We start from the raw sequence: 45,882 nt of genomic DNA on the forward strand, positions 1-45,882 counted from the left end.
GCTGAACTGCTCGGCCTTGCGCCAGCGGAGTGCGTGGTGGTGGAAGACGCGGCGGCAGGCGTGCTGGCCGGGCTGAACGCCGGAAGCCACGTCATTGCCGTTAACGTCCCGGCGGGGTCCCCCCGGCTGGAGGAGGCGGATTTTGTGCTTAATACTCTGACCGCCATCGACGTCTCGAAGGCATCAGACGGCGTTGTAACCGTCTCGCTAAAAATGTAATCCCATGATATAGCCCCGCATTACCGGGGCTTTTTTATGGCAAAATTGCTTCTCCTCCACTGACAAGGACATGTTGTGAACGGTGAACTGATTTGGGTCCTGAGCCTGCTGTTAATCGCCATCATTCTTTTTGCCACGGGCAAGGTGCGCATGGATGCCGTCGCCCTGTTTGTGATTGTCGCGTTCGTTCTGAGCGGTACCCTTTCCCTGCCAGAAGCCTTTTCCGGGTTTAGCGATCCCAACGTTATTTTGATTGCCGCCCTGTTTATTATTGGCGACGGGCTGGTACGCACCGGCGTGGCGACGATGATGGGGTCGTGGCTGGTTAAAGTGGCGGGCAGCAGCGAAACCAAAATGCTGATTTACCTGATGCTGACGGTCGCCGGACTGGGTGCGTTTATGAGCTCGACGGGGGTCGTGGCCATCTTTATTCCGGTTGTGCTGAGCGTCTGCATGAGGATGCAGATCTCCCCGTCGCGGCTGATGATGCCGTTGAGCTTTGCCGGGCTCATCAGCGGCATGATGACGCTGGTCGCGACACCGCCGAACCTCGTCGTGAACAGCGAACTGATCCGTGAGGGGCTTGAGGGGTTTAGCTTTTTCAGCGTCACGCCGATCGGGCTGGTTGTACTGGTGATGGGCATTATCTATATGCTGTTGACCCGTTTCGCGCTGAAAGGGGAGAAGCAGGACAAAGCCAAAGAGGGCTGGAAGCGGCGAACTTTTCGCGATTTGATCAAAGAGTACCGTCTGACCGGGCGCGCCCGTCGGCTGGCTATCCGCCCCGGTTCGCCGATGATAGGCCAGCGGCTGGACGACCTTAAGCTACGCGAACGCTATGGCGCGAACGTCATCGGGGTTGAGCGCTGGCGTCGTTTTCGTCGGGTAATCGTTAACGTGAATGGGGTGTCAGAATTTCGCGCGCGTGACGTCCTGCTGATTGATATGTCCACCGCGGACGTGGATCTGCGAGAGTTTTGTAGCGAGCAGCTGCTGGAGCCGATGGTGCTGCGCGGCGAGTATTTCTCCGACCGGGCGCTGGATGTGGGTATGGCCGAGGTGTCTCTAATCCCGGAATCGGAGTTATTGGGCAAAACCGTGCGCGAAATCGGCTTTCGTACCCGCTATGGTCTCAACGTGGTGGGCCTGAAGCGCGATGGCGTAGCCCTTGAAGGGGCGGTGGTGGATGAGCCGATCCTGCTGGGGGATATCTTCCTCGTGGTCGGCAACTGGAAACTGATTAGCCAGCTCGGGCAGAAAGGCCGCGATTTTGTGGTGCTGAATATGCCGATTGAAGAGAGCGACGCGTCACCGGCGCACAGTCAGGCGCCCCATGCGATTTTTTGCCTGGTGTTGATGGTCGCGTTGATGCTGACGGACGAGATCCCTAACCCGGTGGCGGCGATAATCGCCTGTCTGTTAATGGGCAAATTCCGCTGTATCGACGCCGAAAGCGCTTACAAAGCGATTCACTGGCCAAGCATCATTCTCATCGTTGGGATGATGCCCTTCGCCCTGGCGCTACAGAAAACCGGCGGGGTGGATTTGATCGTAAAAGGCTTAATGGACGCGGGCGGGGGATATGGTCCGTACCTGATGATGGTTTGCCTGTTCGTCATGTGCGCCACCATTGGTTTGTTCATCTCCAATACCGCAACGGCGGTGCTGATGGCGCCTATTGCGCTGGCGATGGCAAAATCGATGGGCGTTTCGCCCTATCCGTTTGCGATGGTGGTAGCGATGGCGGCGTCCGCGGCATTTATGACGCCGGTATCTTCCCCGGTCAATACCCTGGTGCTGGGGCCGGGAAACTATCGATTCAGCGATTTTGTAAAGCTGGGCGTGCCGTTCACCGTGCTGGTGATGCTGGTATGCGTGGTGCTGATTCCGGTGTTATTTCCGTTCTGAGAACATCGCCGGGTGGCGGCTACGCCTTACCCGGCCTACGTGATTCGTAGGCCCTGCAAGCGCAGCGCCGCTGGGCGAAAAACTACAGCGGTGAATCCTGACTGATCTCATCCAGCGACAAATGGAAGCTCGGCACAAACACCTGCATAAAGTAATCCATCTCTTCGCTACGGCGGGAGTCGAGCGTTTTCTCCAGGCGCGTTTTCGCCAGCAGGAACTCGTTATTCCCCGCGGATAACTCTTCCAGACATTTCAGGTAGGCGCACAGCGCATCGGCCTGCTTAACCAGGGATTTCTCCTCTTCCGTATACTGATGCTCGTCGATCAGTGGCCCGAAGATATCACGCAGCTCATCAGGCACCATGTCGATCAGCTTCTGCTGGGCAATCTTCTCAATGGCCTTATATTCCTGGGCAATCTGCGAGTTGAAATATTTCACCGGCGTAGGCAGATCCCCGGTCAGCACTTCCGATGCATCGTGGTACAACGCCAGCAGGGCGATACGTTCGGCATTAACCTGCCCGTTGAATTTGCGGTTTTTAATTGCTGCCAGCGCATGAGCGACCATGGCAACCTGCAAACTGTGCTCAGACACATTTTCAGTGCGCACGTTGCGCATCAGCGGCCAGCGGTTGATGAGTTTCAGGCGGGAGAGGTGGGCAAAGAAATGACTCTGACTCATAGGTTACCTTATGTCTTCACTGCGACGGACTTCATTGTGCGGGGAGGGGAGGGAAGATGCAAATTTGCAGATGTTACAGGCCGGGTAAGCGCAGCGCCACCCGGCGGAAAGTCAGCGTTACTGATGGTACCCCGAGAGGAATCGTCCGAAGCGGCTGATGGCCATTTCGAGATCGTCTTCGCGCGGCAGGGTTACAATACGCACGTGATCCGGCCACGGCCAGTTAAACGCCGTCCCCTGAACCAGCAGCACTTTTTCCTGCAACAGGAAGTCGAGCACCATTTTCTGGTCGTCGTGAATATTGAAGCGCTTCGCGTCGATTTTCGGGAACATATACAGCGCGCCGTTAGGCTTCACGCAGGAGACGCCCGGAATATCATTAATTAATTCCCATGCACGGTTGCGCTGTTCATAGAGGCGGCCGCCTGGAACGATAAACTCGCTGATGCTTTGATAGCCCCCGAGTGCTGTCTGGATCGCATGTTGCGCCGGTACGTTGGCGCACAGACGCATGGATGCCAGCATCTCCAGCCCTTCAATGTAGCCTTTCGCATGTTTTTTCGGACCGTTCAGTACCATCCAGCCCTGACGGAAACCTGCAACGCGGTAAGTTTTAGACAGTCCGTTAAAGGTGACCGTCAGCAGATCGGGCGCCAGCGCGGCGATAGAGTGGTGCTGCGCCGCGTCGTACAGGATCTTGTCGTAAATCTCGTCGGCAAAGATGATCAGGTTGTGCAGGCGGGCGATCTCGACGATCTCCATCAGCAGCTCTTTTGAATAGACCGCGCCCGTCGGGTTATTCGGGTTAATGATCACGATTCCCCGGGTGCGCGGTGTTATTTTGGCGCGAATGTCATCCAGATCCGGGAACCAGTCCGACGATTCATCGCAAAGATAGTGCACAGCTTTACCGCTGGAGAGCGATACCGCAGCCGTCCACAGCGGATAGTCTGGAGCGGGAACCAGCATTTCATCGCCGCTGTTCAGGAGCGCCTGCATCGCCTGAACGATCAGCTCCGAGACACCGTTGCCAATGTAGATATCTTCAACGGTGACGTCGCGCATACCGCGAGCCTGGTAGTGCTGCATAATGGCTTTACGGGCGGAGTAGAGCCCTTTTGAATCGCAGTAGCCTTGTGCAGTGGGCAGGTTACGGATCACATCCACCAGGATCTCATCCGGCGCTTCAAAACCAAATGGCGCGGGGTTGCCGATGTTGAGTTTCAGAACCTTATTGCCTTCCTCTTCAAGGCGTTTTGCCTCTTTGAGTACCGGGCCACGGATGTCGTAACAGACGTTGTCGAGCTTGCTGGATTTTTCGATAGGGGACATGAACCTTTAACCTTTTCGCTATTATTGCAACTTCCTGCCGTGGAAGCAGCACGGAACAATGTACTCCCACCGCGCTTCGTTTTGAAGGGCGCACAGAAGAAGATTTTGTCCAACCAGGCAGCACTGCTGTGATTGCTTAATCTAATGATGGAGTGATTTTGCGCCTGAAATTACCGTGAAAACGCTTATTGTTGGGTTTTTTATGCTGAAAGTTTCACATAAATATTAATATTATTCTGATTTAAATAAAAAGACGATCCGGGCTGAAGCGTTAGTCCCCCTGAGTGACCATTCGTAAAACCTGAATGCTGAGATACAGTTTGCTCTATTAGCAAAGCCAGGTTAAAAGTTACTCATGTGAAATTAATGTTAAGTGTTATTAATGAATGGCCTGAATCTAAATTAAACTTTATTTATTATTAACGACGAAAATGCAACTTTCGTTAATTTTAATAAAAAGAGTGTAGTTGCTTATCATTGGCGTTAAATCCGTTATATTGCAATAAGACTTATAAATATAGTGGATTTGGGTTAAGATGTGTTTTGGGAATGCAGCGTAGCGATAGGCCTGTTACGTATATCAGCTTCTGCCTTCCTGTATTAATCGATTGTTATTGTTAAAGTAATCTCTGGCTGATTGGGTAAGTCACATCTTGCTACGCTGGCAACGCCGCGATATAGATGGCAGAAAACATGTCTTACTCTTAATGGAATTTACATCTACCTTCAGATAACGAAATATCCTGAACGCAAGAGAATAAAAATAACGTCATGAAACGTGATTTCTGACTGTTGATATACCAAAGTACAATAACTATCTGTCAGGCAGTCTGCCGGGCCGGGACGCGAGGGAAACTCTTCAGAAGGAATTGCTTAACTGTTACACACAGCTTCAACCCGGGCAGCTCCGCACGAGCAACCTGAAAGTGAAAAGATATGATAAATGCAAATCGTCCGATAATGAATCTCGACCTCGATCTGCTGAGAACGTTTGTTGCGGTCGCCGATCTCAACACTTTTGCAGCAGCTGCTGCCGCCGTTTGCCGTACCCAGTCCGCCGTGAGTCAGCAAATGCAGCGGCTGGAACAACTGGTTGGTAAAGAGCTTTTTGCGCGTCATGGACGTAATAAGCTTTTAACAGAACATGGTATTCAGCTTCTGGGTTATGCCAGAAAGATACTGCGCTTTAATGATGAAGCCTGTATGTCATTAATGTTTAGCAACCTTCAGGGAGTGTTAACATTAGGGGCGTCAGATGAATCAGCAGATACCATTTTGCCCTTCCTTCTCAACCGTATTAGCTCGGTTTATCCGAAGCTTGCCCTGGACGTTAGCGTTAAACGCAATGCCTTCATGGTTGAGATGCTGAAAGAAAACGAGGTTGACCTGGTGGTCACCACGCATCGACCTGGCCAGTATGACTGCCTGACGCTGCGTACTTCTCCTACGCACTGGTACTGTGCCGCGGAGTACGTATTGCAAAAAGGTGAGCCAATACCCCTGGTCCTGCTGGACGATCCTAGTCCGTTCCGCGATATGGTGCTGACTGCGCTCAACGAAGCCAGTATTCCGTGGCGCCTGGCGTACGTTGCGTCAACGTTGCCTGCGGTACGAGCGGCAGTGAAGGCCGGACTTGGCGTAACAGCCCGTCCGGTGGAGATGATGAGCCCCGATCTGCGTGTGCTGGGTCAATCTGAGGGACTCCCGTCGTTGCCGGATACGGAGTACCTGCTGTGCCATAATGCCGCCAGCAACAACGAGCTAGCGAAAGTGGTATTCGAGGCAATGGAAAACTATCACAATCCATGGCAGTACGCGCCTGTTACTCCGGAAGGAGGGGATGACTCCCTGATTGTGGAAAGGGATTTTGAGTGATCATTCCCCCAAAATTCTCGTAACAAAATGTAAGTGCAAAAAAGAGCCACTCGCATGATTTTTTCCTGCGAGTGGTTTTTTTTGCTATTCATAACCGCGAACGGAGCAGGGTTAAAGCAAATACCGCTTATTTATCAATGCAGAAAATGCTTTTGGTTAAGTTGTAAACGATACCTCTTCTAACTCGCCTAATACCCCGCCGATGTTAAAAAAACAGGAAATATGTTGCTGTTTTTTTGATTGAATTAACAAAAGCGTGTCTCAGATCAAGAAAATACTCCCATTTGGGGGGAGGAATCGTTGGCAAATCCTGTCAAAATAGGAGGGTTATTTTTTTTACTTCCAAAACGGACACGATTCAACAAGATGCATTTGACGTAAAGTCATGTACCCACCAGGGTTAAAGGGCACCAAATGTTAATGAGAATCGCACGTTGTAATTTAATGTGAAGAAACCTTTGTTAAAGTTGACAAAAGGTTATAGAAAGGAGTAAAAAACCCCATCATTTTGCTGTCTATGTCTCATTTCTGACAGTTAGTGTAAGGTTATTTTGTTCCTCCCCATGAATCGATGTGATGCCCATCTGCCAGCAAGAGCAGTGTCGTCGGTATCACTTTTGATGAGTAAGCAATGAGTATGTCAACATCCACAGAAGTCATCGCTCATCACTGGGCATTCGCAATCTTTCTTATTGTAGCCATTGGCCTGTGCTGCCTGATGTTAGTCGGCGGCTGGTTCCTGGGCGGTCGCGCCCGCGCAAGGCACAAGAACACACCTTTCGAATCAGGTATTGATTCAGTAGGTACCGCTCGCTTACGCCTGTCTGCCAAGTTCTACCTGGTAGCCATGTTCTTCGTCATTTTCGACGTGGAAGCGCTTTACCTCTTCGCGTGGTCTACCTCCATTCGCGAAAGTGGTTGGGTGGGCTTTGTCGAGGCCGCAATTTTCATTTTAGTGTTACTGGCCGGTCTGGTTTATCTGGTGCGTATTGGCGCGCTGGACTGGACACCTGTGCGTTCACGCCGTGAACACATCAACCCGGAAAACAGTATCTCTAATCGTCAGCAGTAACAGCGAGGCAATAAGATGGATTATACGCTCACCCGCATAGATCCTAACGGTGAGAATGACCGTTACCCCCTGCAAAAACAGGAGATCGTAACCGACCCCCTGGAGCAAGAAGTCAACAAAAGCGTGTACATGGGCAAGCTCGAACATGCCATGCACGATATGGTCAACTGGGGTCGTAAGAACTCCATCTGGCCATACAACTTTGGCCTTTCTTGCTGCTACGTTGAAATGGTGACGTCATTCACTGCGGTGCATGACGTTGCGCGTTTTGGGGCCGAGGTACTGCGTGCTTCTCCACGTCAGGCTGACCTGATGGTGGTGGCCGGGACCTGCTTTACCAAGATGGCACCGGTTATTCAGCGTCTTTATGACCAGATGCTGGAGCCAAAATGGGTAATCTCCATGGGCGCATGTGCAAACTCCGGCGGTATGTACGACATTTATTCCGTTGTGCAGGGCGTTGATAAGTTCATTCCGGTGGATGTGTACATCCCGGGCTGTCCGCCGCGTCCAGAGGCCTATATGCAGGCGCTGATGCTGCTGCAGGAGTCAATCGGTAAAGAACGCCGTCCGCTCTCCTGGGTTGTTGGCGATCAAGGTGTCTATCGCGCGAACATGCAGTCTGAGCGCGAGCGTAAACGTGGTGAACGTATTGCCGTCACCAACCTGCGTACGCCTGACGAAATTTAATTTGCGCCTGTGGGCCTGGAGAACACCTTCGCATATCACTACTCAAATAGCGCGAAGCCAGGCTTAACAGTCACCACGGACCATTTGCAATGGTGAACAATATGACCGACTTAACCGCGCAAGAAGCCGCCTGGCAGACCCGGGATCATCTCGATGACCCCGTCATTGGCGAACTGCGCAACCGTTTTGGGCCGGATGCCTTTACTGTTCAGGCCACCCGCACCGGGGTACCCGTTGTTTGGGTGAAGCGTGAGCAATTACTGGAAGTTGTCGATTTCCTCAAGAAATTGCCAAAACCTTACGTCATGCTGTTTGACTTACACGGCATGGACGAACGTCTGAGAACGCACCGCCAGGGTCTCCCTGCTGCGGATTTTTCCGTTTTCTACCACCTGATCTCAATAGACCGCAACACGGATATCATGCTCAAGGTGGCATTGTCTGAAAACGACATGCATCTGCCGACGATCACCAAACTTTTCCCGAACGCTAACTGGTACGAGCGTGAAACCTGGGAAATGTTCGGCATGACCTTCGACGGCCACCCCCATCTGACGCGCATCATGATGCCGCAGACCTGGACCGGCCACCCGCTGCGTAAAGACTACCCGGCACGCGCCACCGAATTCGACCCGTTTGAGCTGACCAAAGCCAAGCAGGATCTGGAGATGGAAGCGCTGACCTTCAAGCCGGAAGACTGGGGCATGAAGCGCGGCACCGAAAACGAGGACTTCATGTTCCTTAACCTCGGTCCAAACCACCCGTCTGCGCACGGTGCATTCCGTATTATTCTTCAGCTTGACGGCGAAGAGATTGTCGACTGCGTGCCTGACATTGGCTACCACCACCGTGGTGCTGAGAAGATGGGCGAGCGTCAGTCCTGGCACAGCTACATTCCGTATACCGACCGTATCGAATACCTCGGCGGCTGCGTAAACGAGATGCCATACGTGCTGGCCGTTGAGAAACTGGCAGGCATCACCGTCCCGGATCGCGTTAACGTGATTCGCGTGATGCTGTCTGAACTGTTCCGTATTAACAGCCACCTGCTGTACATCTCCACGTTCATTCAGGACGTCGGCGCGATGACGCCGGTCTTCTTCGCCTTTACCGACCGTCAGAAAATTTACGATCTGGTGGAAGCGATTACCGGTTTCCGTATGCACCCAGCCTGGTTCCGCATCGGCGGCGTGGCGCACGATCTGCCGCGCGGCTGGGACCGCCTGCTGCGTGAATTCCTCGACTGGATGCCGAAACGTCTGGCGTCTTACGAGAAAGCCGCGCTGCGTAACTCCATCCTGAAAGGCCGCTCCCAGGGCGTTGCTGCCTACGGCGCGAAAGAGGCGCTGGAGTGGGGAACCACAGGTGCTGGCCTGCGCGCAACCGGTATTGATTTCGACGTGCGTAAAGCCCGTCCTTACTCTGGCTACGAGAACTTCGACTTTGAAGTCCCGGTTGGCGGCGGCGTTTCCGACTGCTACACCCGCGTGATGCTGAAAGTGGAAGAGCTGCGCCAGAGCCTGCGCATCCTTGAGCAGTGCCTCAACAACATGCCGGAAGGCCCGTTCAAGGCGGATCACCCGCTGACGACGCCGCCACCGAAAGAGCGCACGCTGCAACATATCGAAACCCTGATCACCCACTTCTTGCAGGTTTCCTGGGGCCCGGTCATGCCGGCACAAGAATCCTTCCAGATGATTGAAGCGACCAAGGGTATCAACAGCTACTACCTCACCAGCGACGGCAGCACCATGAGCTACCGTACCCGCGTGCGTACGCCAAGCTTTGCGCACCTGCAGCAGATCCCGGCCGCCATTCGCGGCAGTCTGGTCTCCGACCTGATTGTGTATCTGGGTAGTATCGATTTTGTTATGTCAGATGTGGACCGCTAATTATGCACGAGAATCAACAACCACAAACCGAGGCTTTTGAGCTGAGTGAAGCAGAGCGTGCCGCCATTGAGCACGAGATGCACCACTACGAAGACCCGCGTGCGGCGTCCATTGAAGCGCTGAAAATCGTACAGAAACAGCGTGGTTGGGTGCCGGATGGGGCGATCTATGAGATCGCAAAAGTGCTGGGCATTCCGGCGAGTGACGTAGAAGGCGTAGCCACGTTCTACAGCCAGATCTTTCGTCAGCCGGTCGGCCGCCATGTGATCCGCTACTGTGACAGCGTTGTCTGCCACATTACCGGTTATCAGGGCATTCAGGCTGCGATTGAGAAGAAACTTAATATTAAGCCGGGCCAGACCACGTTCGACGGACGCTTTACCCTGCTGCCAACCTGCTGCCTGGGTAACTGCGACAAGGGACCGACCATGATGATTGATGAGGACACTCACAGCCATCTGACGCCGGAAGCGATTCCTGACCTGCTGGAGCAGTACAAATGAAAACTGTAATTCGTACTGCTGAGACGCATCCGCTGACCTGGCGTCTGCGCGATGACAAACAGCCGGTCTGGCTCGACGAATATCAGAGCAAAAACGGCTATGCCGGTGCGCGTAAAGCCCTCGGCGGCATGGCACCAGACGACATCGTTAATGCGGTAAAAGATTCTGGCCTGAAAGGGCGCGGCGGTGCGGGCTTCTCCACCGGTCTGAAGTGGAGCCTGATGCCGAAAGATGAATCCATGAACATCCGTTACCTGCTGTGTAACGCCGATGAAATGGAGCCGGGTACCTATAAAGACCGCCTGCTGATGGAACAGCTGCCGCACCTGCTGGTGGAAGGCATGCTGATCTCCGCGTTCGCGCTGAAAGCGTACCGTGGCTATATCTTCCTGCGCGGTGAATACATCGAAGCGGCTGAAAACCTGCGTCGCGCGATTGCCGAAGCCACTGAAGCCGGTCTGCTGGGTAAAAACATCCTGGGCACCGGGTTTGACTTCGAGCTGTTCGTGCACACCGGTGCCGGGCGTTATATCTGCGGTGAAGAAACCGCGCTGATTAACTCCCTGGAAGGCCGCCGCGCGAACCCGCGCTCCAAGCCACCGTTCCCGGCAAGCTCCGGCGTGTGGGGTAAACCGACCTGTGTAAACAACGTCGAAACCCTGTGTAACGTTCCGGCTATCCTTGCGAACGGCGTGGAGTGGTATCAGGGCATCTCATCAAGTAAAGATGCCGGTACCAAGCTGATGGGCTTCTCCGGTCGCGTGAAGAATCCTGGCGTCTGGGAGCTGCCGTTCGGCACCACCGCACGTGAAATTCTTGAAGACTACGCCGGCGGCATGCGCGATGGCCTGAAATTCAAAGCCTGGCAGCCGGGTGGGGCAGGGACAGACTTCTTAACCGAAGCCCACCTTGACCTGCCAATGGAGTTCGAAAGCATTGGTAAAGCAGGCAGCCGTCTGGGTACCGCGCTGGCGATGGCCGTCGACCACGAGATCGGCATGGTATCCCTGGTGCGTAACCTGGAAGAGTTCTTCGCCCGCGAGTCCTGCGGCTGGTGTACACCATGCCGTGACGGTCTGCCGTGGAGCGTGAAGATCCTGCGCGCTATCGAACGTGGCGAAGGCCAGCCTGGCGATATCGAGACACTTGAGCAACTGTGTCGATTCTTAGGGCCAGGTAAAACCTTCTGTGCCCACGCACCGGGTGCCGTCGAGCCGCTGCAGAGCGCGATTAAATATTTCCGCGACGAATTCGAAGCAGGCATCAAGCAGCCGTTCAGCAATACCCATTCTATCAATGGTATTCAGCCGAACCTGCTGAAAGCACGCTGGTAAAAACAGAATTTTGATTAACGCTCGGTTTCGGCCGAGCCAACTGGAAGCATGCTAATGGCTACGATTCATGTAGACGGCAAAGAATACGAAGTCAACGGGGCGGACAACCTGCTGGAAGCTTGTCTGTCTCTTGGCCTCGATATTCCGTACTTTTGCTGGCATCCGGCGCTGGGCAGCGTCGGTGCTTGCCGCCAGTGTGCGGTGAAGCAATATCAAAACGCGGAAGACACGCGTGGTCGACTGGTGATGTCCTGTATGACGCCAGCCACCGAAGGCACTTTTATTTCGATTGATGACGAAGAAGCCAAACAGTTCCGCGAAAGCGTAGTGGAGTGGTTGATGACCAACCACCCACACGACTGTCCGGTGTGTGAGGAGGGTGGTAACTGCCACCTTCAGGATATGACCGTCATGACTGGTCACAGCTTCCGTCGCTATCGCTTTACCAAGCGTACCCACCGAAATCAGGATCTGGGGCCGTTCATCTCTCACGAAATGAACCGCTGCATCGCCTGCTACCGCTGCGTGCGTTACTACAAAGATTATGCAGACGGTCAGGATCTGGGCGTGTATGGCGCGCATGACAACGTTTACTTTGGTCGTCCGGAAGACGGTACGCTTGAAAGCGAATTCTCCGGTAACCTGGTAGAAATCTGCCCGACCGGCGTGTTCACGGATAAAACCCACTCCGAGCGTTACAACCGTAAATGGGACATGCAGTTTGCGCCAAGCATCTGCCAGCAGTGCTCCCTCGGCTGTAACACCAGCCCGGGTGAACGTTACGGTGAACTGCGTCGTATCGAAAACCGTTACAACGGTACCGTTAACCACTACTTCCTCTGCGATCGCGGTCGTTTTGGCTATGGTTATGTGAACCTGAAAGACCGTCCGCGTCAGCCGGTTCAGCGCCGTGGCGACGACGTCATTACCCTCAACGCTGAACAGGCGATGCAGGGCGCGGCAGATATTCTGCGTCAGTCGAAGAAAGTGATCGGCATCGGCTCCCCGCGCGCCAGCATCGAAAGCAACTTCGCGCTGCGCGAGCTGGTTGGGGCGGAAAACTTCTATACCGGTATCGCCCATGGCGAGCAGGAACGTCTGCAACTGGTGCTGAAAGTGCTGCGTGAAGGCGGTGTACATACGCCTGCGCTGCGCGAAATCGAATCCTATGATGCGGTTCTGGTGCTCGGGGAAGACCTGACGCAGACCGGCGCACGCGCGGCTCTGGCGGTTCGTCAGGCGGTGAAGGGTAAAGCACGTGAAATGGCAGCGGCGCAGAAAGTGGCTGACTGGCAGATTGCGGCGATCCTCAACATCGGTCAGCGCGCGAAGCATCCTCTGTTTGTGACTAACGTCGACAACACCCGTCTGGACGATATCGCCGCGTGGACCTACTGCGCGCCGGTTGAAGATCAGGCGCGCCTCGGCTTTGCCATTGCCCACGCGCTGGACAGCAACTCGCCGGCCGTTGAACTGGATCGCGACCTGCAGAACAAGGTCGACGTGATTGCTCAGGCGCTGGCGGGGGCGAAGAAACCTCTGATTATTTCCGGTACCAACGCCGGTAGCGCTGAAATCATTCAGGCCGCAGCGAACGTTGCCAAAGCCCTGAAGGGCCGTGGCGCTGACGTCGGTGTGACCATGATTGCCCGTGCGGTGAACAGCATCGGACTGGGCATGATTGGCGGCGGCTCGCTGGAAGAAGCGTTAAGCGAACTGGAATCCGGTTCTGCTGATGCGGTGGTAGTGCTGGAAAATGACCTGCATCGCCACGCTTCCGCCGCTCGCGTTGACGCCGCGCTCTCCAAAGCACCGCTGGTGATGGTTATCGACCATCAGCGCACCGCGATCATGGACAAAGCACACCTGGTGCTCTCTGCTGCAAGCTTCGCAGAAAGCGACGGGACGGTGATCAACAACGAAGGCCGCGCACAGCGCTTCTTCCAGGTTTATGACCCGGCCTACTACGACAGCAACACCGTGATGCTGGAAAGCTGGCGCTGGCTGCACTCTCTGCACAGCACCGTGCAGAGCCGTGAAGTGGACTGGACGCAGCTCGACCACGTTATCGACGCGGTTGTTGAGAAACTGCCTCAGCTGGCGGGCATTAAAGACGCCGCGCCTGACGCAAGCTTCCGTATTCGCGGCCAGAAACTGGCGCGTGAGCCGCACCGCTACAGCGGTCGTACTGCGATGCGTGCCAATATCAGCGTGCACGAACCGCGTCAGCCGCAGGATAAAGACACCATGTTCGCCTTCTCGATGGAAGGGAACAACCAGCCGTCTGCGCCGCGTTCGCAAATCCCGTTTGCATGGGCACCGGGCTGGAACTCCCCACAGGCATGGAACAAATTCCAGGCTGAAGTGGGTGGTCATCTGCGCCACGGCGATCCGGGCGTGCGTCTGATTGAAGCCTCCGAAACCGGTCTGGACTTCTTCTCTACCGTTCCGGAACGTTTCCAGGCTCAGGAAGGCCACTGGCGTATTGCGCCGTACTACCATCTGTTCGGTAGCGACGAAATGTCCCAGCGTTCTCCGGTATTCCAGCAGCGTATGCCGCAGCCGTACATCAAGCTCAACCCGGCGGATGCCGCGAAGCTTGGCGTTAACGCGGGTGCGAACATTGCCTTTAGCTACGACGGCCAGACAATCAGCCTGCCGCTGATTATTTCGGAAAGCCTGTCAGCAGGGCAGGTGGGTCTGCCGATGGGTATGCCTGGCATCGCGCCGGTCCTGGCGGGTGCGCATCTTGATAACCTTCAGGAGGCAAAAGCATGAGTTGGTTAACGCCGGATCTTATCGACATCCTGCTGAGCATTCTGAAAGCGGTCGTCATTCTGCTGGTGGTCGTCACCTGCGGCGCGTTCATGAGCTTTGGTGAACGTCGTCTGCTCGGTCTGTTCCAGAACCGTTACGGACCGAACCGCGTGGGCTGGGGTGGTTCACTCCAGCTGGTGGCGGACATGATCAAGATGTTCTTTAAAGAGGACTGGGTTCCGCGCTTCTCGGACCGCGTGATCTTTACGCTGGCGCCGATGATCGCCTTTACCTCGCTGCTGCTGGCGTTTGCTATCGTTCCCGTCAGCCCGACCTGGGTGGTGGCTGACCTGAACATCGGCATTCTGTTCTTCCTGATGATGGCAGGCCTCGCGGTGTACGCGGTGCTGTTCGCAGGCTGGTCCAGTAACAACAAATACTCGCTGCTGGGTGCGATGCGTGCTTCCGCGCAGACGCTGAGCTACGAAGTGTTCCTGGGGCTCTCCCTGATGGGCGTGGTGGCGCAGGCCGGTTCATTCAACATGACCGACATCGTCAACAACCAGGCCGACATCTGGAACGTTATCCCGCAGTTCTTTGGTTTTGTGACCTTTGCTATCGCGGGCGTGGCGGTGTGTCACCGTCACCCGTTTGACCAGCCAGAAGCCGAACAGGAACTGGCCGACGGTTACCACATTGAATATTCCGGTATGAAATTCGGTCTGTTCTTCGTGGGCGAGTACATCGGTATCGTCACCATTTCCGCGTTGATGGTAACGCTGTTCTTTGGTGGCTGGCATGGCCCGTTCTTACCGCCGTTCATCTGGTTCGCGCTGAAAACCGCGTTCTTCATGATGATGTTCATTTTGATTCGTGCGTCCTTACCGCGTCCGCGTTATGACCAGGTAATGTCCTTCGGCTGGAAAGTGTGCCTGCCGCTGACGCTCGTCAACTTGTTGGTAACGGCGGCTGTCATTCTCTGGCAGCAGCCATAAGGGGCTTTGAGATCATGACCTTAAAAGAATTACTCGTAGGCTTTGGCACCCAGGTACGCAGTATCTGGATGATCGGCCTGCACGCGTTTGCCAAACGCGAAACCCGGATGTATCCGGAAGAGCCGGTATATCTGCCGCCGCGCTACCGTGGCCGTATCGTGCTGACGCGCGACCCGGACGGTTCCGAGCGCTGCGTAGCCTGTAACCTGTGTGCGGTAGCGTGTCCGGTAGGCTGTATCTCTCTGCAGAAAGCCGAGACGGTAGACGGCCGCTGGTACCCTGAGTTCTTCCGCATCAACTTCTCACGCTGCATTTTCTGCGGTCTGTGTGAAGAAGCGTGCCCAACCACGGCGATTCAGCTGACTCCAGACTTCGAGCTGGGTGAGTACAAGCGTCAGGACCTGGTGTACGAGAAAGAGGATCTGCTGATTTCCGGTCCGGGCAAATACCCGGAATATAACTTCTACCGGATGGCGGGTATGGCAATCGACGGCAAAGATAAGGGCGAAGCAGAGAACGAAGCTAAGCCTATCGACGTCAAGAGCCTGTTACCGTAAGGAGAGGGCAATGGAATTCGCTTTTTATATCTGTGGCCTTATCGCCATCCTGGCTACGCTGCGAGTGATCACGCACACCAATCCGGTGCATGCGTTGCTGTATTTAATCATTTCGCTGCTGGCTATTTCCGGGGTGTTCTTTGCGCTGGGCGCGCACTTCGCCGGTGCGCTGGAAATTATCGTCTACGCGGGTGCCATTATGGTGCTGTTCGTGTTCGTGGTGATGATGCTCAACCTGGGCGGCTCTGAAATTGAGCAGGAACGTCAATGGTTAAAACCGCAGGTGTGGATTGGCCCGGCAATTTTGTCGGCCATCATGCTGGTGGTGATTGTTTACGCTATTCTGGGCGTTAACGACCAGGGCATTGACGGCACGCCAATCAGCGCCAAGGCTGTTGGTATTGCGCTGTTTGGTCCGTACGTTCTGGCGGTTGAACTGGCCTCTATGCTGCTGCTGGCGGGCCTGGTTGTTGCCTTCCACGTCGGTCGCGAAGAACGTGTGGGTGAGGTGCTGAGCAACCGCACTGATGACCGTGCGAAAAGAAAAACGGAGGAGCGCGCATGATCCCCTTAACACATGGACTGATCCTCGCTGCGATTTTGTTCGTTCTGGGCTTAACCGGTCTGGTTATCCGCCGCAATCTGCTGTTTATGCTGATCGGTCTGGAAATCATGATCAACGCTTCCGCGCTGGCCTTTGTGGTCGCCGGCAGCTACTGGGGCCAGGCCGACGGTCAGGTGATGTACATTCTCGCCATCAGCCTCGCGGCTGCCGAAGCGAGTATTGGCCTGGCGCTGTTGCTGCAGCTCCATCGTCGCCGCCAGAACCTGAACATCGATTCAGTAAGTGAGTTGCGTGGATGAACATGCTTGCCTTAACCATTATTTTTCCGCTGATTGGCTTCGTGCTGCTGGCATTTTCTCGCGGCCGCTGGTCTGAGAATCTGTCTGCCACCGTGGGCATTGGCTCAATCGGTCTGGCTGCGCTGGTGACAGCGTATGCGGGTATCGATTTCTTTAACAATGGACGTCAGGCCTACAGCGTGCCGCTGTGGAACTGGATGTCGGTCGGTAACTTCAACATCGGTTTCAACCTGGTGCTGGATGGTCTGTCTCTGACCATGCTCTCCGTGGTCACCGGCGTGGGCTTCCTGATCCACATGTTCGCCTCCTGGTATATGCGCGGTGAAGAGGGATACTCCCGCTTCTTCGCCTACACCAACCTGTTTATCGCCAGCATGGTGGTTCTGGTGCTGGCCGATAACCTGCTGCTGATGTATCTGGGCTGGGAAGGCGTGGGTCTGTGCTCTTACCTCCTGATCGGTTTCTACTACACCGATCCGAAGAATGGCGCAGCGGCCATGAAAGCGTTCGTCGTGACCCGCGTGGGTGACGTCTTCCTCGCTTTCGCGCTGTTCATTCTCTACAACGAACTGGGCACGCTGAACTTCCGCGAAATGGTGGAACTGGCGCCAGCGCACTTCGAAGCAGGCAACAACATGCTGTGGTGGGCAACGCTGATGCTGCTGGGTGGTGCTGTGGGTAAATCCGCACAGCTGCCGTTGCAGACATGGCTTGCTGACGCGATGGCGGGTCCAACCCCTGTCTCCGCGCTGATCCACGCCGCGACCATGGTCACCGCCGGTGTCTACCTGATTGCGCGTACCCATGGCCTGTTCCTGATGACCCCGGAAATTCTGCATCTGGTGGGTATCGTCGGTGCGGTTACGCTGGTGCTGGCAGGCTTTGCCGCGCTGGTGCAGACCGACATCAAACGCGTTCTCGCGTACTCCACCATGAGCCAGATTGGTTACATGTTCCTGGCGCTGGGCGTTCAGGCGTGGGACGCAGCCATTTTCCACCTGATGACGCACGCGTTCTTTAAAGCGCTGCTGTTCCTCTCATCCGGTTCGGTGATCCTGGCCTGCCACCACGAGCAGAATATCTTCAAAATGGGCGGACTGCGTAAGTCCATCCCGCTGGTCTATGTCTGCTTCCTGGTAGGCGGCGCGGCGCTGGCGGCACTGCCGCTGATTACCGCAGGCTTCTTCAGTAAGGATGAAATCCTGGCGGGTGCCATGGCGAATGGTCATATCAATCTGATGGTTGCGGGTCTGGTCGGTGCGTTTATGACTTCCCTGTACACCTTCCGTATGATTTTCATCGTCTTCCACGGTAAAGAACAAATTCACGCCCACGCAGGGAAGGGGATTACCCACCACCTGCCGCTGATTGTGCTGCTGGTACTCTCCACCTTCGTTGGCGCGATGATTGTGCCACCGTTGCAGGGCGTACTGCCGGCAACAACCGAGCTTGAGCACGGTCGCGTTCTGACGCTTGAAATCACCTCCGGCGTTGTGGCTATCGCGGGCATCCTGATTGCCGCATGGCTGTGGCTGGGCAAACGCACGCTGGTGACTGCCGTTGCCAACAGCGCGCCGGGCCGTCTGCTGGGCACCTGGTGGTACAACGCATGGGGCTTCGACTGGCTGTACGACATGATCTTCGTGAAGCCGTTCCTGGGCATTGCGTGGCTGTTGAAGCGCGATCCGCTGAACAGCCTGATGAATATCCCGGCGATCCTCTCTCGCTTTGCAGGTAAAGGCCTGCTGTACAGCGAGAACGGCTATCTGCGCTGGTATGTGGCATCCATGAGCATCGGTGCGGTTGTCGTGCTGGCGCTGCTGATGGTGTTGCGATAGTGGTTTTTGCCCGGTGGCGCTGCGCTTACCGGGCCTACGAGACCGTAGGTCGGGTAAGCGTGAGCGTCACCCGACACCACAAACCGCACTAACACGTGAATTTTGTCGAATTCGTTGAAAATCGGTCCCTGAGGGACTTTAACAAGGAATAAAAATCGCCATGTTATTACCCTGGCTAATATTAATTCCCTTCATCGGCGGCTTCCTGTGCTGGCAGACTGAACGCTTTGGCGTGAAGATGCCGCGCTGGATCGCGCTGATCACCATGGGATTGACGCTCGCGCTTGGCCTGCAACTGTGGTTGCAGGGTGGCTACTCATTGACCCAGTCTGCGGGCCTTCCGCAGTGGCAATCTGAGTTCATTCTGCCGTGGATCCCACGTTTCGGTATCACGATCCACCTTGCGATTGACGGTCTGTCGCTGCTGATGGTCGTGCTGACCGGTCTGCTCGGCGTTCTGGCGGTACTCTGCTCCTGGCGAGAAATCGAAAAATACCAGGGCTTCTTCCACCTGAACCTGATGTGGATCCTGGGCGGCGTTATCGGCGTGTTCCTGGCCATCGACATGTTCCTGTTCTTCTTCTTCTGGGAGATGATGCTGGTGCCGATGTACTTCCTGATCGCGCTGTGGGGCCACAAGGCATCCGACGGTAAAACGCGTATCACGGCGGCCACCAAGTTCTTCATCTACACCCAGGCGAGTGGTCTGGTGATGTTGATTGCCATCCTGGCGCTGGTGTTTGTGCATTACAACGCCACCGGCGTCTGGACCTTCAACTATGAAGATCTGCTGAAGACCCCGATGTCCCACGGTGTGGAATACCTGCTGATGCTCGGCTTCTTCATCGCCTTCGCGGTGAAAATGCCGGTGGTTCCGCTGCACGGCTGGCTGCCGGACGCGCACTCTCAGGCGCCAACGGCGGGTTCCGTTGACCTGGCGGGTATCTTGCTGAAAACGGCGGCCTACGGTCTGCTGCGTTTCTCCCTGCCGCTGTTCCCGAACGCCTCCGCAGAGTTTGCGCCGATTGCCATGTGGCTTGGCGTGATCGGTATCTTCTACGGTGCATGGATGGCCTTCACGCAGTACGACATCAAACGTCTGATTGCTTACACCTCCGTTTCCCACATGGGCTTCGTACTGATTGCCATCTACACCGGTAGCCAGCTGGCGTACCAGGGCGCGGTGATTCAGATGATTGCGCACGGTCTGTCCGCAGCCGGTCTCTTCATCCTGTGCGGTCAGCTGTACGAACGTCTGCATACCCGCGACATGCGTATGATGGGCGGCCTGTGGGGCAAAATGAAATGGCTGCCTGCACTCTCCATGTTCTTCGCGGTTGCCACCCTGGGTATGCCAGGTACCGGTAACTTCGTTGGCGAATTTATGATTCTGTTCGGCAGCTTCAAAGTGGTTCCGATGATTACCGTCATCTCCACCTTTGGTCTGGTGTTCGCCTCCGTGTACTCGCTGGCGATGCTGCACCGCGCCTACTTCGGTAAAGCGAAGAGCGAAATTGCTGCTAAAGAACTGCCGGGGATGTCGCTGCGTGAGCTGTCCATCATCCTGCTGCTGGTCGTACTGCTGGTGCTGCTGGGCTTCTATCCGCAGCCGATTCTGGATACCTCGCACTCCGCAATGGGTAACATCCAGCAGTGGTTTGTTAATTCTGCTTCTACTACAAGGCCGTAATTCGCCATGACAATAACTCCACAACAACTGATCGCGCTGCTACCGCTGCTGATCGTCGGATTGACGGTGGTGGTTGTGATGCTCTCCATTGCGTGGCGACGCAATCACTTCCTGAATGCGACCCTGTCCGTTCTGGGTCTGAACGCTGCGTTAGTCTCCCTCTGGTTTGTTGGCCAGGCGGGCGCAATGGACGTCACGCCGCTGATGCGCGTTGACGGCTACGCCATGCTCTACACCGGTCTGGTGCTGCTGGCGAGCCTGGCAACCTGTACCTTTGCGTACCCGTGGCTCGAAGGGTACAACGACAACAAAGAAGAGTTTTACCTGCTGGTACTGATTGCCGCACTGGGCGGCATTCTGCTGGCGAACGCGAACCACATGGCCGCGCTGTTCCTCGGTATTGAGCTGATCTCACTGCCGCTGTTCGGCCTGATTGGTTACGCCTTCCGCCAGAAACGCTCACTGGAAGCGGCTATCAAGTACACCATCTTGTCCGCTGCTGCGTCGTCGTTCCTGCTGTTCGGTATCGCGCTGCTGTATGCACAGACGGGTAACCTCTCCTTCCTGGCGCTCGGCAAGAGCCTCGGCGACGGCATGATGCATGAGCCGCTGCTGCTGGCGGGTCTGGGCATGATGATTGTAGGCCTTGGCTTTAAACTCTCTCTGGTGCCGTTCCACCTGTGGACGCCAGACGTTTATCAGGGTGCGCCAGCGCCGGTCTCTACCTTCCTGGCGACGGCGAGTAAAATCGCTATCTTTGGCGTGGTCATGCGTCTGTTCCTGTACGCCCCGGTGGGTGACAGCGAAGCGGTTCGCGTAGTGCTGGGCATTATCGCGTTCGTCTCCATCATCTTCGGTAACCTGATGGCGCTGAGCCAGACCAACATTAAGCGTCTGCTGGGCTACTCCTCAATCTCCCATCTGGGCTACCTGCTGGTGGCGCTGATTGCGCTGCAAAGCGGTGAGATGTCGATGGAAACCGTGGGTGTGTATCTGGCCGGTTACCTGTTCAGCAGTCTCGGCGCGTTCGGCGTGGTGAGCCTGATGTCCAGCCCGTACCGTGGCCCGGATGCAGATTCCCTGTTCTCCTACCGTGGTCTGTTCTGGCACCGTCCGATTCTGTCTGCGGTAATGACCGTGATGATGCTCTCTCTGGCGGGTATCCCGATGACGCTGGGCTTTATCGGTAAGTTCTACGTGCTGGCCGTCGGTGTGCAGGCGGGTCTGTGGTGGCTGACTGCCGGTGTCGTTATCGGCTCCGCGATTGGTCTTTACTACTACCTGCGTGTGGCTGTGAGCCTGTACCTGAGCGCGCCTCAGCAGCTCAACCGTGATGCACCGTCCAACTGGCAGTACAGCGCCGGGGGGATCGTGGTGCTGATCTCCGCGCTTCTGGTGCTAATCTTCGGTATCTATCCGCAGCCGCTGATTGAGATTGTGCAGCGCGCGATGCCGCTGATGTAAAAGCAAAAAACCCGCCTCGGCGGGTTTTTTATTGCCCAGCGGCGCTACGCTTGCAGGGCCTAAGGGTCTTGTAGGTCGGGTAAGCGAAGCGCCACCCGACTAAGCTAACTGCTTCCTGCTTATAAGCGGCCCGTCAATCTTCTTCATCGAGCGGTCCAGCACCTCTTCAATCACCGACGACAGCTCATTCAGCTCAAACTTCGCCACATAGCCGTCAGCCTTCACTTTGCGTATATGATCTTCGTTCGCGTTGCCGGAAAGAGACGAGTGGATCACCACCGGAATATCTTTCAGTACCGGGTCAGTTTTGATTTTGCGCGTCAGCGTAAAGCCGTCCATCTCCGGCATTTCGAGGTCGGTTAATACCAGGGCAATCTTATCGGTAACGGGGACGCCCTCAGCCTGAGCCTGCGCGGCCAGCTGAGTGATTTTCTCCCATGCGTCTTTGCCGGTGATATGTAGCTGAGCCGGGATCTCCATTGCCTGCAATCCCTTCTCCAGCATTGAGCGCGCTACTTTCGAGTCTTCAGCAACAATCGCGACAGAGCCAGGCTTGATGTTGAATTTGGTGGTTTCCAGATGGGTGGCGTGCAGATCGTGGTTCGCCGGGGTGATGTCATACAGGATCTGCTCCACGTCGAGCACCATTGCCAGATCGTTGGTATCGGTCTTTTCGTCCAGACAGGCAATGCTGGTGATGTAGCGACCGCTGACGGCGGTTTCCGCGGCGTGCACCTGCTTCCAGTCGAGACGCATGATGTTCTCCACCGATTCCACGGCAAACGCCTGCACGCTGCGGGCATATTCGGTGATCAGCAAAATGTTTAGCCCGGTGGCTGGCTTGCAGCCGGCGACGGCGGCCAGATCGATCACCGGGATCACCTGGTCGCGAATATTTACCATCCCCATCAGCGGAGACTTCATTCCCGCTGGTTTGGTGAAGGTCGGCATCGGCACAATTTCGCGCAGTTTGAACACGTTGATGCCGAACAGCTCGGATTTATTTTCGTTCAGAGAGGTGCCAAGACGGAACAGCAACAGTTCAAAACGGTTGGACTGGGTCAGGTTCGCCCTGTCATCAATATCTTTCTGGAAATTATCCATTCTACCCTCAAGAGAAATGCTGGCCTTTTAATCGTTATCGGCACCCTGAGGGAAAAATGAAGGACTAAACGCTGACCTGAGCAAAATCTTCCGCCAGCTCGCATGCCGGGAACACCTCCCGACACTCTGCCAGCAGGCTTTCACAGCCGCGGACGTCATAGCGTGAGCTGACGTGAGTGACAATCAGTTTCCGGACGCCAGCCTCGCGCGCCAGCTGCGCAGCCTGACGCGTTGAGCTGTGCCCCCGGCTGTTGGCTTTTTCTTCCATCGCCGCTTCCAGCGTTGCCTCATGCACCATCACATCCACACCCCCGGCAAGCCGGAGCGCCGAAGGGCAGGGGGCGGTATCCCCAAAAATAGCCAGTTTTTTGCCCGGCTGCGGCGGCGCAAGGTAATCCTGACCGTTGATGACGCGCCCGTCTTCCAGCGTGACGGTCTCGCCGTGCTTCAGACGCTGGAACAGCGGGCCAGGTTTCACCCCATCGGCCTGCAACGCGGCGGCGTTCAGCGCCCCGGGCTTATCATGCTCCTCAACGCGATAACCGTAGCATTCCACCGGATGGTTAAGCGGGTAAGCGCGCACCTGGTAATCTCCTTCGTCGAACACCAGACCTTCGCCGATCTCAACTACCTCCAGCGGATAGTCGGTCCACGAGCCGCTCAGGCGCAGCGTGGTCTCAACGAATGCCTGAATACCCGCAGGGCCATAAATGGTCAGCGGGTTAGCGTTACCGGCCATCGAACGGCTACACAGCAGGCCCGGCAGGCCAAACAGATGGTCGCCGTGCAGATGGGTGATAAATATTTTATCCACTTTCCCCGGGTGGTATGAGGTATGCAGCAACTGATGCTGCGTACCTTCGCCGCAGTCAAACAGCCACAGCCCGCCGCGGGTAGGATGCTTAAGATCCAGCAGAATCGCCGTCACGTTGCGTGAGCGGGTTGGCACGCCCGCGGACGTACCCAGAAAAATCAGTTCCATAATGCAATCAGCCCTTTGCCGAATGGGAAGGGGTTTAGTATAACGTGATGAACCCCAGGAAGGAGAAACACATGATCCAGTGGCAAGATCTACACCACAGCGAACTGACTATTCAGTCACTCTACGCCCTGCTCAAACTGCGCTGCGAAGTTTTTGTGGTTGAACAAACCTGCCCGTATCAGGATATCGACGGCGATGACCTGGTCGGCGAGAACCGGCACATCCTCGGCTGGCGCGATAACGAGCTGGTGGCGTATGCGAGGATTCTGAAAAGCGAAGAGGATTTTGACCCTGTCGTCATTGGCCGCGTCATTATCAGCGGAAGCGCGCGCGGTGAAAAGCTGGGCTATCAGCTGATGGAAAAAACGCTGGACGCATGCCTGAAACGGTGGCCAGACAAGGCGATATACCTGGGCGCGCAGGCGCATTTGCAATCATTCTATGGCCATTTTGGTTTTACCCCGGTCACGGACATTTACGATGAAGATGGCATCCCACATATTGGTATGGCGCGCGAAGCGAAACAGGCGCAATAGCGAGACGTTGTCTATAGTTATCGGACTGGTGTACTAACATGGAGAAAAATATGTCATTTCAATCCTGGGATACCCGAGCAGACGACGATCTAACGCTGTTAAGCGAAACGCTGGAAGAAGTACTGCGCTCTTCAGGCGATCCTGCCGATCAGAAGTACATTGAGCTTAAAGCCCGCGCCGAGCAGGCGCTGCATGACGTGAAAAACCGCGTCAGCAACGCATCCGACAATTACTACTACCGCGCCAAACAGGCGGTTTATCGTGCCGACGATTATGTGCACGAAAAGCCGTGGCAGGGCATTGGGGTCGGTGCGGCCGTAGGGCTGGTGCTGGGCCTGCTGTTAGCCCGTCGTTAAGCCGGCAAACCCCTCCCTACACGTGGGTACTGCTATTTATCATCAGTACCCCGTATAATGTAAGGTTTTAACAGGGAGAGGTTCGCGTGCATTCGATTTCCATCGCGCTGGAACGCCTGCGCACTCAGCTTGCGCAAGCGTTACCCGCTACACCCGGTTTACGCCATTTCGATGTCTCTTTCCCGTTAAACGACGCCTTCGATCCGCTGGCCTGGCTGGGTGTGCAGCGATGCTATCCCCAGTTTTACTGGCAACAGCGGAGCGGTGATGAAGAACTTGCCGCGCTCGGAAGCCTCGCCCATTTTGACTCTCTGGCCTCGGCTTCCCGGTTTTTGCACACCCATGACGTAGCCAATGATACCCGTATCTGCGGCCTGAACGCCTTCAACCCGGCACAGGGAAAGCTGTTTTTACCGCGCCTTCTCTGGCGACGGTCTGGCGGGGTCGCCACGCTGCGCCTGCAACTGTGGAGCGAAACGTCGCTGTGTGACGATGCCGGTGACGCACTGAAGTTTATTGATAACCTGCGCGACGCCGCGCCGATCCGCCCGTTGTCCGTGCAGATTGTGCAGGAAACCCATCATCCGGAAAAACCGGAATGGCTGGCGTTGATTCGTCAGGCGACGGATACCCTTGCTCGCGGCGATTTTGAGAAAGTGGTGCTCGCACGTGCTACAGACGTGCAGTGCCGGCAGCCCGTGAACGCCATCGCGCTAATGGCCGCCAGCCGCGCGCTAAACCTCAACTGCTATCATTTTTGTATGGTCTTTGACGCCAGCAACGCGTTCCTCGGCTCGACGCCCGAGCGACTGTGGCGGCGACGCGGCATGCTGCTGCGCACTGAAGCGCTGGCAGGCACCGTCGCCAGCCATTCTGACGATAAGCAGGCCCAGCGTCTGGGCGACTGGCTGATGAACGACGACAAAAATCAGCGGGAAAATATGCTGGTGGTGGAAGATATCTGCCAGCGTCTTCAGCACCATACCCGGACGCTGGAGATCCTCCCAGCGCAGGTGCTGCGTCTGCGCAAGGTGCAGCATTTACGCCGCTGTATCTGGACCGAACTCAAACAGTCTGATGACGAGCAGTGTCTGCATATTCTGCAACCGACGGCGGCGGTGGCCGGGCTGCCGCGTCAGGCAGCGCGAGAATTTATTGCGAAAGTGGAGCCGTTTGACCGGGAGTGGTACGCCGGATCGGCGGGCTATTTATCGCGCGATCAAAGCGAGTTCTGCGTGGCATTACGCTCCGCCCGCGTTCATGATGCCGCGCTGCGTCTTTATGCGGGGGCGGGCATCGTCAGCGGCTCCGATCCAGAGCAGGAGTGGCAGGAGATCGAAAATAAGGCCGCCGGGCTGCGTTCCCTCCTCCTGAGGGATTAATACTGATTCGTGCAATCCCGATTCATATCAAAATTCTGACTTTTTCTATTATTTATACTGTGTCGCATTCTTGATAATGGACAATCTCATGTCAGTAAGTTCTTTTAACCGACGCTGGGCGACGGTGATCCTTGAAGCCCTGACCCGCCATGGTGTCAGGCATGTGTGTATTGCTCCGGGCTCTCGCTCCACGCCGCTCACCCTTGCTGCGGCGGAAAACAGGGCTTTTATTCATCACACCCATTTTGACGAGCGTGGTCTCGGCCACCTGGCGCTCGGGCTGGCGAAAGTCAGCAACGCGCCCGTGGCGGTGATAGTGACTTCCGGCACGGCGGTGGCAAACCTCTATCCGGCGCTGATTGAAGCGGGGTTAACCGGCGAAAAGCTGATTTTACTCACCGCCGATCGTCCTCCGGAACTTATTGACTGCGGCGCGAACCAGGCGATTCGTCAGCCTGGCATTTTTGCCTCGCATCCTTCACAGACGGTCTCGTTGCCGCGCCCCACCCAGGATATTCCCGCCAGCTGGCTGGTCTCAACTCTCGACCACGCCATGAACGCACTGCGCAGCGGCGGGCTGCACATTAACTGCCCGTTTGCCGAACCGCTGTACGGCGAAATGAACGAGACCGGCCTAGCCTGGCAACAGCAGCTGGGAGAATGGTGGGAGAGCGAAAAGCCCTGGCTGCGTGAGCAGACGCATCTGGAAAGCGCTAAGCAGCGCGACTGGTTCTTCTGGCGCCAGAAGCGCGGGGTGGTGATTGCCGGGCGGATGAGTGCGGCGGAAGGCAAGCTGGCGGCGGAGTGGGCACAAACGCTTGGCTGGCCGCTGATTGGTGACGTGCTTTCCCAGACGGGCCAGCCGCTGCCCTGCGCTGACCTCTGGCTGGGGAACGCGAAAGCGGTCACCGAGCTGGCGCAGGCGCAAATTGTCGTCCAGCTGGGCTCGAGCCTGACGGGCAAGCGACTGCTCCAGTGGCAGGCCACCTGTACGCCAGAAGAGTACTGGCTGGTGGATCCGCTCGAAGGACGCCTTGACCCGGCGCACCATCGCGGTCGCCGCCTGGTGAGCGATATTGACAGCTGGCTGGAATTGCATCCGGCGGAAAAACGCAAACCCTGGGCGGTGGAGATCCCGGCGCTGTCGCGTCAGGCGTGGGAACTCACCAAAGCGCAGTGCGAGGAGTTCAGTGAAGCCGGGCTGGCGCACCGTATCCGCAAATATCTTCCCGAGCAGGGGCAACTTTTTGTCGGTAACAGCCTGGTGGTGCGCCTGATTGACGCCTTTTCGCAGCTGCCCGCGGGTTATCCGGTATACAGCAACCGGGGCGCGAGCGGCATTGACGGGCTGATCTCCACCGCCGCTGGCGTACAGCGGGCCAGCGCAAAATCCACGCTGGCGATTGTGGGGGATCTCTCAGCCCTCTACGATCTCAACGCGCTGGCGCTCCTGCGTCAGGCGTCGGCTCCGTTCGTGCTGATTGTTGTTAACAATAACGGCGGACAGATTTTCTCCCTGCTGCCGACGCCGCAAAGCGAACGTGAGCGCTTCTATCTGATGCCGCAAAACGTGCAGTTCGAACACGCCGCCGCCATGTTCAGCCTGAAGTACCATCGCCCGGAAAACTGGGACGCGCTGGAGACGGCGCTGAACACCGCCTGGCGGCAGCCTGGCGCGACGCTGATTGAGCTGGTGGTAAACGATTCTGACGGCGCGCAGAAGCTGCAACATCTGCTGGCGCAGGTGAGTCACCTGTGATCCTCGCTGGCGTCACTCAGCCCGGAAAACCAGGCTACCCCTGGCTGGTTTTCCTGCACGGTTTTTCCGGCGACTGTAGTGAGTGGCAGACCGTTGGGGCGTCGCTGCATGACTACCCCAGGCTCTACCTTGACCTGCCCGGGCACGGTGGTTCAGCGGATACGGGCGTGACGGGGTTTGCAGATGTAAGTGAATTGCTCACGTATACCTTTATTAGTTACAACATACTAAATTACTGGCTGGTAGGGTACTCACTCGGTGGCCGCATTGCGATGTTCCATGCCTGTCAGCATCCTGCGGGGTTAGACGGGGTGATTGTGGAAGGTGGACACCCTGGGCTGCAAGACGTCGAGGCGCGCCAGGCGCGGCTGACCTCGGACCGCCGCTGGGCGTCACGTTTTCGCAGTGAGCCGCTTGAAGCCGTCTTTGCCGACTGGTATCAACAGCCGGTCTTTACCTCCCTTACGGATGAACAGCGCAACGCGCTGATCGCGCTGCGTAGCCGGAACAACGGCCCGAGGCTGGCTGAGATGCTGGAAGCCACCTCGCTTGCCGTTCAGCCTGATTTACGTCCCGCGCTCACCGCGCGTGATTTTTCTTTCGACTATCTCTATGGCGAACGTGACGGGAAGTTTGCAGCCATCGCTGCTGAACTTAACGCCATGCGTCATGCTATCCCTCATGCCGGACACAACGCCCACCGGGACAACCCGGAAGCGGTTGCCGCGAGTCTGGCTCAGATACTGCGTTATCGAACAAAGGACACGCTATGATCTATCCTGATGAAAACATGCTTTACGCGCCGGTTGAATGGCAGGACTGCTCCGAAGGCTACACCGACATTCGCTACCACAAATCCACCGATGGTATCGCCAAAATCACCATCAATCGTCCACAGGTACGCAACGCGTTTCGTCCGCTGACCGTAAAAGAGATGATCCAGGCGCTGGCGGATGCACGCTACGACGACAACATCGGCGTCATCGTCCTCACCGGGGAAGGGGAGAAAGCCTTTTGCTCGGGCGGCGATCAGAAAGTCCGCGGCGACTACGGCGGATACCAGGATGATGCCGGCACGCACCACCTGAACGTGCTGGATTTCCAGCGCCAGATCCGCACCTGTCCAAAACCGGTGGTTGCGATGGTGGCAGGTTATTCCATCGGCGGCGGTCACGTGCTGCACATGATGTGTGACCTGACTATCGCGGCGGAAAATGCCATTTTCGGCCAGACTGGCCCGAAAGTTGGCTCCTTCGACGGCGGCTGGGGGGCATCCTACATGGCGCGCATCGTCGGCCAGAAAAAAGCCCGCGAAATCTGGTTCCTGTGCCGTCAGTACAACGCCCAGGAAGCGCTGGACATGGGGCTGGTTAACACCGTGGTGCCGATCGCCGATCTGGAAAAAGAGACCGTGCGCTGGTGTCGCGAAATGCTGCAAAACAGCCCAATGGCGCTGCGCTGCCTGAAAGCAGCCCTCAACGCCGACTGTGACGGTCAGGCGGGACTTCAGGAGCTGGCGGGTAACGCCACCATGCTGTTCTATATGACCGAAGAGGGTCAGGAAGGGCGCAACGCGTTCAACGAAAAACGCCAGCCAGACTTCAGCAAATACAAACGGAACCCGTAATGCGTCGCGCGCAGGTTTACCGCTGGCAGATACCGATGGACGCGGGCGTGGTACTGCGTGAAAGGCGGTTAAAAACCCGTGATGGCTTTTTCGTGCATCTCCGGCAGGGCGAGCGGGAAGGGTGGGGCGAAATCGCCCCGCTTCCGGGCTTTAGCCTGGAAACGCTGGATGAGGCGCAGGCGGCGCTGATGGCCTGGACGCACGAATGGCGTGAGGGGGCAGATCCGTCGCTGCCGGACGTTCCTTCCGTCGCGTTCGGCATCAGCTGCGCGCTGGCAGAGCTGGACGGCCGTTTGCCGGATGCGGCGAATTATCGCGCCGCGCCGCTCTGTTCCGGCGATCCGGATGAACTTTTCGCGCTGCTCTCCGGGATGCCTGGCGAGAAGGTGGCGAAAATTAAGGTCGGCCTGTACGAAGCGGTGCGCGACGGAATGGTGGTTAACCTGTTACTGGAAGCCATTCCCGATCTGCACCTGCGCCTGGACGCCAACCGCGCCTGGACGCCGCTCAGGGCGCAGCAGTTTGCGAAGTACGTCAACCCGGCGTACCGCAACCGCATCGCGTTTCTCGAAGAGCCGTGCAAAACGCGCGACGACTCTCGCGCCTTCGCCCGGGAAACCGGCATTGCCATTGCCTGGGATGAGAGCCTGCGCGAAGCCGGTTTTACGTTTGCCGCCGAGCCGGGCGTCGGTGCCGTGGTCATTAAGCCAACGCTGACCGGCAGCCTCGACAAGGTGCGCGAGCAGGTTGCGGCGGCCCATGCCGCAGGGCTGACGGCGGTGATCAGTTCATCCATCGAATCCAGCCTCGGGCTGACGCAACTGGCGCGCATCGCTGCATGGTTAACGCCGGACACCGTTCCCGGTCTTGATACGCTAAACCTGATGCAGGCCCAGCTGATTCGCCATTGGCCGGACAGCACCTTGCCGTGCCTCGATGTCGGGACGCTGGAGCCGCTGCAATGACTTTTACAGACTGGCCGTGGCGGCACTGGCGCTCCAGGAGTGCCGATACACCCGCGCTGCGTTTAGACGATATAACGCTCAACTGGTCACAGCTGGGCGAGCGTATCGATCGTCTGGCAGCCGGTTTTCAGTCTCAGGGTGTCAGGGACGGTGACGGCGTCATGCTGCTCGCCCACAACCATCCGCAGACCCTGCTGGCCTGGCTGGCGCTGCTTCAGTGCGGCGCCCGCATTTTGCCGGTGAACCCTCAGCTTCCCCGTCCGCTGCTGGACGTCCTCCTGCCGCAGATGACCCTGCGCTTTGCGCTGGTGCTTAACGGTGAGTATGACGGTCTGCCTGGGCTGGCATTAAGAGAGGGCGAGGAGCAGGGCGGGGTGACGTGGCGGGCAGAACGGCTGGCCTCAATGACGCTCACCTCCGGCTCCACCGGCTTGCCGAAAGCGGCGGTGCACACCTGTGCCGCCCACCTTGCCAGCGCAAAAGGCGTGTTGTCGCTGATGCCTTATGGCGGTGATGACGACTGGCTGCTGTCCTTGCCGCTGTTTCACGTCTCCGGTCAGGGGATTTTGTGGCGCTGGTTGCAGGGCGGAGGCCGTCTCACCGTGCGTGAAAAACAGCCGCTGGAGCAGGCCCTGCAGGGCTGTACCCACGCCTCGCTGGTGCCGACGCAGCTGTGGCGGCTGCTCAATTCACACCATCCCGTTGCGCTGAAAGCCGTGCTGCTCGGCGGGGCGGAAATCCCCGTTGAGCTGACCGAACAGGCGCGCAAGCAGGGGATCCGCACGTTCTGCGGCTACGGTCTGACCGAGTTCGCCTCCACCGTCTGCGCCAAAGAGGCCGACGGCGCGCCGGACGTGGGCAGCGCGCTGCCGGGCAGAGACCTTCAGGTGGTGAACGGTGAAGTCTGGATCCGGGCGGAAAGCATGGCGGCGGGCTACTGGCGAGACGGTGCCTTACTGCCGCTGGTCAACGAGCAGGGCTGGTTCGCCACCCGCGATCGCGGCGAGTGGCATGACGGACGCCTGACCATTCTGGGCCGAATGGACAATCTCTTTTTCAGCGGCGGAGAAGGGATCCAGCCGGAAGCGCTGGAGCGCGTTATCGTCACACATCCGCAGGTAAGCCAGGTGTTTATCGTCCCGCTGGATGACGCCGAATACGGGCAACGCCCGGTGGCGGTAGTGGAATGTGAGCCGGGCACGGATATCACGCTGTTGCCGGAGTGGGTTCAGGGCAGGCTGGCGCGCTTTGAGCAGCCGGTACACTGGCTGGCGCTGCCGTCAGAACTGAAAAATGGCGGGATAAAGATCTCCCGCCAGGCGTTAAGGCAGTGGGTCAATGCCCTGTTGAGGGGCTAATCAGCCGATATCCGGCTGCGGTTTCTGCTGGCGTCGACGCATCCAGCGCAGCACCGGCGGCACGACAATCACCATGATCGCCATCGCCAGCAGGATCTTCGTCACGCTGCTCTCCCACAGGATCGCCATGTTGCCATTGCTGATGGAGAGGGCGCGGCGCAGGTTCTGCTCCAGCATTTCCCCCAATACAAACCCTAAAATCAGCGGCGACATCGGGAAGTGCATCTTGCGCAGAATGTAGCCCAGCACGCCGAGCAGCACCATTAACACCAGGTCGAAGGTGGTGCTGTGCACCGCGTACACCCCAACCGCAGAGACGGCGGCGATGGCCGGGACCAGGAACCACAGGGGAATGGTCAGCATGCGGGTGAACAGCCCGATCAGCGGGATGTTCATCACCAGCAGCATCACGTTGGCGATCAGCAGCGCCGCAATCAAGCCCCAGACGATATCGGGCTGCTCGGTAAACATCGCCGGACCCGGGGTGATGTTATAGAGCGTCAGCGCGCCCATCATCACCGCCGTGGTGCCGGAGCCCGGCACGCCGAGGGTCAGCATCGGGATAAACGAGCCGCAGGCCGAGGCGTTATTCGCCGCCTCCGGCGCCGCCACGCCGCGGATATCGCCTTTGCCGAAGCTGTCGCTGTTACCGCTCAGCTTTTTCTCGGTCATGTAGGTGATGGCGCTGGCGATGGTCGCCCCCGCGCCGGGCAGGATGCCGACAAAGAAACCAATCACCGACGAACGCAGGGTAGCACCCACACACTGTGCCCCCTCTTTGGCATTAAAGAGCATGCGGCCGGTTTTGCGCACCAGCGTCTGCCCGCTGCTGGTATGTTCCAGCATCAGTAAGATTTCTGAGACAGAGAACAGGCCAATCACCACGACAATGAACTGCACGCCGTCGGACAGGTGAACGCTGTCGAAGGTAAAGCGATAAACCCCGGTGTTGGCATCCACGCCGACGGTGGCCAGACTGAGGCCAATCAACGCAGACAAAAACGACTTCAGCGGATTCTGCGCCATCATGCTGCCGAGACAGGCGATGGCGAATACCATCAGGGCAAAATACTCGGCCGGACCAAACGCCAGCGACCACTGGGCCAGCGCCGGGGCGAAGAGGATGATGCCGCCAATGGCGATCAGGGAGCCAAAGAACGAGCTGACGGCGGAAATAGAGAGCGCCACGCCGCCGCGTCCCTGCTGTGCCATCGGATAGCCATCCAGCGCGGTCATAATGGCGGCGGCATCGCCAGGAACGTTAAGCAGTATCGAGGAAATACGCCCCCCGTATTCGCAGCCGATATAAACCGTCGCCAGCAGGATCAACGCCGATTCCGCAGGCAGGTGCAGCGCAAAGGCCAGCGGCAGTAAAATCGCCACGCCGTTGATAGGCCCAAGGCCCGGCAGCAGGCCAACGATCGTCCCGACGAAACAGCCGATCAGGGCGATCACCAGGTTTTCCGGGGTCATCGCTACCGCGAACCCGTGAGAGAGATAGATCCAGGTATCCATAGCGTGCTCCGTTAGTTAAACCATGCGCCGAGCGGCAGGGTCACGTCCAGCAGGCGGTCGAAGGCGTACCAGAGTAAAATGCCCAGTACGACCCCGGAGATCCCCGCCGCAGGCAGCGAGGCGTTAAACAGTATGCCAATCACCATCGTCAGCAGGGCGGTGGCGATCGGGAAGCCGAGCCACTCAAAGCCCCACGCGTACATCAGCAGAACAATCACCATTACCAGCAGACGTTGCAGCGTGCGGCGTGGCGGCCACTCCACGGTGTCCGGATGGCGCAGCAGCAGGGCCACCGAACAGAGCAGCATCAGGCCAACAATGCCGACGGGAAAGGGGCGTGGCCCCACGGGTTCATAGCTGTATTCGCTGTGGATCTGCCAGGCGACGAACAGGCCGCCAATGCAGAGCAGCAGCCATATCCCGGCAAAAATGCGATCGCTCATAGCGCCTCCGGTTATTTCGCAAGACCAAAGGCTTTCGCCTGTTCGCGGTAGTCATTCACCTGTTTTTTCACATACTCGTCCAGCTGCTTGCCGTTCAGGTTGAACTCAAACAGCCCGCGCAGATCGCGCTGTTTTTTGAACTCCTCGGTTTGCTGAAGTTTTGCGAAGGTATCCACCCACCACTGGTACTCGGCGTCGGTCACTTTTGGCCCGACGAAGAAGCCACGGATGATCGGCCAGACCAGGTTATAACCCTGCTCTTTGGCGGTTGGGACGTCTGCCAGCTGGCCCGGCAGACGGTTTTCCGAGAAGACCGCCAGCACGCGGATCTTATCCCCGCTCAGGTAGGGCACCATTTCGCTGAGATCGCCCGATACTGCCTGCACGTGATTGCCCATCAGCGCCGTCACCGGCTCACCGCCGCCTTCAAAGGCCACGTAACGCATTTTGTGCGGATCCACTTTGGCCTGCTGCGCCAGCAGCGCGGCTTTCATCCAGTCCTGGCTGCCGATAGAGGCGCCTGCGCCAATCACCACGCTGTTCGGATCTTTTTCCATGGCGGTCAGCAGATCTTTCAGGGATTTCCACGGGGAGTCGGCGCGAACGGCGATCATGCCGTAATCGGTGCCCACGGTGGCGAGCCAGCGCACGTCATTTACGTCATAACGACCAAATTTCCCCTGCGACAGGTTCAGCAGCGAGCCGCCGGAGAAGGCCACCACGGTGCCGGGTTCAGCAGGGCGCTGGGCGACGATGGCGTTATAGGCTACCGCGCCCACGCCGCCGGGCATGTAGGTGACGCGCATCGGTTTCTCAATGGCCTTCGTCTCCAGCAGGCTGACCTGAATCAGCTTACAGGTCAGGTCAAAGCCGCCGCCGGGTTTGGCCGGTGCGATACACTCGGTGCGGGACGGGGTGTCCTGCGCCTGGACGACAGAGGCACTCAACAGCAATACGCTTGCAGCAAGGGTAGAAAGTAATTGTTTTTTCATCGTTTATCCTCACGCCGGAGAACCGGGAGTACGGGTACGGGTGTCTTTTTTCTGATTATGTGAACCACCTTGTAGCGGTTCCGTTGCGTGATTGTTAAAACAATAACCTTTCATTTCCCTTTCACTGCGACACCAACTTTACAGGATGTGATATGCGTCTCTTACTGGCGGAAGATAATCGTGAGCTGGCTCACTGGCTGGAGAAAGCGCTGGTACAAAACGGATTTGCCGTGGATTGCGTCAACGATGGACGGGCGGCCGATCACCTTTTACAGGGGGAAAACTATGCCGTCGCGATCCTTGATATCGGCATGCCCGGCTTCGACGGGCTGGAAGTGGTGCATCGTCTGAGAAAGCGCGGGCAGACGCTGCCGGTGCTGTTTCTTACCGCCCGCAGCAACGTGGCAGACAGGGTGAAAGGGCTGAATGCCGGGGCGGATGACTATCTGCCGAAGCCGTTCGAGCTGGAGGAGCTTGATGCCCGCCTGCGCGCGCTGCTGCGCCGCAGCGAAGGGCGAACCCAGGAGCGCCAGCGGCTGGGAGAGCTGGAGTACGATGATGAAGGCTTTTTTCTGCTGCGCGATGAACCTCTTTCCCTCACGCCGCGCGAGCTCTCTTTACTGAAGGTGCTGATGCACCGCCGGACCCGTCCCGTCTCCCGGCAACAGCTCTTCGACCAGGTGTTCAGCCTGAACAACGACGTCAGCCCCGAGAGTATCGATCTCTATATTCACCGCCTGCGTAAGAAGCTGACCGGCAGCGGCGTGCGGATCACCACCCTCCGGGGACTGGGCTACGTGCTGGAGTGCGGCGATGAAGTGGGTTAAGCCGCAGTCGCTTTACCTGCAACTTTTGCTCTTTCTGGGTTTGCCGCTGCTGCTGTTATGGGGGCTGTCAGCCTTTAACAGCTACGTTAGCGCGCTACAGGCGGCGACGCAGGCCTATGACCGCACGCTGTTATCCTCGGCGCGCACCGTGTCTGAGCGGCTGGTGGTGCACAAGGGCAAGCTGCTGGTGAACGTGCCCTGGGTCGTGCTCGACAGCTTTGAGCTGAACATGAACGATCGCCTCTACTACAAGGTGGTTGACCCTGACGGGCGGACGATCTCCGGCTATGACGATCTGCCAAATATGCCTCCCTCCACGTCGCGCACCACTCACTATCCGGCGCTGGCGTGGTTTTATCATACCGAGTATCGCGGGCAGGCGATCCGCGTGGCGAAGCTGCTCCAGCCGGTTAACGAAGATAATGTGTTCGGGATGGCGGAAATTTATGTCGCAGAAACGTTGCAGTCGCGGCGCTATCTGGCCACACAGCTGCTGTTTTCCTCGCTCGTGTCGCAGGGGCTGCTGGTGCTGCTGACGCTGGTCCTGACCGCCTGGCTGCTGCGCCGCGTGCTGCGCCCAATGCGGCAACTCTCTTCGCTGATGGTGCGCCGTGAGCCCGGGCTGTTGGCCCCGCTGCCGGAGCTGCTGCCCTGGTCGGAAACGCGGCTGCTGATTGTGGCGTTTAACCGTTACATCGACCGGTTGCGCGGCGTACTTTCGCGGCAGGAGCGCTTCAATGCCGATGCCTCACACCAGCTCAAAACGCCGCTGGCGGTGCTAAAAACGCAGGTATCCGTTGCTCTGACGCGTAACGATCCGGCGCAGTGGCAGGAGAGCTTACGGGCAATGAACGTTACGCTGGATAACACCATCGTGCTGACGGAAAGACTGTTACAGCTTTCGGCGGTGAAGCGGAAAGAGCAGGGGGAGCGACAGTTTGCCCCTGTCGATCTGGTACAGGTGGTGCAAAACTGCTGCTTTTCGCGGCTGGCACAGGCGCGCAGCAAGGGTATCGATCTCGGTTATGACGGCGTACAGCAGCCGGTAATGATTGAGGGGGATGACGTTTTGCTGGGCGAACTCTGCGCTAACCTGCTGGAGAACGCGATCAAATACACGCCGGAGCAGGGCATCGTGACGGTGTACCTGCGCATGGATAACGATGCCGTTGAGCTGAGCGTGGAGGACAGCGGACCGGGTATTGCCGAAGACCAGATCTCCCAGGCCATGCTGCCGTTTCATCGGCTGGATAACGTGGGCGATGCCGCCGGGTCCGGCATTGGCCTGGCGCTGGCCAACGATATTGCCCGCCTGCACCGCAGCCATCTTCAGCTGATGCCCAGTGAAAATCTGGGCGGCCTGTGCGTAAAAATGCGTTTTTTATTGATGATATAAATACCGATATTATCAAATCGTTACAAACTAATTGCCCGATGTCCACTGAGCGCATTGATCCCACAGACAGTCAGGTTAAAATCTCGCGGTTTTTGGACATCTCTGAATATATTGTGCGGGATCACGACAATGAAAAAAGTGGCATTAATGGGCTTAGGCCTGATGTTTGTATCGGCAGCAGCCAACGCTATTTCCTTCAACGGCTCGGCGGGCGAAGATTATACCCACCTGGGCTTTGGTCTTGGCACGGATAGCGCAGGCCTGGCGATGACCGGCGGCTGGACGCATAACGACGACGATGGGGATGCGGCAAGCCTGGGGCTGGGCTTCAACGTACCTTTGGGTCCTTTCCTGGCGACAGTCGGCGGTAAAGGGATTTACACCAACCCGAACGACGGCGACGAAGGTTATGCGGCGGCAGTGGGCGGCGGTTTGCAGTGGAAAATCGGCGACAGCTTTGGCCTGTTCGGTGAGTACTACTACTCTCCGGATTCCCTCTCCAGCGGTATCGATAGCTATGAGGAAGCCAACGTGGGTGGACGCTGGACCATCATCCGTCCTGTCACCATCGAAGCGGGTTACCGTTATCTGAACCTGGCGGGTAAAGACGGCCACCGCGACAACGCGCTGGCAGATGGTCCCTACATCGGTGTGAGCGCAGGTTTCTAATCCTTTCGGCGCGGCGTTCAGTCGCGCCAGTTTCTCTCTTCCCCCGGTCTTCGATTGCGCTATAGTGTTTTGACCATTGAAATGGGAGAACACAATGATAAACGTGGAAATGTTATCCACTGGCGACGAAGTGCTGCATGGGCAAATCACTGATACCAATGCCGCCTGGCTTGCCGATCTCTTCTTTGAGCAAGGATTACCGTTAACGCGCCGCAACACCGTGGGTGACAATCTTGAGTCGCTGGTCAACGTTCTGCGCGAGCGCAGCGAACGCTGCGACGTGCTGATTGTGAACGGCGGGCTTGGGCCCACCAGCGACGATCTCAGCGCGCTGGCCGCCGCCACGGCCAGAGGTGAAGGCCTGGTCCTGCACGAGGCGTGGCTGGCACAGATGGAGCGATTTTTCTCCGAGCGTGGCCGCGTGATGGCCCCCAGCAACCGCAAGCAGGCTGAAATTCCCGCCAGCGCGGAACTGATTGATAACCCGGTCGGCACCGCCTGCGGGTTTGCCGTTCAGCTGAACCGCTGCCTGATGTTCTTCACCCCGGGCGTGCCGTCGGAATTTAAAGTGATGGTCGAGCAGCAGATCCTGCCGCGCCTGCGCGCGCGCTTCACGCTGCCTGAACCGCCGCTGTGCCTGCGTCTGACCACCTTTGGCCGCTCGGAAAGCGATCTGGCTCAGAGCCTCGATCACCTGCAACTGCCTCCCGGCGTGTCGATGGGCTATCGCTCCTCCATGCCGATTATTGAACTGAAGCTGACCGGACCGGCGTCAGAGAAAGCCGCTATGCTGGCACTATGGCCGGAAGTGCAGCGCGTCGCCGGGGAAAGCCTGATTTTCGAAGGAACGGAAGGGCTGCCGGCGCAGATCGCAGCGCATTTGCAGTCCCGCCAGCTGAGCGTGACGTTAAGCGAGCAGTTTACCGGTGGGCTTCTGGCGCTTCAGCTTACCCGGGCGGGTGCGCCGCTGCTGGCCAGCGAAGTGGTGCCGTTCCAGCAGGAGACGCTGGCGCAGACGGCGCGCTGGGCGTCCGAGCGCAGAGTGAAGCATTTCGCGGGGCTGGCGCTGTTTGTGGGCGGGCTGGATGAGGAGCATCTCAACTTCGCCCTGGCAACGCCGGAAGGGACGCACGCCCTGCGGGTCAGGATGAGCATTACCCGCCACAGCCTGGCCGTGCGTCAGGAGGTGTGCGCGATGATGGCGCTGAACATGCTGCGCCGCTGGCTGAACGGGAAAGAGGTCGCCAGCGAGCACGGCTGGATCAACGTCGTGGAATCGCTGTTCGTAGAGTGAGGATGTGCCGGGGCAGTGTCCCCGGCAACGGTTACGCCAGTGCGTTTGCCAGCAAGGTAATGGGATGTTCACAGCGTTTGCTGGTGGACATCTCGATCTGCCACTTGCAGGTTTCACAATCCGTCACCACGATATCTGCGCCGCTCTCTTCAATCTGCCGGAACAGCGGCGCGCCAATGGCCTGTGACGTTGGGTAGTTTTCACGCTTGAATCCGTAGGTGCCAGCGATGCCGCAGCAGCGTGAGTCCAGCACCGTCAGCTCCAGCCCCGGGATCAGCCGCAGCAGCTCCAGCGTATAGATCGACCAGCCCATCTTCTCCATATGACATGGCGTTTGATACACCACCTTCAGCGGCAATTTGCCCAGCGGTAACGTCTGCCCACTGTCAAGTTTGCGCCAGAGAAAACGGGTCGCCAGCTCAATGTGCTCGCGCAGGCCGGTGTTATCCACATCCAGCAGATGCGGATATTCATCGCGCAGCGTGAAGGTACAGGTTGACGACGTCGCCAGTACCGGTATCCCTTTGTCGACGATCGCCTCACGTAAAGAGGTGACGTTGCTTTTTGCCTGCCTGCGCGCTTTGTCGGTAAAACCGTTGGCAATCAGCGGAACGCCGCAGCACTTCTCTTTGCTCAGCAGCTGAACGCCCGTCCCCATGGTGTTCAGCACTTTCAGCAGGTCTTTTCCCAGCTGCGGATGGTTGTAGTTCACGTAGCAGCCGTGGAAGAAGGCAACCTGCTCAGCGAACTGCGCCTGTTCTGCCGCCACGGATTTATACCAGCGGCGGAAGGTGCCGTGAGAATATTTCGGCAGACTGCGGTGATGGTCGATTTTGAGCGTCGCATCCAGCAGCCTGCGCACCGGCTTCAGGGCGGTGGCGGCATTGACGACCGGCGCGAAAGGCGTCGAGAGGCTGCCCATCAGATCGGTGTGGCTCAGTATCGTGTCGCGCAGCGTCGGTTTTTGCGTACTGTAGCGGGCGCGGGCGCGCTGGATGATATCGCCTATTTTCACGTCCGACGGGCAGGCAACTTCGCAGCGTTTGCAGTTTATGCAGTATTTCAGCGCCTCGTCGTAGAGCGCGCCGTCCTTCAGGCGCAGACGCTCCCCGTCGGGGCCGGCCTGTTTCGGGCCGGGATAGCGCGGATCGACGCCGCTGACCGGGCAAACCGTGGTGCAGACCGTGCATTTGATACAGCTTTCAAATCGGGTGTCGTTCATTGTGCTCCCTCCCTGCGCTGGATAATCTGCTCCGCGACATGCAGCGCGGTGACGGCGCAGACGCCGCCACCGCAGCCCTGTGCCACGGGATCGTACCCGCCCAGAACCGAGCCGATGGCGTAAAGATTTTCAACCGGTTCCCCGCCCAGCTGCGGGCGCAGCTGGGTATCGACGATCACGCCGAACTGCTGCCAGGGCTGCGGGGTGAAGAAATCGCTTTGATACCAGTCCGCGCGGGAAGCGCTTTGCCGGACATCCAGCCCGAGAATTGCCTCACGCACGCCATCCCGGCTGCTCAGCAGACCGTTACTGAAAAAACTGCCGCTTGCCAGCACCGTATAGCGTGCACGAAGCGGGATGTCGCCGTGGTTGCGGGTCCAGATTTCGCTTACCGCGCCCTCTACCAGGGTGATTTTTTTCACCTCGTCGCCTGCCAACCAGACGCCACCCTGGGCGACAAACTGACGTTGAAGCTGGGTATGCAGACGAATGCCGGGCACGGAAGGGGGGAGCGTCGGCAGTAAACCGAGCGTACAGGGCAGGCGCGCCGAGAGCCAGCGCCAGAGCCGGTTGTCCGTTAAGCCAAAACAGGCGGGCATAAACAGGGCGTCGCAGCTCTCGCCGAGCGGTTGAAGCGCCGCGTACAGCTGCGGCCAGTAGCGTTCATTATCCAGCAGGCGGGCAATGTTCACCGCACGAAACTCGCTGGGGTTTTCGCGCAGCACGTCGAGCTCGGGGAGATCAATCTCCGCCGTATCCACCTGAATGCCTTGCTGTCTGAGAGACGCGGCGGCAAGATGCGGCTGGAAATCGAGGAAACCGCTGATCCCCACCACCCGCACGTGCCCGGCAGCGATGGGGGCGACAGGCACCTCTTCCGGGCTAAGCCAGGCGGCGCGCAGAGTGCCGAGCGGCGTGACGCGCTGATGATTTTGCTCGGCGTCACCCTGCATGCGTGCGCCGCAGGCGGTCAGCAGGTGTTCGGTTTCGCAGGCAAAGCGGGCCATATTCTCTGCGCCCGTCAGGCGGTAGGGATGTTCAGGCGGCAGATCGGCGAACGATAGCGCGCCCAGTAAATCCAGCGAGCCGGAAGAGAAGTGCAGGGCACTTTGACCGCGAGTGACAATGGCGCAGCGCAGACCCCGCTGCGTCAGTTTGAGACCGCACAGCAGGCCCGCCAGCCCTCCACCCACAATCACGGTATCAAATTTCATGGTTGTGCTCCTTCTCCAGACCGCAAAGTCCCTGATAGACCCAGCGGGTAAACTCACTTTCGCGCAGGGCATCGCCCCAGGCGACGGGCTGAATGCCTTTCCAGCGCTCATTTAAAAAATCGCTGAGCTGGGCTAGCGACTGGGTTGAGGAGGTGGCATGAAAACGTTGCAGCAGCCCGGCGGCACGGCAGGCGCACAGCTCCCCCTGACAGGTGCCCATCCCGACTCGCGTGCGGCGGCGTAAATCAAGCAGGTTGTTCACCGTCAGGTTTTCCACGGCATATTGCACCTCGCCTGCGGTCACGGCTTCGCATTCGCACACCAGGCTGCGGCTGAGTCGCCCTTCACCGAGCCAGGTTGGGGTGCGGTCGCCGTGACGGTAAATCGCCGAACCGCGAAGCGGGGCAGGGAGTGAAATGATTTTGTGCAGCGTTTTTTCTGTCGATTGCTGCGAGCCGGGCAGAGCCTGTTCCGCCGTCACGCACGGTGCGGTGTTGCCGAGCTTACGGCAGACGGCATCGGTGGCCCACTGGGCCATCAGCCGGTAGGTCATCAGCTTGCCGCCGGTAATGGTGATAAACCCGTCCATGCCGTCACGTTCAGCGTGATCGAGCAGCACGATGCCGCGGCTGACGTTACGCCCGCTCGGATCGTTGTCGCTGGCGACGAGGGGACGCACGCCCGCGTAGGCACGCAGAATACGCGTCTGCGCCATCACCGGGGCCAGCTTTTCCCCTTCGCGCAGCAGGATATCCACCTCTTCAGCGGTGACGCGGTTGTAATCAATTTCGCTGTAGTCCACATGCATTGAGGTCGTGCCGATTAACGAAATGGTGTCCCCCGGCACGAGGATATCGGCGTCAGACGGTTTACGGCAGCGGTTGATGACATGGTTATTGATGCGGTGGTCGAGGATCAGCAGCGAGCCTTTGGCCGGGAACATGCGCACCGACAGGTCCGCGTATTCCGCGATGCGCTGGCCCCAGATCCCCGCCGCGTTGACTACGACGGCGGCATACAGCTCGCGGTGTTCGTTGTACTGCGCATCAAACACGCGCACCCCGCGCACGCTATTACCTTCACGAATAAGCCCGGTGACGTGATGCCCGGTCAGGATCTGGGCGCCATGTTCCCGCGCGTCGAGCATATTGGCGGCGGTCAGGCGGAAAGGATCAACGGTTCCGTCCGGTACTTTTACCGCGCCCAGTAACGCCGGGTTTACCGAGGGTTCAAGACGGCGCGCCTGCGCAGGATCGATCGCCTCGGCCTGAATGCCTGCCGCCGTGCAGGCGGTGATAAAGGTTTGCTGAAAGCCGAGGTCATCTTCTGGAAGGGTGATAAAAAGACCGTTGGTCGGTTCAACGCAGTGGCGGGCGATGCGCCTGAGGATCTGGTTTTCAGCGATACACTCGCGTGCTGACTCAGCGTCAGTAACCGCATAGCGGGCACCGCTGTGCAACAGACCGTGGTTACGCCCCGTTGCGCCGGTGGCGATGTCGTGGCGCTCCAGAAGCGTGACGCTCAATCCCCGCAGGGCGCAGTCGCGTGCGATGCCGGCACCCGTCGCGCCACCGCCAATGATAATCACATCGCTGAAGCGTGGATCGTGAATTGTCATTGCCTTTCCTCTATGTTCGTTTTTTAGCATTTAGCCACATTGATCGTGTGGTTTGTTTGATTTCGAACATAAACGCGCGAAATTCGAAAGTGAAACGTGATTTCATGCGCTTTTTTGCGCATTCTGTCATATTTCTGTAACAATCTGTGCGTTGATTCACAGTAACATTCACCGTGATTTCTTAACATCGCCGCCTCTGTAGCCGGGCGCGAGATGCCCGGTCATTTTTTGAAAGGCCACGGAGGCTGTTATGCTCAGTATCTTTAAACCTGCGCCACACCGGGCGCGACTGCCAGAGGCAGAGATTGATCCTCTCTACCGCCGTCTGCGTTGGCAAATCTTCCTCGGGATCTTCTTCGGGTATGCGGCGTACTATCTGGTACGTAAAAACTTTGCGCTCGCCATGCCGTACCTGGTGGAACAAGGCTTCTCCCGCGGCGATCTGGGCTTTGCGCTGTCAGGGATCTCCATCGCGTACGGTTTTTCGAAGTTCATTATGGGGTCGGTGTCGGATCGCTCGAATCCGCGCGTGTTCCTGCCCGCCGGTCTGATCCTCGCGGCAGCGGTGATGCTGTTCATGGGCTTTGTGCCATGGGCGACCTCCAGCATTGCCGTCATGTTCGTACTGCTGTTCCTCTGCGGCTGGTTCCAGGGGATGGGGTGGCCGCCATGCGGACGTACCATGGTGCACTGGTGGTCACAGAAAGAGCGCGGTGGGATTGTATCGGTCTGGAACTGCGCGCATAACGTCGGGGGCGGGCTTCCGCCGCTGCTGTTCCTGCTGGGGATGGCCTGGTTCAACGACTGGCACGCGGCGCTCTATATGCCTGCCTTTGGCGCCATTCTGGTGGCGATTATCGCCTTCGCCCTGATGCGCGACACGCCGCAGTCCTGCGGCCTGCCGCCGATTGAAGAGTACAAAAACGACTACCCGGATGATTACAGCGAGAAGCACGAAGAAGAGCTGACCGCGAAACAGATCTTCATGAAGTATGTGCTGCCAAACAAGCTGCTGTGGTACATCGCGGTGGCGAACGTGTTTGTCTACCTGCTGCGCTACGGCATCCTCGACTGGTCCCCGACTTACCTGAAAGAGGTGAAGCACTTCGCGCTGGATAAATCCTCCTGGGCCTATTTCCTGTATGAATACGCGGGCATTCCCGGCACGCTGATCTGCGGCTGGATGTCGGACAAAGTGTTTAAGGGCAACCGTGGGGCGACGGGCGTGTTCTTTATGACGCTGGTCACCATCGCGACGGTCGTTTACTGGCTAAACCCGCCGGGTAATCCGGGTGTGGATATGGCCTGTATGATTGTCATCGGCTTCCTGATTTATGGTCCGGTTATGCTGATTGGCCTGCACGCGCTGGAGCTGGCGCCGAAGAAAGCGGCTGGCACGGCGGCAGGCTTTACCGGTCTGTTTGGCTACCTCGGCGGTTCAGTGGCGGCAAGCGCCATCGTCGGTTACACCGTCGATTTCTTCGGCTGGGACGGCGGCTTTATGGTGATGATTGGCGGCAGCGTGCTGGCTGTTCTGCTGCTGGTTGTTGTGATGATTGGTGAAAAACGTCATCACGCCGAAGTGCTGGCGCGTCGTCAATAAGGAGCATTGCGATGAAATTAACTCAGTTAGCGACAGGCCTGCTGCTGGCGGGCCTGATGACAGGCTCCGCGCTGGCGGCGGATAAAATCGTGATCGCCCACCGTGGCGCCAGCGGTTATCTGCCGGAGCATACGCTGCCGGCAAAAGCGATGGCCTATGCCCAGGGCGCGGATTATCTGGAGCAGGATCTGGTGATGACGAAGGACGACCAGCTGGTCGTTCTGCATGACCATTATCTTGACCGCGTGACGGACGTGGCGGAGCGTTTCCCGGATCGTGCCCGTAAAGATGGCCGCTACTACGCCATCGACTTCACGCTGGCGGAGATCCGCTCGCTGAAGTTTACCGAGGGCTTCGAGATTGAGAACGGTAAGAAGGTGCAGGTCTATCCGGGGCGTTTCCCGATGGGCAAGTCTGACTTCCGTATTCACACCTTCGAAGAGGAGATCGAGTTTGTTCAGGGGCTGAACCACTCGACGGGCAAAAATATCGGTATCTACCCGGAAATCAAAGCGCCGTGGTTCCACCATCAGGAAGGAAAAGACATTGCCGCGAAGACGCTGGAGGTACTGAAAAAGTACGGCTACACCAGCAAGAAGGATAAGGTTTTCCTGCAATGTTTCGATGCCGCGGAACTGAAGCGCATCAAAACTGAGCTGGAGCCGAAGATGGGAATGGATCTCAATCTGGTGCAGCTGATTGCCTATACCGACTGGAATGAAACTCAGGAAAAACAGCCGGACGGGAAGTGGGTGAACTACAGCTACGACTGGATGTTTAAGCCGGGCGCGATGAAGCAGATTGCGCAGTACGCCGACGGCATCGGGCCGGATTACCACATGATGGTGGCGGAAGGCTCAACGCCGGGCCACGTGAAGCTGACGGCGATGGTGAAAGAGGCGCATGCGAGCAAGATGCAGGTGCATCCGTATACCGTGCGTGCAGACCAGTTGCCGGAGTATGCGACGGACGTGGATCAGCTTTACGACGTGCTGTATAACCAGGCGGATGTGGACGGATTGTTTACGGATTTCCCGGATAAAGCGGTCGAATTCATTCACCGGAAGTAGGTTTTGTAGGTCGGGTAAGGCGAAGCCGCCACCCGACAATCAGGCTCTGCGGCCTGATGCCCTCACCCTAACCCTCTCCCACCGGGCTGAGGGATCCCCAGTAATTTTTTTATGCAGAAGCAATAAAGTTGCTTTCTAAATGACTGAGGGCTGTCAGCGATGCCCTGGTCCGGCTGTAAATCGCTGAGGCGTTTGCCTTCCGGCCGGGGCGAGGCGCAGGGATGCGCCGAGAGGGCGGCTTTACAGGGACGTTGCCTCCGCCCGTACCCGATAAGCCG

40 protein-coding genes (1 of these 40 running past the window's edge) are annotated in these 45,882 nt (G+C 57.7%); 30 read left to right on the forward strand and 10 right to left on the reverse strand.

Annotated elements, in window-relative coordinates; genetic code table 11:
• Positions 1-219: the 3' portion of a sugar phosphatase gene (locus IM282_RS10585; protein ID WP_022648834.1), read on the forward strand. 441 nt of this gene lie to the left of the window's left edge; 219 of the gene's 660 nt are visible here — the last part of the coding sequence; the start codon falls outside the window, past its left edge; its stop codon occupies positions 217-219.
• Between the two features lie 75 nt (positions 220-294).
• Entirely contained in the window at positions 295-2,127 is a 1,833-nt protein-coding gene (locus IM282_RS10590) for an SLC13 family permease (protein ID WP_022648833.1), read from the forward strand.
• Positions 2,128-2,209: 82 nt separating this feature from the next.
• On the opposite strand, the gene yfbR is transcribed toward IM282_RS10590, so the two are convergent.
• Both yfbR and alaA read right to left on the reverse strand, forming a co-directional pair.
• Positions 2,210-2,809 (reverse strand): 5'-deoxynucleotidase, encoded by a 600-nt coding sequence (yfbR, locus tag IM282_RS10595; RefSeq protein WP_022648832.1) that lies wholly within the window; start codon positions 2,807-2,809, stop codon positions 2,210-2,212.
• A gap of 117 nt (positions 2,810-2,926) precedes the next feature.
• Positions 2,927-4,141 (reverse strand): alanine transaminase AlaA, encoded by a 1,215-nt coding sequence (gene alaA / locus IM282_RS10600; RefSeq protein WP_022648831.1) that lies wholly within the window; start codon positions 4,139-4,141, stop codon positions 2,927-2,929.
• 936 nt (positions 4,142-5,077) lie between these two features.
• Between alaA and lrhA the strand changes: the two genes are divergently transcribed.
• From lrhA to nuoN, 14 genes are all read left to right on the forward strand, one after another.
• The gene (gene lrhA, locus IM282_RS10605; protein ID WP_032622483.1) at positions 5,078-6,016 is read left to right on the forward strand and encodes a transcriptional regulator LrhA; all 939 of its coding nucleotides are present in this window, start codon (positions 5,078-5,080) and stop codon (positions 6,014-6,016) included.
• Between the two features lie 631 nt (positions 6,017-6,647).
• Complete coding sequence (nuoA, locus tag IM282_RS10610) at positions 6,648-7,088, forward strand: NADH-quinone oxidoreductase subunit NuoA (RefSeq protein ID WP_003861475.1); 441 nt, start codon at positions 6,648-6,650, stop codon at positions 7,086-7,088.
• Positions 7,089-7,103: 15 nt separating this feature from the next.
• Entirely contained in the window at positions 7,104-7,778 is a 675-nt protein-coding gene (gene nuoB / locus IM282_RS10615) for an NADH-quinone oxidoreductase subunit NuoB (protein ID WP_003861482.1), read from the forward strand.
• 89 nt (positions 7,779-7,867) lie between these two features.
• Positions 7,868-9,670 (forward strand): NADH-quinone oxidoreductase subunit C/D, encoded by a 1,803-nt coding sequence (gene nuoC / locus IM282_RS10620; RefSeq protein WP_003861484.1) that lies wholly within the window; start codon positions 7,868-7,870, stop codon positions 9,668-9,670.
• 2 nt (positions 9,671-9,672) lie between these two features.
• Positions 9,673-10,173 carry an NADH-quinone oxidoreductase subunit NuoE gene (nuoE, locus tag IM282_RS10625; protein WP_006176513.1) on the forward strand — a complete coding sequence of 167 codons (501 nt, stop codon included), beginning with the start codon at positions 9,673-9,675 and terminating at the stop codon, positions 10,171-10,173.
• On the forward strand, positions 10,170-11,507 hold the full coding sequence (gene nuoF, locus IM282_RS10630; protein ID WP_006811381.1) for an NADH-quinone oxidoreductase subunit NuoF: 1,338 nt from the start codon (positions 10,170-10,172) through the stop codon (positions 11,505-11,507). The genes nuoE and nuoF overlap by 4 nt, the downstream gene beginning before the upstream one ends.
• 54 nt (positions 11,508-11,561) lie before the next feature.
• On the forward strand, positions 11,562-14,285 hold the full coding sequence (gene nuoG / locus IM282_RS10635) for an NADH-quinone oxidoreductase subunit NuoG (protein ID WP_171936041.1): 2,724 nt from the start codon (positions 11,562-11,564) through the stop codon (positions 14,283-14,285).
• Positions 14,282-15,259 carry an NADH-quinone oxidoreductase subunit NuoH gene (gene nuoH / locus IM282_RS10640; protein ID WP_022648828.1) on the forward strand — a complete coding sequence of 326 codons (978 nt, stop codon included), beginning with the start codon at positions 14,282-14,284 and terminating at the stop codon, positions 15,257-15,259. The genes nuoG and nuoH overlap by 4 nt, the downstream gene beginning before the upstream one ends.
• 14 nt (positions 15,260-15,273) lie before the next feature.
• Positions 15,274-15,816: an NADH-quinone oxidoreductase subunit NuoI gene (gene nuoI / locus IM282_RS10645; protein ID WP_003861491.1), complete on the forward strand. Its 543-nt coding sequence runs from the start codon at positions 15,274-15,276 to the stop codon at positions 15,814-15,816.
• A gap of 10 nt (positions 15,817-15,826) precedes the next feature.
• Positions 15,827-16,381 carry an NADH-quinone oxidoreductase subunit J gene (gene nuoJ / locus IM282_RS10650; RefSeq protein WP_006176507.1) on the forward strand — a complete coding sequence of 185 codons (555 nt, stop codon included), beginning with the start codon at positions 15,827-15,829 and terminating at the stop codon, positions 16,379-16,381.
• A complete protein-coding gene (gene nuoK, locus IM282_RS10655) occupies positions 16,378-16,680 on the forward strand; it encodes an NADH-quinone oxidoreductase subunit NuoK (protein ID WP_006176506.1) in 303 nt (100 codons plus the stop codon). Before nuoJ ends, nuoK begins: the two co-directional genes overlap by 4 nt.
• The gene (nuoL, locus tag IM282_RS10660; RefSeq protein ID WP_022648827.1) at positions 16,677-18,518 is read left to right on the forward strand and encodes an NADH-quinone oxidoreductase subunit L; all 1,842 of its coding nucleotides are present in this window, start codon (positions 16,677-16,679) and stop codon (positions 18,516-18,518) included. Before nuoK ends, nuoL begins: the two co-directional genes overlap by 4 nt.
• 160 nt (positions 18,519-18,678) lie before the next feature.
• Complete coding sequence (nuoM, locus tag IM282_RS10665; protein ID WP_023300624.1) at positions 18,679-20,208, forward strand: NADH-quinone oxidoreductase subunit M; 1,530 nt, start codon at positions 18,679-18,681, stop codon at positions 20,206-20,208.
• Positions 20,209-20,214: 6 nt separating this feature from the next.
• A complete protein-coding gene (gene nuoN / locus IM282_RS10670; protein WP_022648825.1) occupies positions 20,215-21,672 on the forward strand; it encodes an NADH-quinone oxidoreductase subunit NuoN in 1,458 nt (485 codons plus the stop codon).
• A gap of 99 nt (positions 21,673-21,771) precedes the next feature.
• Here nuoN and IM282_RS10675 read toward each other — a convergent pair whose 3' ends face one another.
• Both IM282_RS10675 and rbn read right to left on the reverse strand, forming a co-directional pair.
• Positions 21,772-22,776 carry a chemotaxis protein gene (locus IM282_RS10675; protein WP_022648824.1) on the reverse strand — a complete coding sequence of 335 codons (1,005 nt, stop codon included), beginning with the start codon at positions 22,774-22,776 and terminating at the stop codon, positions 21,772-21,774.
• A gap of 64 nt (positions 22,777-22,840) precedes the next feature.
• Positions 22,841-23,758 (reverse strand): ribonuclease BN, encoded by a 918-nt coding sequence (gene rbn / locus IM282_RS10680; RefSeq protein ID WP_023300623.1) that lies wholly within the window; start codon positions 23,756-23,758, stop codon positions 22,841-22,843.
• Positions 23,759-23,829: 71 nt separating this feature from the next.
• Between rbn and IM282_RS10685 the strand changes: the two genes are divergently transcribed.
• The 8 genes from IM282_RS10685 to menE all read left to right on the forward strand — a co-directional run bounded on the left by IM282_RS10685 (position 23,830) and on the right by menE (position 31,741).
• Positions 23,830-24,294 carry a GNAT family N-acetyltransferase gene (locus IM282_RS10685; protein WP_192970383.1) on the forward strand — a complete coding sequence of 155 codons (465 nt, stop codon included), beginning with the start codon at positions 23,830-23,832 and terminating at the stop codon, positions 24,292-24,294.
• A 50-nt stretch (positions 24,295-24,344) separates the two neighbouring features.
• Complete coding sequence (elaB, locus tag IM282_RS10690) at positions 24,345-24,650, forward strand: stress response protein ElaB (protein ID WP_022648821.1); 306 nt, start codon at positions 24,345-24,347, stop codon at positions 24,648-24,650.
• 86 nt (positions 24,651-24,736) lie between these two features.
• Positions 24,737-26,032: an isochorismate synthase MenF gene (gene menF, locus IM282_RS10695; RefSeq protein ID WP_023300621.1), complete on the forward strand. Its 1,296-nt coding sequence runs from the start codon at positions 24,737-24,739 to the stop codon at positions 26,030-26,032.
• Positions 26,033-26,120: 88 nt separating this feature from the next.
• Positions 26,121-27,791, forward strand: a complete 1,671-nt coding sequence (gene menD, locus IM282_RS10700) for a 2-succinyl-5-enolpyruvyl-6-hydroxy-3-cyclohexene-1-carboxylic-acid synthase (RefSeq protein WP_022648819.1) — start codon at positions 26,121-26,123, stop codon at positions 27,789-27,791.
• Positions 27,788-28,564 (forward strand): 2-succinyl-6-hydroxy-2,4-cyclohexadiene-1-carboxylate synthase, encoded by a 777-nt coding sequence (menH, locus tag IM282_RS10705; RefSeq protein WP_192970384.1) that lies wholly within the window; start codon positions 27,788-27,790, stop codon positions 28,562-28,564. The genes menD and menH overlap by 4 nt, the downstream gene beginning before the upstream one ends.
• A complete protein-coding gene (gene menB / locus IM282_RS10710) occupies positions 28,561-29,418 on the forward strand; it encodes a 1,4-dihydroxy-2-naphthoyl-CoA synthase (protein WP_014832749.1) in 858 nt (285 codons plus the stop codon). Before menH ends, menB begins: the two co-directional genes overlap by 4 nt.
• Positions 29,418-30,383 (forward strand): o-succinylbenzoate synthase, encoded by a 966-nt coding sequence (menC, locus tag IM282_RS10715; protein ID WP_032623874.1) that lies wholly within the window; start codon positions 29,418-29,420, stop codon positions 30,381-30,383. Before menB ends, menC begins: the two co-directional genes overlap by 1 nt.
• The gene (menE, locus tag IM282_RS10720; RefSeq protein WP_063163618.1) at positions 30,380-31,741 is read left to right on the forward strand and encodes an o-succinylbenzoate--CoA ligase; all 1,362 of its coding nucleotides are present in this window, start codon (positions 30,380-30,382) and stop codon (positions 31,739-31,741) included. Before menC ends, menE begins: the two co-directional genes overlap by 4 nt.
• Here the strand turns inward: menE and IM282_RS10725 are convergent, their stop codons facing one another.
• From IM282_RS10725 to IM282_RS10735, 3 genes are read right to left on the reverse strand one after another with little or no spacing between them, the layout of a single operon-like run.
• On the reverse strand, positions 31,742-33,256 hold the full coding sequence (locus IM282_RS10725) for a tripartite tricarboxylate transporter permease (protein WP_192970385.1): 1,515 nt from the start codon (positions 33,254-33,256) through the stop codon (positions 31,742-31,744). It abuts the gene before it with no gap.
• Between the two features lie 11 nt (positions 33,257-33,267).
• Complete coding sequence (locus tag IM282_RS10730) at positions 33,268-33,699, reverse strand: tripartite tricarboxylate transporter TctB family protein (protein ID WP_022648813.1); 432 nt, start codon at positions 33,697-33,699, stop codon at positions 33,268-33,270.
• 11 nt (positions 33,700-33,710) lie between these two features.
• A complete protein-coding gene (locus IM282_RS10735; RefSeq protein WP_038416442.1) occupies positions 33,711-34,691 on the reverse strand; it encodes a tripartite tricarboxylate transporter substrate binding protein in 981 nt (326 codons plus the stop codon).
• A gap of 152 nt (positions 34,692-34,843) precedes the next feature.
• Here IM282_RS10735 and tctD point away from each other — a divergent pair, with 152 nt between their 5' ends.
• The 4 genes from tctD (at position 34,844) to IM282_RS10755 (ending at position 38,877) form a co-directional block, all read left to right on the forward strand.
• On the forward strand, positions 34,844-35,518 hold the full coding sequence (tctD, locus tag IM282_RS10740; RefSeq protein ID WP_045620906.1) for a transcriptional regulator TctD: 675 nt from the start codon (positions 34,844-34,846) through the stop codon (positions 35,516-35,518).
• Positions 35,505-36,914 carry a sensor histidine kinase gene (locus IM282_RS10745; RefSeq protein WP_192970386.1) on the forward strand — a complete coding sequence of 470 codons (1,410 nt, stop codon included), beginning with the start codon at positions 35,505-35,507 and terminating at the stop codon, positions 36,912-36,914. Before tctD ends, IM282_RS10745 begins: the two co-directional genes overlap by 14 nt.
• 129 nt (positions 36,915-37,043) lie before the next feature.
• The gene (locus tag IM282_RS10750; protein WP_022648809.1) at positions 37,044-37,583 is read left to right on the forward strand and encodes a YfaZ family outer membrane protein; all 540 of its coding nucleotides are present in this window, start codon (positions 37,044-37,046) and stop codon (positions 37,581-37,583) included.
• A 94-nt stretch (positions 37,584-37,677) separates the two neighbouring features.
• The gene (locus tag IM282_RS10755) at positions 37,678-38,877 is read left to right on the forward strand and encodes a nicotinamide mononucleotide deamidase-related protein YfaY (RefSeq protein WP_192970387.1); all 1,200 of its coding nucleotides are present in this window, start codon (positions 37,678-37,680) and stop codon (positions 38,875-38,877) included.
• A 31-nt stretch (positions 38,878-38,908) separates the two neighbouring features.
• Here the strand turns inward: IM282_RS10755 and glpC are convergent, their stop codons facing one another.
• From glpC to glpA, 3 genes are read right to left on the reverse strand one after another with little or no spacing between them, the layout of a single operon-like run.
• Positions 38,909-40,099, reverse strand: coding sequence for an anaerobic glycerol-3-phosphate dehydrogenase subunit GlpC (gene glpC, locus IM282_RS10760; RefSeq protein WP_192970388.1), 1,191 nt, complete (start codon positions 40,097-40,099; stop codon positions 38,909-38,911).
• Complete coding sequence (glpB, locus tag IM282_RS10765) at positions 40,096-41,313, reverse strand: glycerol-3-phosphate dehydrogenase subunit GlpB (RefSeq protein WP_192970389.1); 1,218 nt, start codon at positions 41,311-41,313, stop codon at positions 40,096-40,098. The genes glpC and glpB overlap by 4 nt, the downstream gene beginning before the upstream one ends.
• Positions 41,303-42,931, reverse strand: coding sequence for an anaerobic glycerol-3-phosphate dehydrogenase subunit A (gene glpA, locus IM282_RS10770; RefSeq protein WP_045620903.1), 1,629 nt, complete (start codon positions 42,929-42,931; stop codon positions 41,303-41,305). The genes glpB and glpA overlap by 11 nt, the downstream gene beginning before the upstream one ends.
• A gap of 250 nt (positions 42,932-43,181) precedes the next feature.
• Here glpA and glpT point away from each other — a divergent pair, with 250 nt between their 5' ends.
• Together glpT and glpQ are read left to right on the forward strand one after the other, a co-directional pair.
• Positions 43,182-44,534 (forward strand): glycerol-3-phosphate transporter, encoded by a 1,353-nt coding sequence (gene glpT, locus IM282_RS10775; protein ID WP_063147697.1) that lies wholly within the window; start codon positions 43,182-43,184, stop codon positions 44,532-44,534.
• 11 nt (positions 44,535-44,545) lie between these two features.
• Positions 44,546-45,604, forward strand: a complete 1,059-nt coding sequence (gene glpQ / locus IM282_RS10780; RefSeq protein ID WP_192970390.1) for a glycerophosphodiester phosphodiesterase — start codon at positions 44,546-44,548, stop codon at positions 45,602-45,604.
• The last annotated feature ends 278 nt before the right edge of the window (positions 45,605-45,882 follow it).

Origin of the sequence: Enterobacter cloacae complex sp. P29RS (genome assembly GCF_014893445.1) — a bacterium.
In the GTDB taxonomy this organism is placed as follows: Bacteria; Pseudomonadota; Gammaproteobacteria; order Enterobacterales; family Enterobacteriaceae; genus Enterobacter; species Enterobacter intestinihominis.

Bases quoted from the DNA above. Each gene is read 5' to 3' on its own strand.
- yfbR (WP_022648832.1), bottom strand. From the start codon at position 2,809: ATGAGTCAGAGTCATTTCTTTGCCCACCTCTCCCGCCTGAAACTCATC.
- alaA (WP_022648831.1), bottom strand. From the start codon at position 4,141: ATGTCCCCTATCGAAAAATCCAGCAAGCTCGACAACGTCTGTTACGAC.
- lrhA (WP_032622483.1), top strand. From the start codon at position 5,078: ATGATAAATGCAAATCGTCCGATAATGAATCTCGACCTCGATCTGCTG.
- nuoA (WP_003861475.1), top strand. From the start codon at position 6,648: ATGAGTATGTCAACATCCACAGAAGTCATCGCTCATCACTGGGCATTC.
- nuoB (WP_003861482.1), top strand. From the start codon at position 7,104: ATGGATTATACGCTCACCCGCATAGATCCTAACGGTGAGAATGACCGT.
- nuoC (WP_003861484.1), top strand. From the start codon at position 7,868: ATGGTGAACAATATGACCGACTTAACCGCGCAAGAAGCCGCCTGGCAG.
- nuoE (WP_006176513.1), top strand. From the start codon at position 9,673: ATGCACGAGAATCAACAACCACAAACCGAGGCTTTTGAGCTGAGTGAA.
- nuoF (WP_006811381.1), top strand. From the start codon at position 10,170: ATGAAAACTGTAATTCGTACTGCTGAGACGCATCCGCTGACCTGGCGT.
- nuoG (WP_171936041.1), top strand. From the start codon at position 11,562: ATGGCTACGATTCATGTAGACGGCAAAGAATACGAAGTCAACGGGGCG.
- nuoH (WP_022648828.1), top strand. From the start codon at position 14,282: ATGAGTTGGTTAACGCCGGATCTTATCGACATCCTGCTGAGCATTCTG.
- nuoI (WP_003861491.1), top strand. From the start codon at position 15,274: ATGACCTTAAAAGAATTACTCGTAGGCTTTGGCACCCAGGTACGCAGT.
- nuoJ (WP_006176507.1), top strand. From the start codon at position 15,827: ATGGAATTCGCTTTTTATATCTGTGGCCTTATCGCCATCCTGGCTACG.
- nuoK (WP_006176506.1), top strand. From the start codon at position 16,378: ATGATCCCCTTAACACATGGACTGATCCTCGCTGCGATTTTGTTCGTT.
- nuoL (WP_022648827.1), top strand. From the start codon at position 16,677: ATGAACATGCTTGCCTTAACCATTATTTTTCCGCTGATTGGCTTCGTG.
- nuoM (WP_023300624.1), top strand. From the start codon at position 18,679: ATGTTATTACCCTGGCTAATATTAATTCCCTTCATCGGCGGCTTCCTG.
- nuoN (WP_022648825.1), top strand. From the start codon at position 20,215: ATGACAATAACTCCACAACAACTGATCGCGCTGCTACCGCTGCTGATC.
- IM282_RS10675 (WP_022648824.1), bottom strand. From the start codon at position 22,776: ATGGATAATTTCCAGAAAGATATTGATGACAGGGCGAACCTGACCCAG.
- rbn (WP_023300623.1), bottom strand. From the start codon at position 23,758: ATGGAACTGATTTTTCTGGGTACGTCCGCGGGCGTGCCAACCCGCTCA.
- IM282_RS10685 (WP_192970383.1), top strand. From the start codon at position 23,830: ATGATCCAGTGGCAAGATCTACACCACAGCGAACTGACTATTCAGTCA.
- elaB (WP_022648821.1), top strand. From the start codon at position 24,345: ATGTCATTTCAATCCTGGGATACCCGAGCAGACGACGATCTAACGCTG.
- menD (WP_022648819.1), top strand. From the start codon at position 26,121: ATGTCAGTAAGTTCTTTTAACCGACGCTGGGCGACGGTGATCCTTGAA.
- menB (WP_014832749.1), top strand. From the start codon at position 28,561: ATGATCTATCCTGATGAAAACATGCTTTACGCGCCGGTTGAATGGCAG.
- menC (WP_032623874.1), top strand. From the start codon at position 29,418: ATGCGTCGCGCGCAGGTTTACCGCTGGCAGATACCGATGGACGCGGGC.
- menE (WP_063163618.1), top strand. From the start codon at position 30,380: ATGACTTTTACAGACTGGCCGTGGCGGCACTGGCGCTCCAGGAGTGCC.
- IM282_RS10725 (WP_192970385.1), bottom strand. From the start codon at position 33,256: ATGGATACCTGGATCTATCTCTCTCACGGGTTCGCGGTAGCGATGACC.
- IM282_RS10730 (WP_022648813.1), bottom strand. From the start codon at position 33,699: ATGAGCGATCGCATTTTTGCCGGGATATGGCTGCTGCTCTGCATTGGC.
- IM282_RS10735 (WP_038416442.1), bottom strand. From the start codon at position 34,691: ATGAAAAAACAATTACTTTCTACCCTTGCTGCAAGCGTATTGCTGTTG.
- tctD (WP_045620906.1), top strand. From the start codon at position 34,844: ATGCGTCTCTTACTGGCGGAAGATAATCGTGAGCTGGCTCACTGGCTG.
- IM282_RS10745 (WP_192970386.1), top strand. From the start codon at position 35,505: ATGAAGTGGGTTAAGCCGCAGTCGCTTTACCTGCAACTTTTGCTCTTT.
- IM282_RS10750 (WP_022648809.1), top strand. From the start codon at position 37,044: ATGAAAAAAGTGGCATTAATGGGCTTAGGCCTGATGTTTGTATCGGCA.
- IM282_RS10755 (WP_192970387.1), top strand. From the start codon at position 37,678: ATGATAAACGTGGAAATGTTATCCACTGGCGACGAAGTGCTGCATGGG.
- glpC (WP_192970388.1), bottom strand. From the start codon at position 40,099: ATGAACGACACCCGATTTGAAAGCTGTATCAAATGCACGGTCTGCACC.
- glpB (WP_192970389.1), bottom strand. From the start codon at position 41,313: ATGAAATTTGATACCGTGATTGTGGGTGGAGGGCTGGCGGGCCTGCTG.
- glpA (WP_045620903.1), bottom strand. From the start codon at position 42,931: ATGACAATTCACGATCCACGCTTCAGCGATGTGATTATCATTGGCGGT.
- glpT (WP_063147697.1), top strand. From the start codon at position 43,182: ATGCTCAGTATCTTTAAACCTGCGCCACACCGGGCGCGACTGCCAGAG.
- glpQ (WP_192970390.1), top strand. From the start codon at position 44,546: ATGAAATTAACTCAGTTAGCGACAGGCCTGCTGCTGGCGGGCCTGATG.